We start from the raw sequence: 55784 nt of genomic DNA, 5'->3' as shown, positions 1-55784 counted from the left end.
GACGAGAACACGGGCCTGCGGCATCTGATGCGGGTGATGCGCGCGGTCCGCGACCGCGGCGCGGCGCTGACCTTCCGGGTCCGGGCCCGGCTCGAACCGGAGCTGGCCGACCCCGCGTTCTGCGAGCGGCTGTACGCCCTGGGGTGCGTACAGATGTCGGCGGGGTACGAGACCGACGCGCAGGGCATCCTCGACTCACTGCGCAAGGGCCAGGACGCCCGGCACGCCGAGCGGGCGGTGGCCAATCTGACCGCGGCGGGGATCACCACCAACCTGTCGTTCATGGACGGCTTTCCGCATCCGGAGGCCGAACAGGGGCACCGGGACACCGTGGCGGTCATCCGGCGGCATCCGGAGGACATGGGCCTGGACACGATGCAGCTGCTGGTCGCCGAGCCGGGCAGCCACCTGTGGGAGAGCCGGCGGGCGCACGCGGAGTACGCCGAGGGTGCCGGGGACGAGTACCTGATCACCAACGAGGGGCTGGCCTTCGCCGCCGGGCGGGTCGGCGGTGCCCTGCTGGACCTGGAGGCCACCGAGGAGGCCCGGCAGCGGCTGCTGCGGATGGGGGTGGAGGCCGTGCCCGACGCGGAGCGGTCGAGCCGGCCCGACCTGGTGCAGCGGCCGGAGGCGGTGGCCGGGTCCGCCCCGGCGGACGCCCTGGTGGCTGCGGGTGTGCCGGTCCGGCCGCGGTTCGGGGTCGCGCTGGACGTCGTACGGGCGCAGTGGTTCCTGGCGGATCTGGCGTGGCCGCGGATGGCCGCGCTGCCGCCGGGGGTGGCGCGGGCCGGGGACGGGCGGCTGACCGGAGACGGACCGGGGGCCCGCCGGTGGCTGTCCCGGATGGTGGAGAAACGCCTGCTGGAAGTAGTGGAAGGGGGCATCTGATGGAAGCGGCAGCGGATACGGGACGACCGGAGCGGACGGAGAGGCTCGGTCTCGGCCTGGGTATGGACCTGGTGTGGGGCGAGCGGATCGGCTTCGAGAAGTCCGGCGAGGGCCGGCCCACGGACCAGGTGGCGGCCTTCCTCGGCCGGCACGCGCGGGACTACGACTACATGTTCGTCGCCTTCCAGCCCATCGACTACGGCCCGCTGGAGCCGGAACGCTATTTCCCCGCCTACGACCGGCTGTTCGGCCTGTTCGGGGCGGACCGGCCGCGCGCCTTCCACCACACGATGCTGAACACGGGCAGCCCGGAGGAGTACGGGAAGGCCGCGGTCGCGGAGTTCACCAATGCGCTGATCGAGCGCTACGGGTTCCGCTGGGTCATCGAGGACCTGGGCATCTGGTCGCTGGGCGGGCGCAGTCTGCCGTATCCGATGCCTCCGGTGCTGACGGCCGAGGGGCTGCGGCGGTGCATCGGCCATGTCGGGGAGTGGGTGCGGCGGCTGGACGCCCCGCTGTCGGTGGAGTTCCCCGGGTTCACCGAGGGCGGCAGCTTCCTCGTCGGGACCATGGACGCGTTCGCCTTCTTCGACACGGTGATCCGCGAGACCGGCGCCCTCGCCACCATCGACATCGGGCACATCCTCGCCTACCAGTGGCTGATGGGGCGGACCGGAGAGCGCATGTTCGAGGGGCTGGAGGCGCTGCCGCTGGACCGGTGCCACGAGGTGCACCTGTCGGGCTGCCAGATCGTCGACGGCCGGTTCCGGGACCTGCACCACGGGGTGCTCCTCGACGAGCAGCTGACCCTGCTGGCCCATCTGCTGCCGCGGATGCCCCGCCTGACCGGGGTCACCTACGAGGACCCGAACTTCGATGCGGCGGGCGAGCTGGTGCCGAAGTCGCGGCCGAACGCCGAGCGGCTCTTCGCGCTGGTCCGTGCGTGGCAGGAGGAGGCCCGTGCCGGTGTCCGCTGACCCACATGACCACGATGACCACGACCGGATTCTGCAGGTACTGGACCGGCTGCTGTACGACAGCGCCGTCCGGACCGCATTCATCGAGCACGGGCCGGCCGATCCGCGGCTGGGTCTGGACCCGGAGCTGGTCGCCGCCTTCGCCCGGGTGGACGTCCGGGAACTGGCCCTGGTGGGGCGGAACATCCGGTCCAAGGTGGTCAGCGGCGGCACCGGGACCGGCCCGGGGCTGGCCCGGGGCTTCGCCCGGTCGCTGGAGGTGATCCGCGAGCGGACCGGGCGGACGACGAACGAGGTGGCCGAACTGTTCGTGGCCTCGCCGGAGTTCCGGGAGTTCCGGGACGTGCCGTTCTCGCCGGCCGGGCGGGGACGGCTGCTGCCGGAGTGCTTCCACCGGTTCGTCGCCGGTTCCGCGCCGCCGCTGTCCGGGGTGGAACCGCTGGTGCACCACGAGGCGGCGGTGGGGGTGGCCCAGGCGGTGGCCACCGGGGCGGAGGCGACCTTCGCGGTGGGGCTGGCCGGGTTCGCCTCGTACGGCGGGGTGCAGTGCGCCTTCCGGGAGTACGCGGAGGCGCCCGCCGACTGGTCGCTGGAGCCGACCCTCTACCTGGCGGCACCGGGCCGCTGTGTGGTCGGGCGGGGCACCCGGCCGGTGTTCGACGCGCTGGTCGCCGTCCTGGCGGGCCGGGCGGAGTCACTCGCGCCGAAGGTCCGGGAATCCCTGGAGGCACGGCTGCGGAACTGGGGGCTGCGATGAGCGAGCGGACCGTACTGGACATCGGTGAGTTCTACGAGACCTTCTGGCGCCGGTGGCCGGTGGTGTGGCGGGGCTGCGGGAGCGAGTTCCTCTCCCCCGCCCTGGACTGGGACCGGATCGCGGCGCTGGAGGAGCGGCTGGCGGAGGAGGAGCCGGAAGGGGCGGAGGTGCGGCGGCGGGCGGACGGGCAGGTGCTGTTCGTCAACCAGGCGCAGCACGTGCTGCCCGCGCTCGATGCGGCCTGTGCGGTGCTGGCGGGCCGGTTCGGGTGGCGGGAGTGCACCGCCGACCTGTCGGTGACCCGGGGCGGGGGTGCGGGCATCGGCTGCCATTTCGACCACAGCGACAACTTCGTGGTGCAGCAGCGGGGTGCGAAGGACTGGCTGGTCGGACTGCCGGAGCACACCTCCCCGGACCGGCAGCGCAAGCGGATGCTGGACGTGAAGGGGTTCGTGCCCTCGGGGCGGCTGCCCGAGGAGCCGTTCCGGGTCCGGCTGGAGCCCGGCGACGTGCTGTACCTGCCGGTGTTCGCCCCGCACGAAGGCGTCCAGGGGGATACGGCGGCGGGCTCGGTCAGCGTGTCCTTCTCCTGCAATGCGGAGAGCGCCCTGACCCGGTACCTGCGGCCACTGCTGCGCCGGCTGTCGGAGGAGCAGCCGTGGTGGGAGCCGCTGCCGCCGGCCGGGGCCGCGGGTCCGCAGGACGCGCAGCGGCTGGAGGAGGCGCTGGTACGGGCACTGCGGGACGTGACGGCGGATGGGACGGCGGACGGGAGGGGACGGGTATGAGGGTGAAGGACCTGGCGGCGGACCGGTCTGCGGCGGGGCTGCCGGATCTGGCGCTGATCGTGCTGGCCGAGGACGCGGCGGCGGTGGCGGCCAATGAGCAGCTGAACCGGGTGGTGGCCCGGCAGTACCTGGTGCGGGTGCTGCGGGCGGTGCAGCGGCTGGACGGGGAGCACCGGGCGGATCCGGCGCTGTCCCGGGTGCGGGAGCTGCTGGACGCCATGGATGTGGATGCCGCCCTGTCCTGGGCGCTGCGGCCCGAGGTGACGGGCTGGGTGTGGCGGGCCGAGGCGCGCTCGGTGGACCCGGCGCGGCTGCTGCGGGTGCTGGCGGACTGTCTGGCGTACGACCCGGCAGCGGCTCCGGCCGTGGTGCGGCTGGGCTCGCCGGGCGGGCCGGCGCCGGTGGTGACCGGGGAGGGGCTCGCCGGAGGTTCGGTGTTGCTGGACTGGGTTGCGGAGGGCGACGAGTGGCCGGTCCGGCTGGATGCGGCCCGGGCCCGGGCGTTCGCGGCCCGGCTGCAGGCGGCGGCGGAGCTGCTGGCGGCCCAGTGGCCGGAGGGGCTGGCGCTGGCCGCGCGGGACATCCGGGGGTTCGCCGCGCTGGGCAACCACCGGGGGCTGAAGCCGCTGAACTTCAGTGTGCACGGGCTGCGCGGGCTGGTGCTGACCAGCGAGCGTCCGGCGTACATGCTCGCCCAGACGCTGGTGCACGAGGGGACCCACCAGAGGTTCAGCGGGGTGCTGGACTGTGTGGCGCTGGTGCGGAACCCGAAGGCCACCCACCATTCGCCGTTCGTCGATGCGGAGCGACCGCTGGGGCACATCCTGCACGGCATCCTGTCCTTCATCAACGATGCGTACGCGGCCTGGCGGCACCAGGCGGTGGAGCGGGATCCGGTGGAGCTCGACCGGCTGGAGCGGTACCGGCTGCAGAAGGTGGAGCAGCTGCGGGCCGCGGAGAAGAACCTGCTGGAGGTGGCCGAGCCGACTCCTGCCGGGGAGCGGCTGCTGGCCGGCTGCCGGGCCGCGATCGGCCGGCTGAGCGGCGACTGAGCGTGGCTGACCGAAATACGGTCGACCTGCTGGCAGCGGGGCTGCGGGAGGCGGCCGGGGTGTTCGGCCCGGCGGCCTCGATAGCGCGGCGGGAGCGGGCCGACGGTCTGATACGGGTGCACATTCGGCTGGGTCCGGCCCGGCACGGCCACACCCCGCAGTGGGGGGTGGCGGCCTATGACGGCGGCTTTGTGGCGCGTGAACTCGCGCAGGGGATACAGCAGTTACGGAGGGACCGGGAGCTGCTGGCGCACCGGGTGCCGGTGGACCGGCCGCTGGCCGGGGCGGCCCTGCTCTCGCCGGCCGCGGCCGGGGTCTTCGTCCACGAGTGCTTCGGGCACACCAGCGAGGCGGACAACTACCTGGCCGCGCAGGCGGCCGGGGCGGACCGGCGGCTGGGCGACCGGTGGACCGCGGCCCCCCTGACGGTCCGGGACCGGCCGGGCGCCCGCCCGTATGCGGGCAGCTACCGGCACGACGACGAGGGCACCCTGGCCCGCCCGGTCACCCTGCTGACGGACGGCCGGTGGACGGGGCTGCTGACGCATCGGGCGACGCGGCGGCTGAGCGGCGGCCGGAGCACCGGCCACGGGCGGGGCCGGGCGGGTGCCGCGCTGCCCCGGTGCAGCGTGCTGGAGGTCGCCCCGGGGCCGCATCCGCCGGCCGAGCTGCTGCGGCGGATGGGCGGGGGCTGGCTGCTGGGCACCCCGGTGGGCGGCTGGTCGGTGCGGGGGCTGGTGATACTGGAACTGCTGTGGGTGCGCCGGGTCGAGGGGGGCCGGCTCACGGACGAGGTGCGCGGGCCGGCGGTGGTCTGCGCGCGGAAGTCCGCGCTGGCGGCCCGGGTCTCGGCGATCGGCAGCGACCCGGTGGTGCACAGCTCCCCGTACACCTGCGTCAAGGAGGGGCACGAGGTCGGCTCGACCCTGATCAGCCCTTCACTGCTGCTGGACCGCTGTGTGCTGCGGCCGTTGGACCAGCTGACCCGGGCGGGCTGAGCGGGGCGGGCGGGCTCGCCGGGCCGGGCCGGCTCATGCGGTGGTCATCCCTCCGTCCACCGTGAACTCGGCGCCGGTGATGTACGAGGAGGCGTCCGAGCAGAGGAAGAGCACCAGCTCGCCGACCTCCTCGGGGCGGCCCATCCGGGCCAGCGGCAGATGCGACCAGTCCCGGCCGGCCACCGCCCCGGCCACCATCGGGGTGTCGATCGCCCCCGGGTGCACCGAGTTGACCCGGATCTTGTCCCCGCCCAGGTCCAGTGCCGCCGAGCGGGTCAGGCCGCGCAGCCCGAACTTGGTGGAGCCGTAGGCCGCGTGGCCCGGGATGCCGACCAGGCCGGCGGTGGAGGAGATGTTGACGATCGAGCCGCCGCCGGCGGTCCGCAGCACCGGGGCCACGGCCCGGATGCCGAGGAAGGGGCCGAGCAGGTTGACCCGGAACAGCAGCTCGAAGCCCTCCGGGCTCTGCTCCTCCACGTGCGCGGTGTGCCACAGGGCGGCATTGTTGACCAGGGCGGAGACCGTACCGAAGGCGTCCACGGCCGCCCGGACGGTGCTGTCCCAGCTCGCCGGATCGGCCACGTCGTGGCGGAGGAACAATCCCTGGCCGCCGAGTTCGGCCGCGACGGCCCGGCCCTCCTCCTCGCGTACGTCGGTGACGACGACCCGGGCCCCGGCCGCCGCGCAGAGCCGGGCCTCGGCCGCGCCCTGGCCGCGGCCGGCGCCGGTGATCAGGACCACCTTGCCGTCGAGTGACGCAGTCACGGGTCGACCCTCCTCGGCTCTACTCCGAATAGGAATACTTCTAGCAGGCATATCCGTCAGGGGGAAGGGGGCCGCCGGGGACCGGTCGTAGACTTCGCCGCGTGGCAGAAGAGACGAACAGGCGCACCCTCCCCGCGACCAGCTGGGCGGTGCTCGGGCTGCTCTCCTTCGGGGAGGAGCTCTCCGGCTACGACCTGAAGAAATGGTCGGACCGGTCCCTGCGGTTCTTCTACTGGAGCCCGTCCTTCAGCCAGATCTACAGCGAGCTCAAGCGCCTGGAACAGGCCGGCTACGCCTCGTCCCGGATGGTCGCCCAGGAGACCGGCAGCCGCGACAAGCGGGTGTACCGGATCACCCCCGAAGGCCTGGCCGCCGTACGGGAATGGGCCCGCGAGGCCCCGGTCGATCCGCCGGTGCTCAAGCACGGGCCGATGCTCCGGCTCTGGCTGGGCCATCTGCTGGAGCCGGAGCAGATGCGCGAAGTCCTGTTGCAGCACCAGGAGTTCGCGGAATCGATGCGGCTCCGGGCGGTGGCCGACGCGGAGGCGGCCCAGGGGGAGGCGGCCTGGGCGTACCCGGCGCTCACCCTCAAGTGGGCGGAGCGGTACTACGCCTCCGAGCGCGATCTGGCGGCCGGCATGCTGTCCGACATCGAGGAGCTGGGCCCGCTCCCGTAGGCGCGCCGGGAGCGGCGGCGCGCCGCCCCGGTATCGGGTGAACCTGAGCTTGGATACCCGTATGACGACGAACAACTGGGCAGCGTTCGAGCAGGCGGAACCCGAGTTCGCGGCGACGGTACGGGCCCGCTTCGCGCAGTACCCCCACCATGTCCTCGCCACCCTCCGCAAGGACGGATCGCCCCGGGTGGCCGGCCTGAACACCGAGTTCCGGGGTGGCGAGCTGTGGCTCGGGATGATGCCGGACTCCCGGAAGGCGAAGGACCTGCAGCGCGATCCGCGGTTCGCGCTGCACACCAACCCGGGGGCGGGCGAGACCATGCCGGACGGTGACGTCCGGATCTCCGGCCGGGCCATCGAGGTCGTCGACCCGCCGGAGCAGCACCGGTTCGCGGAGGAGACGGGCACTGAGCATCCGTTCCACCTGTTCCGCACGGAGCTGACGGAGGTGGTCCACATCGGGGTCGACGGCGATGACCTGGTGATCCGGGCCTGGACCCCGGCGCGCGGGCTGCGCACCCTGCGCCGGGGCAACGACGACGAGCCGCCGCGGGAGGACTGACGGTCAGTCGTCGTCGGAACCGGCGTCCACGTCGGAATCCGAGTCCGCGTCGGAATCTGAGTCGGAGTCGGAACCGGTGTCGACGTCGGCATCGTCATCGGCATCGGAGTCGGAATCGGAATCGGAATCCGGGTCCGGCGCGGGGTCTACGGCCGGGTCCTCTTCGAGCGCGCCGGTCAGGGCCACGTCGAGCCAGTTGCGGTCGATGTTGATGGTGATCCCGCCGTAGGTCGCGTTGTGGTCGCCCCGGAACTGGTGGGCGCGCCGGCCGCCGACCCACTGGGCGGTGCCGGCCGGCAGCCCCATGTCGGCGTCGGTCACCGAGGCCGACCGGTTCCAGGCCGCCGCCCACAGCACGTCGGGCATCGAGCCGGGCGCCTGGTCGTGGTGGCGGCTGAGGGCCTTCACCCCGGAGCTCGCCGACACGTAGGCGCCGGAGCGGTAGCCCAGCTGGTGCAGTTGTTCCGTCCAGGCGACCAGGTAGGACACCACGGGGGCGTCCCAGGTGGCGCGGTCGGTGTAGCTCTCGACGTCGTTGTAGAGGATGGTGCCCTCGGCCAGGCCCAGCCGGCGGGCAGCCGCCACGGCCCCGTCGGCGGCGGTCCGGCCCTGCTCCGCAGCGGTGCTGGGCGAGGTGGACAGGCCGGTGCTGCCGTTGTGCCAGGGCTGCGGGCCGACCCAGATCGGCATCAGGTGCCAGCCGGTGTCCGCCTGCTGCCGTACCCAGTCGGCGGTCAGCTTCGGCTGGGCGCAGGCCCGGGCCGGACCGCCGATGTAGACGCCGATGGCTCTGAAGGGGGACTCCTTGAACCAGGCGTCCATGGTGCTCTGGGCGGGCGCGGTGCAGGCGTCGAAGCCCTCGCCGCGGTAGGGGGCCTGGGCTTCCACGTCGACCCGGACCGCGGGCGTGACGGGCGGTACGACGGGCCGTCGGGCGGCGCCGGTCCGTGCGCCCGCCATCACCCGGCGGGCTGCCGCGGGCGTGTCCCCGTACGAGACGGTGGCCATGAGGCCGGCCTGGCGCAGCGCGTACCGGATCTCGTTGCTGCCGCCCGGCGGCGCGGCGGCGGGCAGCGCGGTGCCCAGGGGAACGGTCACGGTGGGGATGTCGGCGCGCTCGGGGGCGCCCCGGAGGGGTTCCAGGTGCAGGGTGTCGGCGCGGGCGGCCACCGCCCGGCCGGAGCAGTCGCGTTGGCTGCCGGCCGGCCCGAGGTAGAGGCTCGGCACGTCCAGGCGCAGGCAGGTGTCGGGGGTGCGGTCGAGGTCGACGATCCGCCAGTGGCCGGGGACGGTGAGCCGCATCCCCTGGTAGGACACGGTCCGCTCCCCCTCGGGCGGGGCGGCGGGGGCCGGGGCCGCGGCGGACGGGGCGAGGGCGGCGGAGGCCAGGGTCATGGCCCCGACCAGGGAACTCAGCAGAATCCGAGACAGCATGGACCTGTAGGTACCAGACCGTGTGCCCGCTCAACTGCGCCTCCCGGAGGCCTTTCTCGTGCGTCACCCGCACGGGTGCGGCGAGTGCCTGCGCGTCGGAAAAATCAGGTGCCCCGGACCGGTCCGGCTTCCTACACTCGCCAAGCCGAATACCGAGAAGGACGAGAGAGGGGAGCCAGGGTGATGTGCCGTCAGCGCACTGCCGCCTTCGTTCCCCCTGCCCGGTACGACGTGATCCGAGTGTCCCGCGGCGCGCGGTGTCCGCTGCGCGCCCGACACCGCATGCCCGTGACCTGAGGTGACGCACGCCTGAGTGCTGCTGTCGCCTGCCGGCCGGGAATCGCGCTGCCGCTTTCTCTTCTCGTCCGAAAGGCCCTGGGCCATGCGCACCAACCCCACCAACCTCACCAACCCCACCACCCTTGTCCGGAACCTCGGCATCCTTGCCCACGTCGACGCCGGCAAGACCACCCTCACCGAGCGGATCCTGTTCGCCACCGGCACCATCCACAAACGGGGCGAGGTCCAGAACGGGACGACCGTCACCGACTTCGACTCCCAGGAACGCGACCGCGGCATCACCATCTTCGCCGCGGCCGTGAGCTGCGCCTGGGGCGGACACCGGGTCAACCTGATCGACACGCCGGGCCATGTCGACTTCGCCGACGAGGTGGAGCGGTCCCTGCGGGTCCTGGACGGGGCGGTCGCCGTGTTCGACGGCGTCGCGGGGGTCGAGCCGCAGAGCGAATCGGTGTGGCGGCAGGCCGACCGGTACGGGGTGCCGCGGATCGCGTTCGTGAACAAGCTGGACCGGGCCGGTGCCGACCTCGACACGGCGGTCGCCTCGATCCGGGACCGGCTGGGCGCCGTCCCGCTGGTGGTGCAGCTGCCCATCGGGCGGGAGGACGGTTTCACCGGCGTGGTGGACCTGCTGGAGATGCGGGCACTGCACTGGCCGGCGGGCGCCGACACGTACGAGACGGGCCCGGTGCCCGAGGAGCTGCGTGCGGAGGCGGAGCGACGGCGCCGGCAGCTGGAGGAGGCGGTGGCCGAACTCCATCCGGCGGCGCTGGAGGAGTTCTGCGCGGCCTCGGAGCTCACCGGGCACACCCTGGCCACGGCCCTGCGCGACCTGACCCTCTCCGGCGACGGCGTGGTGGTGCTGTGCGGCTCGGCGTACCGGAACCGGGGCGTCGAACCGCTGCTGGACGCGGTGCTGGCGTACCTGCCGTCGCCGGCGGACCTGCCGCCGGTGCGTGGCACGCGGCCCGCCGACCCGGCGGAGCCGTTCACGGCGCTGGCGTTCAAGGTGACGGCAACGGCGACGGGACGGCTCACCTATCTCCGGGTGTACGCGGGCACGGTCCGCAAGGGCGAGTCGGTACTGGACCCGGGCACGGGCCGGACGGAACGGATCGGCCGGATCCTGCGGGTGCAGGCGGACCGGCACGAGGAACGGGAGGAGGCGGTGGCCGGTGACATCGTCGCCGTGATCGGGCTGAAGTCGGCCCGGGCCGGGACGACGCTGTGCGCGCCGTCGGCTCCGCTGCTCCTCGAACCGCCGACGGTGGCCGAGCCGGTGGTGTCGGTGGCGGTCGAGGCCCTGCGCAGTACCGACACCGGCCGGCTGGCCTCGGCGCTGGCGCGGCTGGTGGAGGAGGACCCCTCCCTGGTGGTGCGGTCGGATGCGGAGACCGGGCAGACGGTGCTGTCGGGGATGGGCGAACTCCATCTGGAGGTCGCGGTGGAGAAGATCCGCCGCGGGCAGGGTGTGGAGGTCGTCGTCGGCCGGCCGCAGGTCTCCTACCGGGAGACCGTGGTGCGCGGGGTGACCGGCTTCGTCCACCGGCATGTCAAACAGGACGGCGGCTCGGGCCAGTTCGCCCACATCGTGCTGGACGTCGAGCCGGCCGGAGAAGGAGAGGAGGCGGGATTCGTGTTCCGTTCGACGGTCACCGGTGGCCGGGTGCCGCAGGAGTTCGTCCGCGCGGTCGAAGCCGGCTGCCGGGACGCCCTCGGGGCGGGCCCGCTGGGCGGCTACCCGGTGACGGGGCTGCGGGTCACGCTCACCGACGGGGCGACCCACTCCAAGGACTCCTCGGAGATGGCGTTCCGCGCGGCGGGCCGGTTCGGGCTGCGGGACGCGCTGCGCGCGAGCGCGCTGGAGCTGCTGGAGCCGGTCGCGGAGGTCACGGTCACCGTGCCGGACGATGCGGTGGGCGGCGTCCTGGGCGATCTCGCGGCCCGCCGCGGGCGGGTCTCCGCGTCCCGCACGCAGTCCGGCACCGCGGTGGTCACGGCGGCCGTGCCGCTGGCCGAGCTCTTCGGCTACGCGTCCCGGCTCCGCGGCCGTACCCAGGGCCGAGGCACCTTCACCACCCGCCCGGCCCCCCTGGCCCCGGTCCCGCCCTCGATCGCCACGACGGTCCTGACCGGCTAGCCCAGCCATCTGCCACGGCGCCCGCCCTCTTCCGGGTGGGCGCCGTGGCGGAGGCACTGAGTATCCGCACAGGCGGGATGAGTACTCCAGCGCACGCGCGCCGGGCGGTCCGGCCGGTCGAATGGGGTCATGAACGCGACCCCGCCGCCCCAGCCCACCGCAGGCCCGTACGCACCGGCCGGCGCGGGCACCCCGTGGTTCCTGCTCCCGCTGCTGTTCACGCTCCTGGCCCTGCTCGGCGGCGCGTACACCTACCGCTCGAGCATCCTGTCCGGCGGCCCGCTCTGGCTGCTCCTGCCCTACGCGCTGCCGCTCGGCCTGCTCGCCGGATCCTGGATCCCGCCCCGCACCCCGGAGGGCCGCGTCCGCAGCATCGCCCTGGGCGGCGCCGGCAGCTTCATCGCCCTGGTCTACGCGCACGCCGCCAGCGCGCTGCTGTTCACCCTCGCCATCGCGGCCTGGCTCGTCCAGGGGGACTGACACCCGGCCGCCAACGCCACGGCGCCCGCCACCCCTGGTCGGGGACGTGGCGGGCGCGTGTCGAATTCCGTACCTCGTTGTACGGACCGTATGAGGGGTGCCCCGGCCGAAGCCGTCGGGCGGTGCTGCTACGTCACACCATCAGCGAGCGGTCCGTCGGCTTGACCGGGTACGGGAGGGTGCTGGTGCCCGTCAGGAAGCGGTCCACGCCGCGGGCGGCCGAGCGGCCCTCCGCGATGGCCCAGACGATCAGCGACTGGCCGCGGCCCGCGTCGCCGGCCACGAACACGCCGTCGACGTTGGTCGCGTACGACGCATCGCGGGCGACGTTGCCGCGCTCGTCCAGACCCAGGCCGAACTGCTCGACCAAGCCGTTGGACTGGTCCGTGCCGGTAAAGCCCATCGCCAGGGTGACCAGCTGGGCCGGGAGGACCCGCTCGGTGCCGGGCTTCTGGGTCAGCTTGCCCTCGACGAACTCGACCTCGACCAGGTGCAGGGCCTGGACGTTGCCGTCCTCGTCGCCCTCGAAGTGGGTGGTGGAGACGGAGTAGATCCGCTCGCCGCCCTCCTCATGGGCCGAGGTCACCTTGTACAGCATCGGGAAGGTCGGCCACGGCTGCCCCGTGGGCCGGTCCTCCGACGGCCGCGGCATGATCTCCAGCTGGGTGACGGAGGCCGCGCCCTGGCGGTGCGCGGTGCCCACGCAGTCCGCACCGGTGTCGCCGCCGCCGATCACGACCACGTGCTTGCCCTCGGCGGTGATCGGCGGCGCCATGAAGTCGCCCTCCTGCACCTTGTTGGCGAGCGGCAGGTACTCCATCGCGAAGTGGATGCCGTTCAGCTCCCGGCCGGGGACCGGCAGGTCGCGGGAGACGGTCGCGCCGGCCGCGACGACCACCGCGTCGAACCGCTTGCGCAGGTCGGTCGCGGACAGGTCGCGGCCGATCTCGATGCCGGTGCGGAACTTGGTGCCCTCCGCGCGCATCTGCTCGATGCGGCGGTTGATGTGCACCTTCTCCATCTTGAACTCGGGGATGCCGTAGCGGAGCAGACCGCCGATGCGGTCCGCGCGCTCGTACACGACCACGGTGTGGCCGGCCCGGGTCAGCTGCTGCGCGGCGGCCAGACCCGCCGGGCCGGAGCCGATGACCGCGACGGTCTTGCCGGACAGGCGGTCCGGGACCTGCGGCGCGACATCGCCGTTGTCCCACGCCTTGTCGATGATCGAGACCTCGACGTTCTTGATGGTCACGGCCGGCTGGTTGATGCCGAGCACACACGCCGACTCGCACGGCGCCGGGCACAGCCGCCCGGTGAACTCCGGGAAGTTGTTCGTCGCGTGCAGCCGCTCCGAGGCGGCGGACCAGTCCTCGCGGTAGGCGAAGTCGTTCCACTCGGGGATCAGGTTCCCCAGCGGGCAGCCGTTGTGACAGAACGGGATGCCGCAGTCCATGCAGCGGCCGGCCTGCTTGCTGATGATCGGCAGCAGGGAGCCGGGGACGTAGACCTCGTTCCAGTCCTTGAGCCGGTCCTCAACGGGACGGGAGCAGGCGGTCTGCCGCGGGGTGGTGAGGAAGCCCTTCGGGTCAGCCATGGGTCGCCGCCTCCATCATCTTCTCGGTGGTCTCGGACTCGGAGAGTCCGGCCCGCTCAGCGGCGTCCTTGGCGGCGAGCACTGCCTTGTACGTGGTCGGGATGATCTTGCTGAAGCGGTCCACCGAGACGGACCAGTCAGCGAGGAGCCTGGCGGCCACGGTGGACCCGGTCTCCTCCTCGTGGCGGCGCACCACGTCGTGCAGCCACTGCTTGTCCTCGTCGGACAGGGCCTCGACGGCGTCCAGGTTGCCGACGTTGACATTGTCCTGGTTCAGGTCGATGACGTACGCGACACCGCCCGACATGCCGGCCGCGAAGTTGCGCCCGGTCTCGCCGAGGACCACGGCCGTGCCACCGGTCATGTACTCGCAGCCGTGGTCGCCCACGCCCTCCGAGACGACCAGCGCACCGGAGTTGCGGACGCAGAAGCGCTCGCCGGTGCGGCCCCGCAGGAACATCTCGCCGCCGGTCGCGCCGTAGCCGATGGTGTTGCCCGCGATGACCGAGTACTCGGCCAGGTGGTCGGCGCCGCGGTCCGGGCGGACCACGATCCGGCCGCCGGACAGGCCCTTGCCGACGTAGTCGTTGGCGTCGCCCTCGAGGCGGAGGGTGATGCCCTTCGGGACGAAGGCGCCGAAGGACTGGCCGGCGCTGCCAGTGAAGGTCAGGTCGACGGTGTTGTCGGGCAGGCCCGCACCGCCGAACCGCTTGGTGACCTCGTGGCCGAGCATGGTGCCGACGGTCCGGTTGATGTTCCGGATCGCGACCTGGGCCCGGACCGGCTGCGCCTGCTCCGCCGTGGCGGCTTCCAGCGCATCGGCCGCGAGCTCGATCAGCTCGTTGTCCAGGGCCTTCTCCAGGCCGTGGTCCTGGGCGACCACCGCGTGGCGGACGGCGCCCTCGGGCAGGTCCGGCACGTGGAACAGCGGCTCCAGGTCCAGGCCCTGCGCCTTCCAGTGGGTGACGGCCGCGCTGGTGTCCAGCAGCTCGGCGTGGCCGACGGCCTCCTCCAGCGTACGGAAGCCCAGCTCGGCGAGGAGCTCGCGCACCTCCTCCGCGATGAACTCGAAGAAGTTGACGACGAACTCGGGCTTGCCGGAGAACCGGTCGCGCAGCACCGGGTTCTGGGTGGCGATGCCGACCGGGCAGGTGTCCAGGTGGCAGACGCGCATCATGATGCAGCCGGAGACGACGAGCGGCGCGGTCGCGAAACCGAACTCCTCGGCGCCGAGCAGCGCGGCGATGACCACGTCGCGGCCGGTCTTGAGCTGGCCGTCGGTCTGGACGACGATCCGGTCGCGCAGACCGTTGAGCAGCAGGGTCTGCTGGGTCTCGGCGAGGCCGAGCTCCCAGGGGCCGCCCGCGTGCTTGAGCGAGGTGAGCGGGGAGGCGCCGGTTCCGCCGTCGTGGCCGGAGATCAGGACCACGTCCGCGTGCGCCTTGGAGACACCCGCGGCGACCGTGCCCACGCCGACCTCGGAGACGAGCTTCACGTGGATGCGCGCGACCGGGTTGGCGTTCTTGAGGTCGTGGATCAGCTGAGCCAGGTCCTCGATGGAGTAGATGTCGTGGTGCGGCGGCGGGGAGATCAGGCCGACGCCCGGGGTGGAGTGCCGGGTCTTGGCGACCCACGGGTAGACCTTGTGGCCGGGCAGCTGGCCGCCCTCGCCGGGCTTGGCGCCCTGCGCCATCTTGATCTGGATGTCGTCCGCGTTGACCAGGTACTCGCTGGTGACGCCGAAGCGGCCGGAGGCGACCTGCTTGATCGACGACCGGCGGGCCGGGTCGTACAGGCGGTCCGGGTCCTCGCCGCCCTCACCGGTGTTGGACTTGGCGCCCAGCTGGTTCATGGCGATGGCGAGGGTCTCGTGCGCCTCCTTGGAGATGGAGCCGTACGACATGGCGCCGGTGGAGAAGCGCTTGACGATCTCGGAGACCGGCTCGACCTCGTCCACGGAGATGGCCGGACGGCCCGACTCACCCGTCTTGAAGCCGAAAAGGCCGCGGAGCGTCATCAGCCGCTCGGACTGCTCGTTCACCCGGTCCGTGTACTTCTTGAAGATGTCGTACCGGCGGTTGCGGGTGGCGTGCTGGAGGCGGAAGACCGTCTCCGGGTCGAACAGGTGCGGCTCGCCCTCGCGGCGCCACTGGTACTCGCCGCCGATCTCCAGGGCGCGGTGCGCCGGGGCGATGCCGGAGGCCGGGTAGGCCTTGGCGTGGCGGGCGGCCACCTCCTTGGCGATGACCTCCAGGCCGGCGCCGCCGATCTTGGTGGCGGTGCCGTTGAAGTAGGTGGCGACGAATTCCTCGTTGAGGCCGACGGCCTCGAAGACCTGGGCGCCGCGGTAGGAGGCGACGGTGGAGATGCCCATCTTGGACATGACCTTCAGTACGCCCTTGCCGAGGGCGTAGATCAGGTTCTTGATGGCCTGCTCGGGCTCCAGGCCGGAGAGGAAGGTGCCCGCGCGCAGCAGGTCCTCGACCGACTCCATGGCCAGGTACGGGTTGACGGCGGCGGCGCCGTAGCCGATGAGCAGCGCGACGTGGTGGACCTCGCGGACGTCGCCGGCCTCGATGAGCAGGCCCACCTGGGTGCGCTGCTTGGTGCGGATCAGGTGGTGGTGCACCGCGGAGGTGAGCAGCAGCGACGGGATCGGCGCGTGCTCGGCGTCCGAGTGGCGGTCCGAGAGGACGATCAGGCGGGCGCCGTTCGCGATGGCGGCGTCGGCCTCGGCGAAGATCTCGGTGATCCGGGCGGCGAGGGCCTCGCCGCCGCCGGAGACCCGGTACAGGCCGGACAGGGTCGCGGCCGTCATGCCGGGCATGTCGCCGTCGGCGTTGATGTGGATGAGCTTGGCCAGCTCGTCGTTGTCGATCACCGGGAACGGCAGCATGATGTTGCGGCAGGACGCGGCGGTCGGCTCCAGCAGGTTGGCCTGCGGGCCGATGTGGGAGCGCAGCGAGGTGACGAGCTCCTCGCGGATGGCGTCCAGCGGCGGGTTGGTGACCTGCGCGAACAGCTGGGTGAAGTAGTCGAAGAGCAGCCGGGGGCGCTCGGACAGGGCCGCGATCGGGGAGTCCGTACCCATGGAGCCGAGCGGCTCGCCGCCGGTGCGGGCCATCGGCGCGAGGATGATGCGGAGCTCTTCCTCGGTGTAGCCGAAGGTCTGCTGGCGGCGGGTGACCGAGGCGTGGGTGTGCACGATGTGCTCGCGCTCGGGCAGGTCCTCGAGCTCGATCTCGCCGGTCTCCAGCCATTCGGCGTACGGAGCGGCAGCCGCGAGCCCGGCCTTGATCTCGTCGTCCTCGATGATCCGCTTCTGGGCGGTGTCGACGAGGAACATCTTGCCGGGCTGCAGGCGGCCCTTGCGGACGACCTTGGCGGGGTCGATGTCGAGGACACCGACCTCGGAGCCGAGCACGACGAGGCCGTCATCGGTGACCCAGTAGCGGCCGGGGCGCAGACCGTTGCGGTCGAGGACCGCGCCGACCTGGGTGCCGTCGGTGAAGGTGACGCAGGCGGGGCCGTCCCACGGCTCCATCATCGTGGCGTGGTACTGGTAGAACGCGCGGCGGGCCGGGTCCATGGAGGTGTGGTTCTCCCACGCCTCCGGGATCATCATCAGCACGCTGTGCGGCAGCGACCGGCCGCCGAGGTGCAGGAGCTCCAGGACCTCGTCGAAGGAGGCCGAGTCGGAGGCGTCCGGGGTGCAGATCGGGAAGATCCGCTCCAGCTTGTCGGCACCGAAGAGCTCCGAGGCCAGCTGGGACTCGCGGGCGCGCATCCAGTTCCGGTTGCCCTTGACCGTGTTGATCTCGCCGTTGTGCGCGACGAAGCGGTACGGGTGGGCGAGCGGCCAGGACGGGAAGGTGTTCGTCGAGAACCGCGAGTGGACCAGGGCGACGGCCGAGGCGAACCGGCGGTCGGAGAGGTCCGGGAAGAAGGGCTCCAGCTGGCCGGTGGTCAGCATGCCCTTGTAGACGATGGTGCGGGCGGAGAGCGACGGGAAGTAGGTGCCCGCCTCGCGCTCGGCGCGCTTGCGCAGCACGAAGGCCTTGCGGTCCAGCTCCAGGCCGGTGGTGCCATTGCTGACGAACAGCTGCCGGAAGGCCGGCATGGTGGCGCGGGCACCGTTGCCGAGCAGGTCGGGGGTGACCGGGACCTCGCGCCAGCCGAGGACCGTCAGGCCCTCCTCGGCGGCGATGGCCTCGATCTGCTCCACGGCGACGGCCTGTGCGGTGCCGTCGGCGGGGAGGAAGGCGATGCCGACGGCGTAGCCGCCGGCCTTGGGGAGCTCGAATCCGGCGACCTCACGGAGGAAGGCGTCCGGGACCTGGGACAGGATGCCGGCGCCGTCGCCCGAGTCGGGCTCGGAGCCGGTCGCGCCGCGGTGCTCGAGGTTCCGCAGTACGGTCAGCGCCTGCTCAACGAGCGTGTGGGTGGCCTCGCCGGTGAGGTTCGCCACGAAGCCGACGCCACAGGCGTCCTTCTCGTTGCGCGGGTCGTACATGCCCTGGGGGGCGGGGCGACCGTCCATGGGCGACCAGGCAGTGGTGCTGGGGCCGGTCGCGGAGTGCGTGGATGCGGAACGCATCGGCTCTCCCGTCGTCGTCGTGGCATATGTGCATAGCCGAGGGACGACGTTGGCCCTCTGCGAAATTTCGTGCAGGTTACATGATGACCGCAATCCCGCGAAGCGGATATCGCGTTTCAGCATGCGGACACTGCCCGAGGCAGAAAGAAGGGACCTTCGCAGCTGAGCAGACGCGGACGGGTCGGAGGTCCCGGAGCGGGGTGAGCATCATTGCCCACGGCGCTGAGGTCTCATGCCCGGCGGACATGGAATCGAAACCGCCGGGAAACCCACTACTTATGTCAGATCCTGCATAGTGTCTCACTACCGCGCGGGTCAGCCTAGGGCCGAACCGATCCAGGTTCCCAGGATGTACGTCACACCGGCCGCCGCGCCACCCAGCAGGAGCTGCCGGAGCCCGCTGCGCCACCAGGTGGCCGCGGTGACCCGGGCGACCACCGCGCCGCACAGGAACAGCCCTGCCAGCGCGAGCAGCACGGCCGGCCAGATGGCCGTGGCGCCGAGCAGGTAGGGCAGGACCGGCACCAGCGCGCCCAGCGCGAACGAGCCGAACGAGGACACGGCCGCGACCAGCGGGGACGGCAGGTCCTCCAGGTCTATGCCGAGCTCCTCGCGGGCGTGGATCTCCAGCGCCTGCTCGGGGTCCCGGGACAGCTGCATGGCCACCTCGCGGGCCAGCGCCGGCTCCACCCCGCGGGAGACGTAGAGCTCGGCGAGCTCCTCCATCTCGTCCACCGGATGCTTGCGCAACTGCTGCCGCTCGACGTCGAGTTCCGCCAGGACCAGATCACGCTGCGAGGCGACCGAGGTGTACTCTCCGGCAGCCATCGAGAAGGCGCCGGCCGCCAGCCCGGCCAGACCGGTGATCACCACAGCCTGCGGGGCGACCGCGCCGCCCGCCACACCGGTCATCAGCGCGAGGTTGGAGACCAGGCCGTCCATCGCCCCGAACACCGCCGGCCGCAGCCATCCGCCGTTGACGTCACGGTGGGTGTGGTTGTCGCGGTGGGCCTCATGGAGTGGCGCTTCGAGGTCGATGATGGACATGTGGCTTTGCTCCCCTTTGCGTATGACGAGATCCAGGCAGGCATCCCGTCCCCCTGAACACCTCGAAACTACGCACGATTTCTGGCCGCCGCCAGCAAGGAAGGCCGTACTTACCTGGGCTTTTGCGGTTCGGCGACCGGGTGACGGGCGGCTTGGAGGGGTGTTTCGCGCCATGCGACAAACCGAATGCCGTGGCACAAATCCCCCAAGGGCTCATGATGAGTCCCACCAAGTGGGAGAGGCGCGCCATGGAGCTGATTGCATGCAATCCGCAGGTCCTCCTCGAACGGGCCAGGGGCGCTCTTCTGGGCCTCGCGGTGGGCGATGCGCTGGGTGCCCCCGCGGAGAACATGAAGCCCTCGGAGATCCGTTCACGATGGGGGCGGATCGAGGGCTTCGTCTCGGACGACCCGGCCGGCACGGACGACACGGAGTACGCCATCTTCTCGGGCCTCCTGCTGGCGCGGCACGGCTCCGCCCTGACCGTCCCTCATGTCGAACGGGCCTGGCACCACTGGATCGCCGACCTGGACGAGGGCCCGTTCCGGGGGGCCGGCTTCTCGGAGCGCGGCACCCTGGAGAACCTGCGGCGGGGGCTGGCGGCCCCCATCTCGGCCCAGCACCGGCACGCCTGGTCGGACGGCCTGGCCATGCGGGCGGCGCCCTTCGGGGTCTTCGCGGCGGGCCGCCCGGCCGAGGCCGCGCGCCTGGTCGCCATCGACGGCACGGTCAGCCACGACGGCGAGGGCATCTACGGCGGCCAGGCGGTCGCGGCCGGGGTCGCGGCGGCGATGGCCGGCGGCTCCCCCGCCTCGGTCGTCTCCGCCGCCCTGTCCGTGATCCCCTCGGACTCCTGGACGGCCCGTTCGCTGCGGCGGGCGGTGACGGCGGCGCCGCGGGGGGAACGGGCGGTGCGCTCGGCGGTGGTCATCGGCGGCTACCCCTGGACGGACCTGGCCCCGGAGGCGGTCGGCCTCGCCTTCGGCGCGTTTGCCGCGTCGGGCGGCGAGTTCCGCTCCTCCGTGCTGACCGCGGTCAACATGGGCCGCGACGCCGACACCACGGCGGCGGTGGCCGGGGCCCTGTCCGGCGCGCTGTGCGGCATCGCCGCCATCCCCGCCGACTGGTCCTCGGCCATCGGCCCGGTCCGCGGCAGCTGCCTGCCATCGATGCGCGGCTACCACGTACTGGACATCGCGGACCTCCTCACCCCGGAAAGCGAGCCCCGCGCATGACCGCCCCCGCCCCTGAAGCGGCACCCCCGGACCCCGGCCCCGGGCCGACCCCAGTCAGCCCCGGGGTCCCGGCAACCCCGCCCCCCACCGGGCCCGGCCGCCCCCCGGCCCGGGGTTCCGGCCTCCCGGAGGAGTCGGCCTGCGGCCGTTCCGGTTCGGCCGGGGAGGCGCCCAGTTGCCCTGAGGCCAGCCGGCCGCAGGCCGGGGTGGCCGGGGCGGTGCTGGTCCCGGGGCGGGTGCGTAGCGCTTCGGCTGGGGCGGCCGTGGGGGCGGCCCCGGACCCGGGGCCCAGCGGGCCGCCGGAGGCTAAGGGGTGGCGGATTGAGGGGTTGTTGCTTGGGCTTGCCGCCGGGGATGCTGCCGGCTGGCCCGCCGCCCGGCACCGCGCCAGCCGAATGCCCGAGTGGACCCGTCGCCTCACCCGCGAACTCGACACCTTCGCCGAGCAGAACGCGACCACCACCCTCCCCGTCCCCATCGCCCTCAACCAGCCCCCCGAGCCCCTCCGCCTCGGCCCCTCCGACGACGCCGAATGGGCCGCCTTCGCCGCCGAGTCCGTGCTCACCGCCGCCGGCGTGCTGCTCAGCGACCTGTCCCGGTCCCGGCGGATGCGGGCCGCCATCGACCTGGCCTGGAACGCCCTGGCCAGCGAGGTGGCCGCGGCGGCCGAACGCGCGCCCGAGGTCGAGTCCGCCGTACTCCCCCTGCGCGCCCGGATCTCCGTACGCGCCGGCCTCGGAAACCTCGCCGCCGGCCTGCGCCCGCCCGCCACCGGCCACGACAACCCGCACTACTTCGACGACGCCGCCTGCGTCCGGGCCGCGGTCCTGGCCGTCGTGCACCCCGGCGCCCCCCAAGCCGCCGCGGACCTCGCCGAGTTCGACGCCCGCTACACCCAGGACGGCGACGGCGTACACGGCGCCCGCGCCATGGCTGCGGCCGTCGCCGCCGCGCTCGGCGGGGCGGACGTCGACACGGCCGTCGAGGAGGCCCTCGCCCGCCTCCCCGCCACCACCGAGATCGGCCGCAACGCCCGGCACGCCGTCACCCTCGCCCGCGCCGCCACCGAAGGCGCCTTCGGGCTCGTCCCCACCCTGGAGCACGAGATCGTCGACCACGTCTACAGCTATGGCATCGCCGCCGCCGAGACCGTGCCCGTCGCCCTCGCCCTGGCCACCGCCGCCCGCGGCCGGGTCGCCGAGGCGGTACCGGCTGCCGCCTGCCTGTCCCGGGTCGCGGACTCCGCCCCGGCCCTGGCCGGTGCGCTGACCGGCGCCCTCGGCGGCGCCGCGGCCATCCCCACCGCCTGGCGCCAGGCCTGCCGCACCCTGTCCGGCTGCGCGCTGCCCCGGCTGGCCGGCACCGACCTCGTCGAACTCGCCGCGCTGCTCGCCCGTACCGAGCTGACGTCCCCCAAGGCACCCGAAGGACAAGGAATCATGCGGACATGACGACCGAGACGACCGAGACGGCCAAGAAGGCCGAGGACGCGGGGGGCGCCGCGGCGCTGCCCAGCCTGGAGGAGCGCGCGGCGGGCTGCCTCGTCGGCGCGGCCGTCGGTGATGCGCTCGGCGGGCCGGTGGAAGGCTGGTCCCCGGAGCAGATCGTGGCACGGCACGGCGGCCGGATCCACGGCATCGTCGGCCCCTGGCACGAGAACTGGCGCACCGCCCGTCCCCTCGCGCCGTACCACAAGGGCGACGGGCACGTCACCGACGACACCCTCATGACCCATGCCCTGGTACGGGTCTACGAGCAGGTCCGCGACCACCTCGACGCCTACGCGGTCGCCGACCACCTGGTCCCGGACCTGATCACGAACCCGCGCTGGATCCCGGAGCTGGAGGCCGAGGCCCTCCCCCTCCACCGGATCTTCCTGGCCGAGAAGTGGATGGTCACCCGCCTCCACTACGGCCATGCGGACCCGCGCGAGGCCGGCACCGGCAACATCGTCAACTGCGGCGCGGCCATGTACATGGCGCCGGTCGGGATCGTCAACGCGGGGAACCCGGCGGGGGCGTACGCGGAGGCGGTGGACATCGCCGGGGCCCATCAGTCCAGTTACGGGCGCGAGGCCGCCGGGGTCTTCGCGGCGGCGGTCGCGGCGGCGTGTGCGCCGGGGGCGTCGGCGGCCTCGGTCGTGGACACCGCGCTGTCCCTGGCGAAGGACGGCACCCGGGCGGCGATCGCGGCGGTGGCCGAAGTGGCCGCCGGCCACCGGGAGTTCGAGTCGGCGCTCGGGCCGCTGCGGGCGGCGGTCGCGCCGTACGACTCGGTCGGCCCGGACTACCGCGCGCCCTCGCTGGGCGCGCGCCGGCCGTCCCGGCTGCACTCGATCGAGGAACTGCCCGTCGCGCTGGGCATGCTGCTGATCGCCGACGGGGACTACGCGGCGGCGGTGCTCGGCGCGGTCAACTACGGCCGGGACTGCGACTCGACGGCGACGATGGCGGGCGCGATCGCGGGCGCGCTGGGCGGCGGGGCCGCCGTCCCGTCGGCCTGGTCGGAGCGGGTCGCCGAGGCCAGCCGCCTCGACCTGCACGGTCCGCCGGCGGCCCTGGCGGAGGTGGCCCGGGAGGTCTTCGCCCGCGACCTGGCGCGCCGCCGTGTGCACGAAGCCGCGTTCTCGGCGATCGCGGGGCCGCGGTGACCGGCCCCGTACGGCTGACCTGGGTGCAGCCCGAGGACCTGGTCGGGCACGAGCTCCGCCAAGCCGTCGAGGACGGCCGGGACCCGGGCCCGCAGCTCCGCGCCTGGCTCGCGGCGGGCGGCCGGCCGGCCCCCACCCGCGCCGGCGCCTCCCCCACCCCGGCCCCACCGGCCCTCCGCGCCCTGGCAGAACACCTCCTGGACGAACTCTCCACCCTCCCACCCCCCGCCCAGGCCCCGGGCCCGGCCGCAGGCCCAGCCCCGGCCTCCGGCCCGGTGGCCGAGTCCGGCCCGCCCCTGCCCCACGACCGGGGCCCAGCCCCGGCCACCGGCCCGGCCCCGGCCCGGGGCCCCGGGGCCGAGCCCCGGAACGGGAGCACAGGCCCGGAAGCCTGCCCGGGCGCAGCCCCGGTCATCAGGCCCGGCACCGACCGGGGCGCAGCCCCCGCAGGCGGGTTCGGGGCGGTCCCGGAGGGGACGTTCGTTGGGCGGCTGGAAGCGGGGTGGGTGGGGCGGGCTGTGGGGTGTGTGTTGGGGAAGCCCGTCGAGAAGCTGCCGCTGCATGGCATTCGGGCGCTCGGCCGCGCCGCCGGCAACTGGCCGCTCCGCACCTGGTTCACCGCCCGCGGAGTGCCGCCCGAGCTGCTCGCCGCCCACCCCTGGAACCGCCGCTCCGCGGCCACCTCCCTCGCCGAGAACATCGACGGCACCCCCGAGGACGACGACCTCAACTACCCCCTCCTCAACCTCCTCCTGCTCCAGCGCCACGGCAGGGGCTTCTGCACCGCCGACGTCGCCCGCCTCTGGCTGGACGAGCTGCCGGCCGGCCGGACCTTCACCGCCGAGCGGGTCGCCCTGCGCAACCTGCTGCTCGGCCTGGAGCCCCCGCTCACCGCCCGCCACCGCAACCCCTTCCGCGAGTGGATCGGCGCGCTCATCCGCGCCGACATGCACGGCTGGACCAACCCCGGCGAGCCCGCCCGGGCGGCCGAGCAGGCGTCCCGGGACGCCGTCCTCACGCACACCGCCAACGGCGTGTACGCGGCCCGGTTCGCAGCCGCCGCCATCGCCCTCGCAGCCGGCGGCGGCGGAGCCGATGTACATGCCGCCCTGCGGGCCGGCCTGGCCGTCGTACCGCCCCGGTCCCGGCTCGCCGAAGCCGTCCGCGACGCCATCGACGCGGCCGGCCGCCACCCCGACTTCGACCGGGTCGTGGACCACCTGCACCTCCGCCACGGGCACTACCACTGGGTGCACGCCGTACCCAATACCGCCCTGATCGCCGCCGCCCTCACCCACGCCGACGGGGACTTCTCCGGCTCCGTCTGCCGTGCCGTGTCCGGCGGCTGGGACACCGATTCCAACGGCGCCACCGCCGGCAGCATCGCCGGCCTGCTGGCCGGCGCCGCGGACCGGATCCCGCACCACTGGACCGCGCCCTTGAAGAACCGGCTGGCCACCACCGTGCCCGGCTTCGACGGCATCGGCTTCGACACCCTCGCCCACCTCACCGCACAGGAAGCAGCACGCCCATGACGGCCATCGCCGTGCTCGGCAGTACCAACATGGACCTCGTCGCCTACGTCCCCAAGGCCCCCCGGCTCGGCGAGACCGTGACCGGCCGCGCATTCCGTACCGTTCCCGGCGGCAAGGGGGCCAACCAGGCCGTCGCCGCCGCCCGCAGCGGCGGGGAGGTGACCATGATCGGGGCGGTCGGCACGGACGAGTTCGGGGTCCGGCTGCGGGCCGCGCTCCGCGAGGCCGGGGTCGGCACCGAAGGCCTGCGCACCGTCGAGGGCGCCAGCGGCACCGCCCACATCACCGTCGACGACGAGGGCGGCAATTCCATCATCGTGATCCCGGGCGCCAACGGCCGGGTGACCGGACTCGAAGCGGGCGACGAAGCCCGGATCGCCGCCGCCGGCGCCCTCCTGCTCCAGCTCGAACTGCCCATGCCGGCCGTGCTCGCCGGTGCCCAGGTCGCCCGCTCGAACGGCGTACGGACCATCCTGACGCCGGCGCCCGCGCAGCCGCTCCCCGACCGGCTGCTCGCCGCCACCGACCTGCTCGTCCCCAACGAGCACGAGGCCGCCGCCCTCACCGGGCTCACCGACCCGCAGCAGGCCGCCGAGGCCCTGCTCGAGCAGGTGCCCCGGGTGGTGATCACCCTCGGGGACGCCGGCTCCCTCTACGCGGCGCGCGGACAGGACCCGATCATGGTGCCGGCGCCCCGGGTGCGGGCGGTGGACAGCACCGCCGCCGGGGACACCTTCGTGGGCGCGCTCGCGGTGGCCGTCGGCGAGGGCCGGCCGATGCGTACGGCCCTGGCCTGGGCCTCGGCGGCAGCCGCACTGTCGGTGCAGCGGCCGGGCGCGCAGGACTCGATGCCGGTCCGCGGCGAGATCGAGGCGGCCTTCGCGGAGCTGGACGGCCCGGCATGACCACCGCCGCGCGCGCGGGGACCGGCACGGGAACGGCCGGCGGGCCGCTGGACGGGCTCCGGGTCCTCGACCTGGCCACGCTCTTCGCCGGGCCGCTCGCCGCCACCCTGCTCGGTGACTTCGGCGCCGAGGTGATCAAGATCGAGCATCCGGAGCGTCCGGATCCGTCCCGGGGCCACGGCCCCGCCAAGGACGGCGTGGGTCTGTGGTGGAAGCTGCTCGGCCGGAACAAGCGGACGATGACCCTCGACCTGTCCACCCCGGGCGGGCAGGCCACCCTGCTCCGCCTCGCCGCCACCGCCGACGTGGTGATCGAGAACTTCCGGCCGGGGACGCTGGAGCGGTGGAACCTGGGCTGGCCGGAGCTGAGCGCGGCCAATCCGCGGCTCGTGCTGGCCCGGGTCACCGGGTTCGGGCAGACCGGCCCGTACGCCCACCGGCCCGGCTTCGGCACCCTGGCGGAGGCGATGAGCGGCTTCGCCGCCATCACCGGGGAGCCGGACGGGCCGCCGACCCTGCCGCCGTTCGGCCTCGCCGACTCGGTCGCCGCGCTGACCGCCGCGTACGCGGTGATGACCGCGCTGGCCGGACGCGACCGGACCGGCCGGGGCCAGGTCGTGGACCTCGCCATCATCGAGCCGATCCTCACCGTGCTGGGGCCGCAGCCGCTCTGGTACGACCAGCTCGGCTATGTGCAGCCGCGGACCGGCAACCGCTCGGCGAACAACGCCCCCCGCAACACCTACCGCAGCGCGGACGGCCGCTGGCTGGCCGTGTCCGCATCCGCCCAGTCGGTCGCCGAGCGGGTGATACGGCTGGTGGGCCGGCCGGAGCTGATCGCCGAGCCCTGGTTCGCCTCGGGCGCCGGGCGGGCCGGGCAGGCAGCCGTGCTCGACGAGGCGGTCGGGTCGTGGATCGGCCGCCACAAGGCGGAGGAGGTGGTGGCGGCCTTCGAGGAGGCGCAGGCGGCGGTGGCTCCGGTCTACGACATCCGGGACGTCATGGCCGACCCGCAGTTCGCCGCGCTGGACACGGTGACGGAGGTCGAGGACCCGGAGCTGGGGCCGCTGCGCATGCAGAACGTGCTGTTCCGGCTGTCCGGGACGCCCGGCGGGATCCGCTGGGCGGGCCGCCCGCACGGCGCGGACACCGAAGCGGTCCTCGCCGAGCTCGGCCTGTCCCCGGCGGAGGTCGCCGGGCTCCGGGCGGAGGGCTCGCTGTGATCCTGACCTGGCTGTACGTACCGGGCGACCGCCCCCAGGTGGTGACGAAGGCGCTGGCCGCCGGGGCCGACGCGGTGATCGTGGACCTGGAGGACGCGGTGCCGGCCTCCCGCAAGGAGTACGCCCGCGCGGCCACGGCGGAACTGCTGACGGCCCGCCCGCCGGTGCCGGTGCACGTCCGGGTCAACGCGCTGGGCTCGCCATGGGCGGGCGCCGACCTGACGGCGCTGACCGGCCTGCGCGGCCTCGCGGGCCTCCGGCTGCCCAAGGTGACCGCCCCCGAGCAGATCGTCCGGGTGGCGGACCGGACCGGCGGGGTGGCGCTGTACGCGCTGCTGGAGTCCGCGCTGGGGGTGGAGCGCGCGTACGAGATCGCCCGCGCGCACCCCTCCCTGCACGGCCTGTCGCTGGGCGAGGCGGACCTGCGGGCGGACCTGGGCATCACCGCCGAGCGGGGCCTGGACTGGCCGCGGTCCCGGGTGGTGGTGGCGGCCAGGGCGGCCGGCCTGGCACCGCCGGCCCAGTCGGTCTTCCCGGACATCCGGGACCTGGAGGCACTGGCCGCCTCCTGCGCCCACGGCCGCGCCCTGGGCTTCCTGGGCCGGGCGGCGATCCATCCGCGTCAGCTGCCGGTGATCGAGCGGGCGTATCTGCCGACGCCGGAGGAGGTGACGGCAGCCCGCGAAATCGCCGGCGCGGCCCGCCGCACCCCGGGCGCGGTGGCCCTCCCGGACGGCAGATTCGTCGACCCGGCCGTCCTGGCCGTAGCCGAACGCATCCTCACCCTCTCCACCCGCCCCACCCCTCCGTAGCCGCAGGGGCCTGCCCCCGCCCCGGAGCGGTCCGGGGCGAAGCCCCCCGGGGGCCGGGGCACAGCCCCAGAGAGGCCGGGCCCCCGGGGCCCAAGGGGCTGGGGGCCAGAGGCCCGGGGGCCCGGGGCGGAGCCCCGGAGATCCGGGCACAGCCCGGCACCACCAGGGCGATGCCCGAAGCCGGGCGCAGCCCACCGGCCAGGCCCAGCCCGGGGGCCTTGGGCGAGGCCCCCGGGCCGGCCGTGTCACAGCCCGGACCCGACTCGGGCCGAGCCCGGGGGCCGGGGCGCCGGGGCGAAGCCCCAGGAACCGGGCCCCGCCCGGGAGAGGCCCGGGCAAGGCCCCCGGACGCCGGGCGAAGCCCGGAAAAGCCGTGTCGCCGGGGACGGCGAAGGGGGCGCCGCGGTGTGCGGCGCCCCCTTCGCGGAGTCCGGGTCAGCTCTTCTTGGCCTCGGCGGCTTCTTCGCCCGCCGCCTCCGGGGCGGGCTCCGCGGCCTCGGCAGGCTTGGCGAACGCCGACTTCACGTCGGCGGGCCTGGCGAACGCCGACTTGGCATCGGCCGGCTCGGCGTCGGCGGGCTTGGCGTCGGCCGGCTTCGGGTCGGCAGGCTTGGCGAGCGACGGCTTCGTGTCGGCCGGCTCCGCCACCGCCGGCTTGGCCGGGGTGCGGTCCGGTTCGACCACTGCCTCGCGGCCCGGCCGCAGCTTCGCCGAGAGGACGAAGTACGTCACCGCCAGCACGAAGACCACGATCGAGGTCCAGACGTTCAGGCGCAGGCCGAGGATGTGGTGGGCGTCGTCCACCCGCATGTACTCGATCCAGCCGCGGCCCACGCAATACGCCGCCACGTAGAGCGCGAAGGCCCGGCCGTGGCCCAGCCGGAAACGGCGGTCCGCCCAGATCACCAGCAGGGCCACGCCGATGCACCACAGGGACTCGTACAGGAAGGTCGGGTGGTAGGTGCCCGCCACCCGGTTCGGGCCCTCGCTGATCTCCAGCGCCCACGGCAAGTCGGTGGCCTTGCCGTACAGCTCCTGGTTGAACCAGTTGCCCCAGCGCCCGCAGGCCTGGGCCAGCGCGATGCCCGGGGCCAGCGCATCGGCCCAGGCGGGCAGCGGGATGCCGCGGCGCCGGCAGCCGATCCAGGCGCCGACCGCGCCCAGCGCGATCGCGCCCCAGATGCCGAGGCCGCCCTCCCAGATCTTGAAGGCGTCGACCCAGTTCCGGCCCTCGCCGAAATAGAGCTGGTAGTCGGTGATCACGTGGTAGAGGCGACCGCCGACCAGGCCGAACGGCACGGCCCACACGGCGATGTCGGCCACCGTGCCCGGCTTGCCGCCGCGCGCGATCCAGCGCTTGTTGCCGATCCAGACGGCGAGGAAGACGCCGATGATGATGCAGAACGCGTAGCCGCGGAGCGGGATCGGTCCGAGATCGATCACGCCGGTCGACGGGCTGGGGATGTAAGCAAGGTCCATGGCAGGACCGACGCTACCTTGCCGGGCGGGCCATACCGCAACCCGCCCGGCAAGCGAAACCAAACCGTCGTACAGCGGCCCGGGCGAAGGTCAGTCCTTCGCGCCCTGCCCGGCGCCGCCCTTCGCGCCTTCCTTCGCCGCGGCTCCGGGCTTCGCCGTGGCCCCGGCCTTGGCCTTCGCCTCGACCTGTTCCTTCAGCTTCTGCGGGGTCAGCGGGTTGGCCTGGTCGGCGAAGATGTCCTTGCCGTCCAGCAGCACGGTCGGCGTGCCCCGGAACGTGCCGGTGCGGAACGCCTCGTACGACTTGCCCACCCAGCTGTTGTGGGTGCCGTCCTTCACACAGCTGCGGAACGCGGGGGTGTCCAGCCCCTCCACGGTGCCCGCCAGCTCCAGCAGCTTCTCGTTCTTGCCGAAGGCGTCGTCCACCTCCTCCGGCTGGTTCGCGAAGAGGACGTCGTGGTACGCGGCGAACTTGCCGGCGTCCTGGGCGCAGGCCGCCGCATTGGCCGCCTTGAGGGAGCCGCTGCCGCCCATCCTGTTGTCGATCAGGGTGACCAGGTGGTACTCCACCTTGAGCTGCCCCTTGGCTTCCAGGTCGTGGATGACGCTGCGGTAGGCGTCCTCGAAGGACTTGCAGGCCGGGCACCGGAAGTCCTCCCAGACCGTGAGGGTGGACTTCGCCCCGCTCTGGCCGGTCTGGATCGCGAGCGCGTCCTTGCCGGTGGCCCCGGAGGGGGCGCTGACCGGGCCGGCCGTGGATTTGGCGTCCTTGCCGGTGTTGGCCGCGATCACCCCGACGACGGCCGCCAGGCCGAGTACGCCGGCCACCGCGGCGGCCACCAGGATGGTCCGCCGGCGCTTGTCCCGGGACTTCTGCCGGTCTCGCTCGGCTTGGAGCCGCTCGCGGGCCGATCGTTTTGCTTCGCGGTTCGCACCGTCGTTCTTCTCGCTCACGTCCCGCCAAACGAAGCGGGGAGGCACCCCAGTGCCTCCCCGCTCCCACTTCCACCCGATCGGGCTACAGAACCCCCACCGGGAACACCCGTGCGTCAGCTCCTGCGTACGCCTTCCGCAAGTTCGCCCGCCAGGGCGCGCACGGCCTCGAGGCCGGCCGCCAGGTCCGGCGCGTCCAGCAGCTTCTTCACGAAGGCCGAGCCGACGATCACACCGTCGGCGAAGGCGGCCACCTCGCGGGCCTGCTCGGGGTTGGAGACGCCCAGCCCGACGCAGACCGGCAGGTCGGTGGTGCGGCGGGTGCGCTCGACCAGCTCCTGGGCCTGGTTGCCGACCGACTCGCGGGTGCCGGTGACACCCATCAGCGAGGCCGCGTAGACGAAGCCGCTGCCGGCCGCCGTGATGGTGGCGAGCCGCTCGTCCTTGCTGGAGGGGGCGACCACGAAGACGGTGGCCAGACCGTGCTTCTCGGCGTGCTCACGCCACAGCGCGGACTCCTGGACCGGCAGGTCGGGCAGGATGCAGCCGGCTCCGCCGGCCGCCGCGAGCTCCTCGGTGAACCGCTCGACGCCGTAGCGGTCGATGGGGTTCCAGTACGTCATGACCAGCACCGGGGCGCCGGTCGCCGCGTGGGCCTCGCGGACCGTGCGCATCACGTCGGCGATCTTCACGCCGCCGCGCAGCGCGATGTCGTCCGCGGTCTGGATGATCGGGCCGTCCAGGACCGGGTCCGAGTGCGGCAGGCCGACCTCGACGATGTCCGCGCCGCCGGCCAGGGCGGCCTTGACCGCCTCGATGCCGCCGTCGACGGTGGGGAAGCCGGCCGGGAGGTAGGCGACCAGGGCCGCCCGGTTCTCGGCCTTGGCCTTGGCGAGGGTGTCGCCCAGCAGCTGGATGTTGCCTGTGCTCACTTCGACTCCCCCTCGGCAGCGTCGGTGTCGTACAGCCCGAAGTAGCGGGCGGCCGTGTCCATGTCCTTGTCACCGCGGCCGGACAGGTTGACGACCAGCAGGCCGTCCTTGCCCAGCTCCTTGCCCAGGTCGAGGGCGCCGGCCAGGGCGTGCGCCGACTCGATCGCCGGGATGATGCCCTCTGTACGGGAGAGCAGGCGCAGGGCCTGCATCGCCGCGTCGTCGGTGACGGCGCGGTACTCGCCGCGGCCACTGTCCTTGAGGAAGGCGTGCTCGGGGCCGATGCCCGGGTAGTCCAGACCGGCCGAGATCGAGTACGGCTCGGTGATCTGGCCCTCCTCGTCCTGCAGGACGTAGGAGCGGGAGCCGTGCAGGATGCCGGGCTCGCCCGCGGTCAGGGTGGCCGCGTGCTCGCCGGTCTCGACGCCGTGGCCGGCCGGCTCGAAGCCGACCAGGCGGACCGACGCGTCCGGGATGAAGGCGTGGAACAGGCCGATGGCGTTGGAGCCGCCGCCGACACAGGCCGCGACCGCGTCCGGGAGGCGGCCGGCGCGCTCCAGGATCTGGCGGCGGGCCTCGACGCCGATGACCCGGTGGAAGTCGCGGACCATGGCCGGGAAGGGGTGCGGGCCGGCGACCGTACCGAAGAGGTAGTGGGTCTCGTCCACATTGGCGACCCAGTCGCGGAACGCCTCGTTGATGGCGTCCTTCAGGGTCCGGGAGCCGGACTTCACCGCGACGACCTCGGCGCCCAGCATCCGCATGCGGGCCACGTTCAGGGCCTGCCGCTGGGTGTCGATCTCGCCCATGTAGATGGTGCATTCGAGGCCGAACAGGGCACAGGCGGTGGCCGTGGCCACGCCGTGCTGGCCGGCGCCGGTCTCGGCGATGACCCGGGTCTTGCCCATGCGCTTGGTGAGCAGGGCCTGGCCCAGCACGTTGTTGATCTTGTGGGAACCGGTGTGGTTCAGGTCCTCGCGCTTGAGGAAGATCCGGGCGCCGCCCGCGTGCTCGGCGAACCGCGGCACCTCGGTGAGGGCGCTGGGCCGGCCGGTGTAGTTGACGAGCAGGTCGTTCAGCTCGGCCGCGAAGGCCGGGTCGCCCTTGGCCTTCTCGTACTCGACCGCGACCTCGTCCACGGCGGCGACCAGCGCCTCCGGGATGAACTTGCCGCCGAAGTCGCCGAAGTAACCCTCGGCGTTGGGGACGCGACCCTCCGGGTCGGGAATGAAGAACTGCTCGCTGGACATGGCCAGAACTCCTACGGAAGCGACGGTTGATGACAACGTATTGCGCCGTCGGCCCGTGCGACGTAAGGCCCCGGAAGGGGCGTACGGCACGGGCGGAGCAGCCTGCGGCGCGGTCCTATCGGCTCCGGCGGCAGGCAGAGTGCCTCACCAGGACGGTACGCCTCGCATACCGTTCCGTGGCTCTGCTACGACGCGCCTCCGGCGTGCCATCGCATGCCGTTGACCTGACCCGGCTCGGAGCCGATCACATAGCGAACCCGGCGGCCGAGGACACGGCGGGCCGGCGCCCGGCAGCCGCGCGGCTTGCGGCCTCGGGCGAGGGACGCGTGCGGATCACGGGCCGGCAGTCCCGCCGTCACCGCCGCGCGCACGCCGGCGGCCGTCCCGGGGCGGTCGATGCCCTCGGGACGGGGCCGGGTGGCGCGGGGGCGGGCGGCGGGCTGTGACTTCATCGTGCTGGTTCAGCTCCGGCCGTGGCGCAGAGCGGGGTGGGCGCCGGCGGCGACCAGGTCGGCGACGGCGGCCTTGGGGTCGCGGCCGGTGACCAGGGACTCGCCGACGAGCACGGCGTCGGCACCTTCGTTGGCGTACGCGATCAGGTCGTGCGGTCCGCGGATGCCGGACTCGGCGACCTTCACGATGTGCGCCGGGATCTCGGGCACGACCCGCTCGAAGGTGGAGCGGTCCACCTTCAGGTCCTTGAGGTTGCGCGCGTTGACGCCGATGATCCTGGCGCCCGCGGCGACGGCCCGCTCGACCTCTTCCTCGTCGTGGACCTCGACCAGCGGGGTCAGGCCGATGGTTTCGGCCCGCTCGATGAGGGAGACCAGGGCCTCCTGGTCCAGGGCCGCGACGATCAGCAGGGCGAGGTCGGCGCCGTAGGCACGGGCCTCCCAGAGCTGGTACGCCGTGACGATGAAGTCCTTGCGGAGGATCGGGATGTCCACCCGGGCACGGACGGCCTCCAGATCGGCCAGCGAGCCGCCGAAGCGGCGCTGCTCGGTCAGGACCGAGATGACGGAGGCGCCGCCCGCCTCGTAGTCCGCAGCAAGCCCCGCCGGGTCGGCGATCGCGGCCAGCGCACCCTTGGACGGGCTGGAGCGCTTGACCTCACAGATCACCTTGACGCCGTCGCCGCGCAGGGCCGCGACGCCGTCCTTTGCCCGGGGCGCCTTGGCGGCGCGCTCCTTGAGCTCGTCGAGGCTGACGCGGGCCTGCCGTTCGGCAAGGTCTTCGCGGACCCCTTCGATGATCTCGTCGAGCACACTCACGCGAGCGGCCCCCTTCCGGGTCGGTCGGCTGATTCAGGTCATTTTCAAGTGGTTCAAGTGGTTCAAGGTCAGCACTCAAATGGTATCCGCAGGTGGCGTTGTGACCGACATGCGGTTGACGCCATCCCATCACCCGGACATGCGGAATCAAAGGTTCATGTCAGGGATCAGGGCGCCAGCCAGGCTCCGAAGGGCAGGTTTCGGACAGTGGCGAAAGTCAGCGCGAGGGCGCCGAGGGCCCACCAGTACAGGGGTTTCAGGGCCACGCGCGGGGCCGGCCGGCCCCGATAGGCGCGATTCAGCCACAGCGCGATGTAGCCCGCGAAGAGGAAATAGCCGAGCACCGCGAGCGCATTCGCACCCATGGCAAGCGTCAGGTCGCCGTGTACGAAGGCATGCGCGCTGCGCAGCCCGCCGCAGCCCGGGCACAGCACCCCGGTCAGCCGGAACAGCGGGCAGACCGGATAGTGACCTGGCTCGTTGGGATCCACCGTCCCGACGTACCCGAAGGCCGCCACGACGGCGGCGAGGGTGACCCCGGGCGCCACCAGCCGCCGGGCGAGCGGGGCGGGCCGGACTGGCCGGGCGGGGCCGGAGGGCCCGGGCGGGCCGGGCGGGCCGGGCGGGCCGGGCGGGCCGGCGGGATTCACCCGCTCGGGCGGGTGCAGGGCGTCCATGCGGCGATTGTCTCTGCCCATGACAAGAGGCGCAGCCCGACCGGGCTGCGCCTCTTGTGGTGTCGCGTGCGGTGTCGCGCAGGAGCGCCTGCCGTCAGGCGGCGTTGGCGGTCTTGGCGGCGATGACCTTGGCCAGGTCGTCGTGCTCCGGCTTCTTCCCACCCATGCCCGCGGCCCGCATCGCCATGCCGACGACACCGCCGATGGCGACGATCACCAGGCCCAGCCAGAACCCGAGCGGGTTGGCCAGGACCATGAAGGCGCCGGAGACGCAGAAACCGATGAAGGCGATGGTGACACCGGTCCAGGCGGCCGGGGTGTGTCCGTGGCTGCTGCCCGCCATGAGTAGCTCCTCGTTGCTCTGTCGAACGTGCTGTGTCGAACGCTCGGACATCATTCTCCCGCACCCCGCGGAACCGGGCGCCAGCGGGTCCGGATTCAGCCGGTCGGGTCCTCGCCGCGGTCCAGGGCCTTCCACAGGTCCTCCGGGCGGTCCGGCGCCGCGCCGTCCTTACCGCCACGGCCTGCGGCCTTCCGGGGCCGGGGGGCGCCCTCGCGTTCGTACCGGCCGCCCATGGCGGGCCAGCTCCGGCCGTAGCGCAGGGCCAGCAGCCCTGCGAGGAGTATCAGGATCCCGCCCACGGCGGTGACGTACGGCCAGGCCGTGTACGTCAGGCCGGCCACCCGGGCCGCCGTGTCGGCGGTGGTACGGGCGGCCTCGGCGTCCAGGGCGGCCCGGTCCGAGGCACCCGCCAGCGCGGCCAGCGCGGCCCCCAGGCCGCTCAGCGCCAGCAGTCCGGCCACCAGCAGGCGGCCCTTGCCGCGCACCGCGAACACGGCCACCAGGGCAGCCAGCCCGACGATGGCGAGGGCGGCCGGCACACCGGTCACCGCCCGGCCGTCGGCGGTCAGGGACATGGAGCCGTCGGCGACGGCGGTGGTGCCGCGCGCCCAGATCCGGCCGGAGGCCAGCAGGACGACGGTGGCACCGAGCGCGCCGGCCAGCAGCGCGATCGCGACACTGCGACGGCCGGCGCGCGCCGCGGCCTCGGCGGCTGCGTCGGCGGCGGACTCGGCATCGGTACGGGGCTGGGGTACGGCGCTCACATACCCCACTATCCCCTACCGCCCCCTCAGCCGTGGAGGCGGTTGGCCGCTCCCACCGCGCGGAGCACCGCGGCGGCCTTGTTGCGGCACTCGTTGTCCTCCAGCTCGGGCACCGAGTCGGCGACCACCCCCGCGCCGGCCTGCACGTACGCCGTGCCGTCCCGCAGCAGCGCGGTACGGATGGCGATGGCGGTGTCGGAGTCCCCGGCGAAGTCGAGGTAGCCGACGGCGCCGCCGTACAGGCCGCGGCGGGCCGGCTCCAGCTCCTCGATGATCTGCATGGCGCGCGGCTTGGGCGCGCCGGACAGGGTGCCGGCCGGGAAACAGGCGGTCAGCACGTCGAAGGCGGTCTTGTCCTCGGCGACCCGGCCGGTGACGGTCGACACGATGTGCATGACGTGCGAGTACCGCTCGATGGACATGAAGTCGACCACCTCGACGGAACCGGGCTCGCAGACCCGGCCGAGGTCGTTGCGGCCCAGGTCGACGAGCATCAGGTGCTCGGCCCGCTCCTTGGGGTCGGCGAGCAGCTCCTCGGCGAGGTCGTGGTCCTCCTGCGGGGTGGCGCCGCGGTGCCGGGTGCCGGCGATCGGGTGGACCATGGCCCGCCCGTCCTCCACCTTGACCAGGGCCTCGGGGCTGGACCCGACCACGTCGAAGCCGTTCTCGAACCGGAAGAGGTACATGTACGGCGACGGGTTGGTGGCCCGGAGCACCCGGTAGACGTCGAGGGCGCTGGCCTTGCAGGGGGTCTCGAACCGCTGCGAGGGCACCACCTGGAAGGCCTCGCCCGCCCGGATCCGCTCCTTGATGTCCTCGACGGCGGCCTGGTACTTCTCGCCGCCCCAGAGGGCGGAGAACTCCGGCAGCTCGGAGGCGGGCAGCGGGGTGGGGGCGTACGGCGCCGGGCGGCCGAGGTCGGCCTCCATGGCGTCGAGCCGGGCCACCGCGTCCGCGTACGCCTCGTCCACACCCGTGTCGAGGTCGTTGTGGTTGATGGCGTTGGCGATGAGCAGGACCGTGCCGTCCCAGTGGTCGAGGACCGCCAGGTCGGAGGTGAGCAGCATGGTCAGCTCGGGCAGCTTCAGGTCGTCGGTGCCGTGCTCGCCGATGCGCTCCAGGCGGCGGACGATGTCGTAGCCGAGGTAGCCGACCATGCCGCCGGTGAAGGGGGGCATCCCGGCCGCAAGATCGCGGGGGGTGTGCAGGGTGTCGACGGTGCGGCGCAGCGCGTCCAGCGGGTCGCCGTCGACCGGGACGCCGACCGGCGGGGTGCCGATCCAGTGCGCCTGACCGTCCCGGACGGTGAGGGTGGCATCGGACCGCACCCCGACGAAGGAGTAGCGGGACCATGAGCGGCCGTTCTCGGCGGACTCCAGCAGGAAGGTGCCGGGGCGCTCGGCGGCCAGCTTCCGGTAGAGGCCGACCGGGGTGTCCCCGTCGGCGAGCAGCCTGCGACTGACGGGAATGACACGACGGTCGTGGGCGAGCTTGCGGAACGTCTCAAGATCCATGGCCTGGGACCTTACCTGTGGGAGAGCGGCAGAACGTCGGCGTCGAAGCAGGTACGGGCGCCCGTGTGGCAGGCGGCGCCGACCTGGTCGACCTTGACGAGGACGGTGTCGGCGTCGCAGTCGAGCGCCACGGATTTCACGTGCTGGAAGTGCCCGGAGGTGTCCCCCTTGACCCAGTACTCCTGGCGGCTGCGGGACCAGTAGGTGCAGCGGCCGGTGGTCAGGGTGCGGTGCAGGGCCTCGTCGTCCATCCAGCCGAGCATGAGCACCTCACCGGTGTCGTACTGCTGGGCGATGGCGGGCACCAGGCCGTCGGCGGACCGCTTGAGGCGGGCGGCGATGGCGGGGTCGAGGTTGCTCGGGCGGGGGGTGGTACTCATGCGGGCCATTGTGCCGCGCTGCGGTCCGAGGTACGGCAGGCTGTCCGGCTGATGAGCGGGCATCTGTCAGGTTGCCGCCGTAGGCTGGCCCCATGTCGACCCATGCGAAGCGTGAACGCCTGCTGCTGGCGGACTTGTTGGAGGCGGCCGGTCCGGAGGCGCCCACGCTGTGCGAGGGCTGGACCTGCCGGGAGCTGGCCGCGCACGTGGTGGTGCGGGAGCGGCGGCCGGATGCGGCGGGCGGGCTGCTGCTGGGCGTGCTGAAGGAGCGGCTGGACAAGGTGATGGCCGAATACACGGCCAAGCCGTACGAGGAACTGATCCAGCTGATTCGGACCGGGCCGCCGAAGCTGTCGGTGTACGCGCTGAAGCAGATCGACGAGGCGGCGAACGCGGTGGAGTTCTACGTCCACGCGGAGGACGTCCGCCGGGCCCAGCCGGACTGGTCGCCGCGCGAGCTGGACGCGGTGTTCTCGGACGCGCTCTGGTCCCGGCTGGAGAAGCTGGCCCGGATCACCGGGCGGCGCTCGCCGGTGGGTCTGGTGCTGCGGCGGCCGGACGGGCGGACGGCGGTGGCCCGCAAGGGCGTGCCGGTGGTGACGGTCACCGGGGAGCCGGGGGAGCTCACGCTGTTCTGCTTCGGCCGGCAGGCGGCGGCGCGGATCGAACTGGACGGCGAGAAGCAGGCCATCGCCGAGCTGACCTCGGCAAAGCTGGGCATCTGACCGCCCCCTGTCCGGTCCGCCGGGACACCCCCGGCCCGCTGCGCGGGGCCCTGCCCCGCGCAGCGGACTGCGGGTTAGCGGACCGGGTGGCCGGCTTCGCGGAGGGTGTTCTTGACCTCGGCGATTCGGAGGTCGCCGAAGTGGAAGACGGAGGCGGCGAGGACCGCGTCCGCGCCCGCCGCGATGGCCGGCGGGAAGTCGGACAGCTTGCCCGCCCCGCCCGAGGCGATCACCGGGACGGTCACGTGCTTGCGGACCGCCGCGATCATCTCCACGTCGTAGCCGTCCTTGGTGCCGTCCGCGTCCATGGAGTTGAGCAGGATCTCGCCCGCGCCCAGCTCCGCCGCCCGGTGCGCCCACTCGACCGCGTCGATGCCGGTGCCCTTGCGCCCGCCGTGCGTGGTGACCTCGAAGGTGCCGGCGGCGGTGCGGCGCGCGTCGACCGACAGCACCAGGACCTGGCGGCCGAAGCGCTCCGCGATCTCCCGGATGAGCTCCGGGCGGGCGATGGCCGCCGTGTTGACGCCGACCTTGTCCGCGCCGGCCCGCAGCAGCTTGTCCACGTCCTCCGGCGTGCGGACGCCGCCGCCCACCGTCAGCGGGATGAAGACCTGCTCGGCGGTCCGCCGCACGACGTCGTAGGTGGTCTCGCGGTTCCCGGAGGACGCCGTGATGTCGAGGAAGGTCAGCTCGTCGGCGCCCTCGGCGTCGTACAGCTTGGCCATCTCCACCGGGTCGCCCGCATCGCGCAGGTTCTGGAAGTTGACGCCCTTGACCACCCGGCCGTTGTCCACGTCCAGGCAGGGGATCACTCGTACGGCGAGGGTCATGCCGCACCTCCGTACGCTTCGACCTCGACCTCGACGACCATGCTGGGGTCGACGAAGCCGGAGACGATGATCATGGATGCGGCGGGGCGGACCGCGTCGAACAGCTCCTTGTGGGCGCGGCCCACCTCGTCCACGTCCCGGGCGTGGGTGAGGTACATCCGGGTCCGGACCACGTGCTCCGGGCCGAGACCGGCCTGGGCCAGGGCCTTGAAGGCGACGCCGAAGGCGCCGACGGCCTGGTCGTACGGACCGTTGGCGTCGGCCGCGGTGCAGCCGGAGACCAGGACGAGGCCGTTCGGGAGCTGGACCGCGCGGGAGTAGCCGATGACGTCCTCGTAGGCGCCTCCCGAGGAGATCCGGCGCACGTCGGAACCGTTGGAACCGGTGGAACCGTTGCTCATGCGGAGACCGCCTTCAGGGCTTCTTCCAGCGTGAACGCCTTGGCGTACAGCGCCTTGCCGACGATCGCGCCCTCGACGCCCGCCGGGACCAGCCCGGCCAGCGCCCTCAGGTCCGCCAGCGAGGAGACCCCGCCCGAGGCGACGACCGGCTTGTCGGTGGCGGCGCAGACGTTGCGGAGCAGCTCCAGGTTGGGGCCGGTCAGCGTGCCGTCCTTGCCGATGTCGGTGACCACGTACCGGGCGCAGCCCTCGGAGTCCAGGCGGGCCAGGGTCTCGTACAGGTCCCCGCCCTCGCTGGTCCAGCCGCGGCCCTTGAGGGTGGTGCCGACGACGTCGAGGCCGACGGCGATCTTGTCGCCGTGCTCGGCGATGACCTTGGCGACCCACTCGGGGGTCTCCAGGGCGGCGGTGCCCAGGTTGACCCGGGTGCAGCCGGTGGCCAGGGCCTTGGCGAGGGAGGCGTCGTCGCGGATGCCGCCGGAGAGCTCGACCTTGATGTCCATGGCGCGGGTGATCCCGGCGACCAGGTCGCGGTTGTCGCCGGTGCCGAAGGCGGCGTCCAGGTCGACCAGGTGGAGCCATTCGGCACCGGAGGCCTGCCAGGCGAGGGCGGCTTCCAGCGGGGAGCCGTACGAGGTCTCCGTACCGGACTCGCCGTGGACGAGCCGGACCGCCTGGCCGTCGCGGACGTCCACCGCGGGCAGGAGTTCGAGCGTGTTCGGCATCAGAGGGTCTCGATCCAGTTGGTGAGGAGCTGGGCGCCGGCGTCACCGGACTTCTCGGGGTGGAACTGGGTGGCCCACAGGGCCGCGTTCTCGACGGCCGCGACGAACGGCTCCCCGTGGGTGGCCCAGGTGACCTTGGGGGCGCGGATCGCCGGGTTGGTGACCTCCAGGCTCCACTCGCGCACGGCGTAGGAGTGCACGAAGTAGAACCGGGCGTCGGCGTCCAGGCCGGCGAAGGCCTGGCTGTCGGCCGGGGCCTCGACGGTGTTCCAGCCCATGTGCGGAACGATCGGGGCCTTCAGCGGCTCGACGGTACCGGGCCACTCGTCCAGGCCCTCGGTCTCCACGCCGTGCTCGATGCCGCGCTCGAAGAGGATCTGCATGCCGACGCAGATGCCCATGACCGGGCGTCCGCCGGAGAGCCGGCGGCCGATGATCCAGTCACCGCGGGCCTCCTTGAGGCCCTGCATACAGGCGGAGAAGGCGCCGACGCCGGGGACGAGGAGGCCGTCGGCGTCCATCGCCTTGTCGTAGTCGCGGGTGATCTCGACGTCCGCGCCGACCCGCGCCAGGGCGCGTTCGGCGGAGCGGACATTGCCGAAGCCGTAGTCGAAGACCACGACCTTCTTGGTGGGGCCGGCTGCGCTCATGCCCAGATTCCTTGGATTCGCAGGACTCCGGCGGTCAGACACATCGCGGAGCCGAGGGCCAGCAGCACGACCACCGACTTCGGCATCTGCTGCTTCTGGAAGGAGTAGACGCCGCCGGCCAGGAAGAGGCCGACGACGATCAGGATGGTGGAGAGGCCGGTCACGGCTAGAGGGCACCCTTCGTGGAGGGGAGGATTCCGGCTGCGCGCGGGTCGCGCTCCGAGGCGTAGCGCAGGGCCCGGGCCAGGGCCTTGAACTGGCATTCCACGATGTGGTGGGCGTTGCGGCCGTACGGGACGTGCACGTGCAGCGCGATCTGGGCCTGGGCCACGAAGGACTCGAAGATGTGCCGGGTCATCGTGGTGTCGTACTCGCCGATCATCGGCGCCATCTTCTCGGGCTCGGTGTGCACGAGGTAGGGGCGGCCGGAGAGGTCGACGGTGACCTGGGCAAGGGACTCGTCCAGCGGGACGGTGCAGTTGCCGAACCGGTAGATGCCGACCTTGTCGCCGAGCGCCTGCTTGAAGGCGGCGCCGAGCGCGAGGGCGGTGTCCTCGATGGTGTGGTGGGAGTCGATGTGCAGGTCGCCGTCGGTCTTGACGGTGAGGTCGAAGAGACCGTGGCGGCCGAGCTGGTCGAGCATGTGGTCGTAGAAGCCCACACCGGTGGAGACATCGACCTTGCCGGTGCCGTCCAGGTCTATCTCGACCAGGACCGAGGTCTCCTTGGTGGTGCGTTCGACCCGTCCGATGCGGCTCATGCCTGCTGCTCCTTCTTCAGTGCGCGAACCGCTTCCAGGAACGCGTCGTTCTCGGCCGGGGTGCCGGCGGTGACCCGCAGCCAGCCCGGTACGCCGTTGTCCCGGACCAGGACGCCCCGGTCGAGGATCTTCTGCCAGGCGGTGTGGGAGTCCTCGAACGTCCCGAACTGCACGAAGTTCGCGTCGGACTCGGTGACCTCCCAGCCGATCGCGCGCAGTTCGTCGACCAGCCGGTCCCGCTCGGCCTTGAGCTGCTCGACATAGCCGAGCAGGGTGTCGGTGTGTTCCAGGGCGGCCAGGGCCGTCGCCTGGGTGACGGCGGACAGGTGGTACGGCAGGCGCACCAGCTGTACGGCGTCCACGACGGCGGGGTGCGCGGCCAGGTAGCCCAGGCGCAGGCCGGCCGCGCCGAAGGCCTTGGACATGGTCCGGGAGACCACCAGGTTGGGCCGGCCCTCGATCAGCGGGAGGAGCGAGTCCCGGTGGGAGAACTCCACGTAGGCCTCGTCCACCACGACCAGCGAGGGCTTGGCGGCCTGGGCGGCCTCGTACAGGGCGAGGACCGTCTCGGCCTCGACCGCGGTGCCGGTGGGGTTGTTGGGCGAGGTGATGAAGACGACGTCGGGGGCGTGCTCGGCGATGGCCTGCTCGGCCGCCGCCATGTCGATGGTGAAGTCCGCCCGGCGCGGGCCGGAGATCCAGCCGGTGCCGGTGCCGCGGGCGATCAGGCCGTGCATCGAGTACGAGGGCTCGAAGCCGATCGCGGTCCTGCCGGGTCCGCCGAAGGTCTGCAGCAGTTGCTGGATGACCTCGTTGGAGCCGTTGGCGGCCCAGACGTTCTCCTTGGCCACCGGGTGCTTGCCGGTGCGGGTGAGGTACTTCGCCAGCTCCGTGCGGAGCTCGACGGCGTCCCGGTCCGGGTAGCGGTTGAGGTTGCGGGCGGCCTCGGCCACCCGCTCCGCGATCCGCTGGACGAGCTCCTCGGGCAGCGGGTACGGGTTCTCGTTGGTGTTCAGCTGGACGGGCACGTCGAGCTGCGGGGCGCCGTACGGGGACTTGCCGCGCAGCTCGTCCCGGATGGGCAGGTCGTCGATCCCGATTGCGATTCCGGTCATGCTGTCGTTCATGACTGCGGGACCTTCCATCCGAAGCGCGCCTTCAGGGCGGCGCCGTGCGCCGGCAGGTCCTCGGCCTCGGCCAGTGTCACCACGTGGTGGGTGACCTCGGCGAGGGCGTCGCGCGTGTAGTCGACGATGTGGATGCCGCGCAGGAAGGACTGCACGGACAGGCCGGAGGAGTGGCAGGCGCAGCCGCCGGTGGGCAGCACGTGGTTGGAGCCGGCGCAGTAGTCGCCGAGCGAGACCGGGGCCCAGGGGCCGACGAAGATCGCACCGGCGTTGCGGACCCGGGCGGCCCATGCGGCGGCGTCGGCGGTCTGGATCTCCAGGTGCTCGGCGCCATACGCGTCGACCACCTTCAGGCCGTCCTCCAGGCTATCCACCAGCACGATCGCGGACTGCTTGCCGGCCAGGGCGGGCTTGATCCGGTCCTCGATGTGCTTGCTGGCGGCGACCTGTGTCACCAGCTCGGCCTCGACGGCCTCCGCCAGCTCCGCGGAGTCGGTGACCAGGACGGCGGCGGCCAGCGGGTCGTGTTCGGCCTGGCTGATCAGGTCGGCGGCGACGTGCACCGGGTCGGCGGTGGAGTCCGCGAGGATCGCGATCTCGGTCGGGCCGGCCTCGGTGTCGATGCCGATCTTCCCGGTGAAGTAGCGCTTGGCGGCGGCCACCCAGATGTTGCCGGGGCCGGTCACCATGTTCGCCGGGGCGCACTCCTCCGTGCCGTACGCGAACATCGCGACGGCCTGGGCGCCGCCCGCCGCGTACACCTCGTCCACACCGAGCAGCGCGCAGGCGGCCAGGATGGTCGGGTGCGGCAGGCCGCCAAACTCTTTCTGCGGCGGGGAGGCGAGCGCGACGGACTCCACGCCGGCCTCCTGCGCCGGGACCACGTTCATCACGACGGAGGACGGGTAGACGGAGCGGCCACCGGGCGCGTAGAGGCCGACGCGCTCGACCGGAACCCACTTCTCGGTCACGGTGCCGCCGGGGACCACCTGGGTGGTGTGCTCGGAGCGGCGCTGGTTCGCGTGCACGATCCGGGCGCGCCGGATCGACTCCTCCAGGGCGGCGCGGACGGCCGGGTCCAGCTCGACGAGGGCCTTCTCCAGGGCCTCGGCGGGCACCCTGACCTGCTCCAGCGTGACGCCGTCGAACTTCTGCGCGTACTCGATCAGCGCCGCCGTGCCACGATGATGGACGTCCTCGCAGATCGGCCGCACCTTGTCCAGGGCAGCCGCTACGTCGAACTCGGCACGGGGAAGCAGATCGCGCAGGGCGCCGCCCTCGGGGAGGGCGTTGCCGCGCAGGTCGATACGAGAGATCACGTCCCAATTCTCTCAGACCGTCTCCCACCACCGGTCGCCCGTATCACTGGCTGATACACGTCCCGGATGTCACACCCGGCGGCTAGCGTTCGAGTACAGGCAGTGACGAGCGGAGGGGGGCCGCGTTGTGACCGAGGGGCGTACCGGCGAGGAGCCGGCGGATCTCACTGCACCCGAACAGCGCATGTGGCAGGCGTTCCGCACCGGCAGCGTCTGCGATCTGAGTGCGCGCGCCGCCGGGGTGGACGACCCGTTCGGGGACCGCGGATGGGGGCCGGAGCGCAGTGTCCGGGCCCAGGTGGTGGCGCTGCTGCTGCTCCACGGTCCGCCTCCGGTGCCGGGCCGGGTGTCCTCGCTGAAGCTGCGCGGCGTCCGGATCACCGGCCGCCTCGATCTCTCGGGGGGCACGGTGGAGCCGTACGTGGAGCTCCAGGCCTGCCGCTTCGACAGCGAGGTCCAGCTGTCCGAGGCCCGGTTCGTCACGCTCCGGCTGGTCCGCTGCGCGATACCCCGGCTGGACGCGGCCCGGCTGCACACCGAGGGGGACCTGCACCTGCCGCGCTGCCGGGTGGCCCGCGGGATCCGGCTGACCGACGCCCAGATAGGCACCGACCTGCTGATCAGCCAGGCCGTGGTCCAGCGGGACTCCAAGGGGCGGGCGATCGCCGCCGACGGGATGTCCGTCGCGCAGGACTTCCAGGCCGAGCTGCTCGAAACGTACGGGGAGGTCAGCCTGCGCGGCGCCAAGGTGGGGGTGTCGATGAGCCTGCGCGGGGCGAAGCTGGTCAACCAGTGGGGGCGGCGGGCGCTGAACGCCCCGCAGCTGACCGTGGAGCGGACCTTGTACCTGACCTCGATCGCGCTGGACGCCGGGACCGGCGACCCCACCTCCACTCCCCCGTACGGCACGGGGCAGACCCCCACCCGGGGCGGGCGGGCGCAGCTGTTCGAGTGCCGGGGCGGGCTGCGGCTCGACGACGGCCGGTTCGGGGACGCCGCCGACTTCTACGGGGCCCGGTTCATCCTGACCGAGGAGCAGGAGGTGTCGCTGCGGCGGATCCAGACCCCGGAGCTCCGGTTCGTCGGCGAGAAGCCGGAGCGGGGGCGGGTGGTGCTGTCCGGGGCCAAGGTGGTCAAGCTGGTCGACCGGCCCACCAGCTGGCCGGGGCCGGGCCGGCTGGCGATCGAGGGATTCGTCTACGACAACCTGGCGCCCCGCGGGCACTTCCCGCTCACCCGGCGGCTGGAGTGGCTGACGGCGGCCACCCCGGAGTACTCCCCGGAGCCGTACGAGCGGCTGGCGACGGTGCTGCGGGCCAGCGGGGAGGACGCGGACGCCCGGGAGGTGCTGCTCGCCAAGCAGCGCAGGAGGCGGGCGACGCTGCCGCCGGCCGCCAAGGCCTGGGGGTACCTCCAGGACTGGACGGTGGCCTACGGCTACCGGCCGGGCCGGGCGGCGCTGTGGATGCTGGTGCTGTGGGCGGCGGGCTCGGTGCTGTTCGCCGGGCACGATCCGGCCCCGGTCAAACCGGGCGAACACCCCCAGTGGAATGCGGTGCTGTACGCCCTCGACCTCCTCCTCCCGGTGATCGACCTCGGCCAGCAGGGACATTGGAAGGTGCAGGGCGGCTGGCAGTGGGGGGCGGCGGCGCTGGTCATGCTGGGGTGGATTCTGGCCACGACGGTGGCCGCGGGCGCCTCGCGCCTGCTGAGGCGGGGGTGACGGCTCCGGGCCCGGGGCCATTACCCTGTGGCTCGTGACCACCGTTCGCCTGCCGCTGTTCCCGCTGAACACGGTGCTGTTCCCGGGACTCCTGCTCCCCCTCAACGTCTTCGAGGAGCGCTATCGCGCCATGATGCGCGAGCTCCTGAAGGCGGGCGAGGAGGAGCCGCGCCGCTTTGCCGTCGTCGCGATCCGCGACGGCCGCGAGGTGGCCGCGACCGCGCCCGGCATGCCGGACGAGACGGCCGTGCCGGACCGCGGCCCGGCGGCGGGCTTCGGCCCGGACCCGATCCAGGCGTTCCACCGGGTGGGCTGCATCGCCGATGCGGCGAGCATCCGGGAGCGGGAGGACGGCAGCTTCGAGGTCCTCTCCACCGGCACCACCCGGGTCCGGCTGCTCTCGGTGGACTCGAGCGGGCCGTTCCTGGTGGCCGAGCTGGAGGAGCTGCCGGAGGACCAGGGCGAGGGCGCCGGCGCGCTGGCCGAAGGGGTGCTGCGGGCATTCCGGAACTACCAGAAACGGCTGGCGGGCGCGCGGGAACGGTCGCTGTCGACCACCGGGGCGGAGCTGCCCGACGAGCCGTCCGTGGTCTCCTACCTGGTCGCCGCGGCGGCGGTGCTGGACGTGCCGGCGAAGCAGCGGCTGCTGCAGGCGCCGGACACGGCGACCCGGCTGGCGGAGGAACTCAAACTGCTGCGGACCGAAACGGCGGTGATCCGGCACCTGCCGTCGCTGCCGGCGGTGGACCTGACCTTCGCCCCGACCAGCCCGAACTGAGGTCCCGGACGCATGGTGAAGAAGGCGAAGCAGCCGAAGCAGGCGGCGGGGACCCCGGCGCTGACGGCGGTGGCCGCGGCCGGGGTGCCGCACACGGTGCACACGTACGAGCACGACCCGGCGCACCCCTCGTACGGCGAGGAAGCCGCCGAGGCCATGGGGGTGTCCCCGGACCGGGTCTTCAAGACGCTGGTGGCGGACGTGGACGGGGTCCTGACCGTCGCCGTGGTGCCGGTGTCCGGCTCGCTGGACCTGAAGGCGCTGGCCACCGCGGTGGGCGGCAAGCGGGCGGCGATGGCGGACCCGGCACTGGCGGAGCGGACCACCGGCTATGTCCGGGGCGGCATCTCCCCGCTGGGGCAGCGCAAGCGGCTGCGTACGGTCCTGGACTCCTCGGCGTCCGGACACGCCACGGTGTGCGTGTCGGCGGGCCGCCGCGGCCTGGAAGTCGAACTGGCCCCGGCCGATCTTGTGGCCCTGACCTCTGCGGTACTCTCCCCGGTCGCCCGCCACTGACCGCTCCCCCGGCCGCTCCCGGCTGCCCCTGACCTGGCCCCGGGCCGGCGCCCGATCCGGCTGCGGCCCCCGGGCGGCCGGACCGGCGGTCACCTGGCACGATGTGGGGGTGACCGAAGCCGTGACCCCACCACCTTCCGCCGGCCCCCTCGAGCCGCCGCCGGCCTCGCCTGCCTCGCCGGAACCGCTGCCCGCCGACACCTCCGCGGGCATCACCGCCGCGGACGTCCGCGATGCGGCGGCGGTCACGCTCGCCGTCGGCGCGGCCGGGCTGCTGTTGGGGCTGCTGTGGGCCTGGCTGGCACCCCGGGTGCAGTACGTCTCCAACGGGGAGGCCGTGTTCCTGCGGGACACCGAGAGCGAGGCCAGGATCGGGGCGGACGGCACCTTCTTCCTGCTGTCCCTGGGGTTCGGCGTGCTCAGCGCGGTCGCCGTGTTCCTGTGGCGCAGGCGGGGCGGCGTCCCGCTGGTGCTCGGTCTCACCGTGGGTTCGGCCTTTGCCGCGCTGGTCGGCTGGCGGTTCGGGCTGTGGCTGGGCCCGTCCCGGGACCTGATCTCGGCGGCGAAGGCGGCCGGGAAGGGCGTGCCCTTCGACGCGCCGCTCCAGCTGCTGGCCCACGGCGCGCTGCTGGCCTGGCCGATGGCCGCGGTCGCCGTCCACCTGGCCCTGACGGCCATCTGGTCCCCCCGGCCGCAGGACGGCTTCTAGGGCCTGAATTCGCCTTGTGGCGGCGGTGCGGCGACCGCTTAATGGGGCTCCGTCCAATGGAGTTCCATCTCAGGGGGAAGCATGGAATCGACCGGGCCGCAGACACCACCACCGCCGTCATCACCGCCCGCCCCGCAGAGCCCGCCGACAACCGCTCCGGCAGGCGCTCCGGCCGCCAACCGGTTCACGACGCTCGATCTGACCATCACCAAACGGATCCTCTGGGTGGGCACGGCGGCCTATCCGCTCCAGAACGTCGCCCGGATCTACACCTTCACGCTCCATCCCCGGCGCAAGGAAGCCACGCTCCGCTTCTTCCGGAGAGCTGCCGTGACCGTCCTGGTGCTGATGGGTTTGTCCCTGCTCGGCGCCATCGCCCCCGACGACTCGGGCGTCGGCGGCTTCCTCGGGTTCGCCTGGCTGGTCGGGATGGGCGCGCTGATCTGGTTCTTCGTGGACTGGCTGATGGTCGTGTTCGCCTCCAGCCACTTCGCCATGGCCGTCGAGTCGAACGGCCCGTCGACCGCCCTGGTAACCGGCTCCGCCGAGCACCTCACCGGGGTCGTCCACAAGCTCGCGTACGCGATCGAGCACCCGGACACCGAGCTGCGGGTCCAGGTGGAGCGGCTGACGATCAGCAACCCGCGGAACTACTACTACGGCGATGCCGTGAACATGTACGGCGGCAACGGCAACGTGGGGGTGGCGAACGCATGAGCGGGGACACGAACAACAACTACGGCACGGTCGTCAACATGCACGGGGGCACGAACAACACCGGCATCGTCAACCACCACGGCACGGGCGGGCCGGGTGCCTCCCCCGCGCCCGATCCCGCCCTGGAGCAGGCCGTCCGTACGCTGCTCGAGCGGCTGGACGAGCTGCAGGCGCAGGTCGGCCCGGCGGACGCCCAGTACATCGACGAGGCGCGGCCGGCCATCACCGCGGACCCGGCGGTGCAGCCCGAGGCACGGAACCGTGCGCTGCTGACCGTCCTGGGCATCGCCACCACGGTCGGCGCGCTGGGCCAGCCGGTCCAGGCGGCCGTAGAGGCCCTGCGGGGGCTCCTCGCCGGCTGAAGGGCGGCTGAAGCAGTCAGCGCACGGCTGCGCGGCGGTAGGCCCAGGTGGCGAGGGCGAGCGAGAGCACGCCCACGGCACCGCAGACCCCCAGGTCGACGGCGACCGCCGCCCAGTCGGGGTGCGGGGCGAAGGTCCGTGCGAAGGCCTCCACCCCGTAGGTGGACGGCAGCAGGTCCCGCGCCCAGACGATCACGGCCGGCATCCGCTCCGGCGGCAGCACGCCCAGCAGCAGTGCCGCCGACATCCCCAGCTGCCCGGCCAGCGTGGCCAGTTCCTGGCGCGGGGCGAGGAGGCCGAGCGCGGCCCCGAGCCCGGCCAGGGCCGCGCCGGCCAGCGGAACCACCGCCGCCAGGATCCACAGCCCGCCCATCGGCAGCCCGAACAGCACGCAGCCGAAGACGGCCGTGACCAGGGTCCCCGGCAGGGTGAAGGAGGCGTACGCGGCAGCCGCGCCCAGCACCACCGAGGCGGGCGGCACCGGCAGGGTGGCGTAGTGGTCGAGGCCGCCGGAGGCCCTGAGCTGGCCGAAGTACTGGGCCAGCAGGTTCAGAGCGACGAAGGCGACCACCAGCACGGAGGAGCCGGCCACCACGGCCCGCGCCTCCGAGCCGCCGTCGACGACCCCCCGCATCAGGATCATGATCCCGACGGACTGGAAGGTCGCCACGAACAGTAGCGGTATCCGGGAGACCCGGGCCCGGGAGAGCTGGGCCTTGTAGACCGCGGCCAGAGCCGGGAAGAGCCCGGCCCGGGGCGCGAGCGACGCCGGCGGCACGGCGGCGGACCCCGGGGTCTCCGTCCGGCCGCGGGCGCCCGCCCGCTCGCCGGGCTCCGCCGTCGCCACCGCGCCCGGCGGCGTATCCGCAGCCGCCCGCGTGGACCGCTCGGTCATCCCTTCACCAGCCCCTTCGTCCGCCCGCCGAGAGCCAGGTACACGTCCTCCAGGCTCGGCGTCGCCAGCGTGAAGTCGTCCAGCGCCGCAAAGGCCGGCCCGCCGGTCACCGCGGCCACGGCCGCCCGCGCCTCGTCCGGGCCCAGCCGCAGCACCCACTTGCGCCCGGCCTCCGCGGCCAGCGGCGCCAGGGCTGCGACCTCCGGCACGTCCAGCGGCGCGCCCGCGCGCCACACCAGTTCCAGCCGGACCTCGTCGGAGACCTTCGCCTTGAGCCCGGCGGGGGTGTCGCAGGCGATGACCCGGCCCTGGTCGACCACCGCGACCCGGTCCAGCACGGTCTCCGCCTCTATGACGTTGTGGGTGACCAGGACCACCGTGGCGCCGCTCTCCGCCCGCCGCCGGTCCACCGCGGCCCACACGGCCCGCCGGGCCACCGGGTCCATGCCGGTGGTCGGCTCGTCCAGGACGAGGACCGGCCGCTCGCCGACCAGGGCGGCGGCGAAGCAGGCCAGCCGGCGCTGTCCGCCGGAGAGCTTCTTCAGCGGGCGGCCGGCGAGGCCGGTCAGGCCCAGCTCGTCCAGCACCGCGTCGCGCGCAGCGCGGGCGGCCGGGGCCGTCAGTCCGCGCAGCCGCCCGGTGGTCTCGGCAGCCAGCGCCACCGTGAGCTCGTCCAGGGCGGTGGACTCCTGCCCCAGGTAGGCGAGCAGCCGGGCCGCCCGTTCGGGGTGGCGTACGAGGTCGTGGCCGAGGAGTGCCACGCTGCCCGAGTCGGGGCGCAGCAGGCCGGTCAGCTGGCGTACCAGGGTGGACTTGCCGGCTCCGTTGGGGCCGAGCAGCCCGAAGATCTCGCCGCGCCGGATCTCCAGGGAGATGCCGTCGGTGGCGCGGGTCTCGGGCAGGGCGGGGGCGCCGCGCCGGCCGCGGACGGCGGGATATGTCTTGACGAGGTCGCGGACCACGCAGACAGCGTCGGACGCGACGGCTCCTGCCGTGCCGTGTTCCGCCTCTGCCGTGCCCGTACTCACGAGGGAGCAGCCTACGGGGTCCGTCCGCTCCAGGGGCGCCCGGGGCGGACGGAGACCGGCCGGGCGGGTCTAGGGAATGCTCCTCGGGGTGCAGTCGGCGGTCCTGATCTCGCCCGTGCAGGCCCAGGAGGTGAGGTCGGCCCTGATCGTGAAGCTCAGCCGGGGGTTGCTCGGCGGGGCCTCGGTGACCAGGGGTTTCTCGCCGTTCGTGATCCGGACCGGCGGGTGGGAGCCGGCCGAGTCCTCGTAGTGCGCCTCGATGTGCCATTCACAGGTCTCGGCGCGGACCACGGACAGGACCCGGAGTCCGCCGGGCGACTGCCCGTTCCCGAGGTTGATCTGTTTGCGGGTGAAGTACGGCTGCCCCTGGTCGCCCCCCTCGTCCGTGATCACCGGGACCTCGTCCCGGCCCGCGAGGTTCCAGATGATCCCGTCCAGGGCTTCGCTGCCCTCCGGCACCTTCCGGACCAGCGTCTGTGCCGTCGGCGCATAGCAGCGGTCGACCTTGGCCCGCATGTCCTTGACGGCGAGTGCGGCGGTCCGGTCGCTGAACAGCCGGAGCTGGAAGGTCTGCGCATGGCCGACGGGGATGCCCCTCCCCAGGGGCGGGATCTCGATCAGGCGCGCCCCGAGGGGTTGGAGCAGCTCCCACACCTGCCGGTCGAACTCGGGCACCCCGGGCCGGATCCGGGCGAGTCGCCCCTGTTCGTCGGCGGTGAGGACACGGTCGAGGACGATCATCCAGGCGTCGGGGAAGTCCGCACCGTACGTCGCGTGCCTCTCAGCGGTTACCTGGGCGGTGAAGGGCGGCGCCTCGCGGTCCACGGCCTCCTCGGCCTGCTGCTGGGCGCGGGCGGTCGTCTCGGCGGTGGCCAGGTCGAGCAGGAAGGGCAGGAAGTACGCGCCGAGCCCGGCGACGAGTGCCGCGACCACGATGATGGCGAGGTACCGCCACCGCTGGGTGCGGGAGAGTCCGCGCGCGCCCGGCGCGGAGTTGTCCACGAACGTGGTCCAGGCGGAGGGCTGCGCGGGCCCGGCGGGGGGCGGCGGAGGCGGACCGGCGGCAGGCGGCTGGGCCGGCCCGGCGGCGGGCGGTTGCGACGGGCCGGGTGGTGTCGGCGGTGAGCCGGGCTCGTCTGGCACAGGTCCCCCCACAGGTGTCCTACGACGGCACTGAGCATCGTGGCAGCGGCGGAGTGCCGGGGACAAGGGCCGCGCTCAGTCGGCCGCCGCGGGGGGCGGCGCGGGGGCCACCGGTGTCATGTGGTCGGCGGCGGCCCGTACGTCGATCTCGCGCCAGAAGCCGGCCCGGATGGCGTAGCGGTCGTGTTCGTCGATCTGGTCGTCCTTGTGGGCGAGCAGCCCGAACCGGGCGGCGTAGCGCAGCAGCTCCCCGTCGATGCGGTGCGGGATCCGCGGGTACATGGTCGACAGCTTCTGCAGGTGGACGGTCTCCGGGAGGCGTTCCATCCAGCGGCGGGCGAAGACCTGGCCCACCTCGAACGGGTCGCCGCCGACGGTGGTGATGTCCTCCTCGCGGTCGGCCCAGCGCTGCTCTGCGCTGGTGAGCTGCGCGAGCGTGGGCAGGGAGGCGGTTTCGGCGGGTTCGCCGAGCGGGCCGGCCCGGTCGATCCAGCCCTTGTCGGAGGACCAGCGCAGGGCGCTGCCCGCGGGCGGCTGCCCGGTCGCGAAGGCGGGCGCGGGTCCGGCCCCGGCCGGGCCGGCGGGCGCGCGGAGGACGGCCAGGTCCTTGGGGGTGGGTACGGTCCGGCCGGCGTGGGCGGAGGCCGGCGCCGGGACGGCCGCGCCGTTGCGGTCCGCGGTGCCGGGACCGCCCGGGGCGTCGGGGCCTTCGGGGCTGCCGGGCGGGCCGCCGAGCTGCCGGTCCACCGGGACCGAGCCGTTGCGCGCGGCTTCGGCGAGGGCGGCCTCGGGCAGGGGCGCGGAGAGGATGGCGGCGATCTCGGGGCGCGGGGCGGGCGGCGGCGGGCAGAGTCCGGTGAGGTCCTTGGCGCGGACCGCCCGGGTGATCCAGGACCGGTCCAGGACCCGGCGTTCGTCGGCTTCGGCGACGAGGTCCTCGGACTGGTTGTAGTCGCCGTCGGCGGCCTGGACGGCCCACAGGTGGACGGCGACTCCGTGTTCCTTCGCGGACATCAGACCGGGCAGCAGGTCCCCGTCGCCGGTCACCAGGACCACATCGGAGCAGGCACGGTTTCTGGCCAGTTCGGTGAGCTCGGCGTGCATGGCCGCGTCCACGCCCTTCTGGGCCCAGCGGCCGTCGGAGCGGGTGAGGGCGCCCAGCCGGACGGTGACCCGGGGCATGACGCGCAGCCGCCGGTGCTCGGGCTGGGGCACCCGGTCGGGTGCACCGTCGAACCAGTAGATGCGGAGCAGGGGCTGCGCGGTGTCGGCCTCGGCCCGTTCCCGCAGGCCCTGGATGAGTGCGGCGTGGTCGACGGTGATGCGGGAGCGGGAGGGCTCCCCTGCGAGAAGACTCGCGGCGGCGCCCAGCAGATAGCCGGCATCCACCAGGACGACGCAGCGGTCCACGCGTTCCACCCACTTTCGGGGAGGCTCCAGAGTTTCCCCCGAGTCTGCCCGAACCCAAGGGGCTTGACGGCCGGAACTCGATCATCGGCGTGGCGGGTCGGACGGTTTACTGCGCTACACGCAGTAATGATCCAAAATGCGTTGCTTCTGGTGGTGTGTGAGTGTGAAGGCGGCCCTGGCCCCTAGACCCCTTATGGAGGCTTCACCATGGCCAAGAACAAGAACCAGAAGCAGCCCGCGAAGCAACAGCCCCGCTCCTCGCAGCAGGATCGCAGCTCGCAGGAAGGCGTCTCAGAGCCCTCGTCCTCGGCACCGAGTCCGATGGACATGGCCCACAAGAGCAAGACGAAGAAGTTCGGCCACAACTGACGTCTCCGGTCGCGGTGAGACGAAGGGCGCCCCCGGCAACAACTGCCGGGGGCGCCCTTCGTCCGGAGCGGTGCGGACCTCGTACGGCCGCCCCTCAGCCGGCCAGGCAGGACGGGCCGAGCAGGACCTTCAGGTCGCCGAACAGGGCCGGGTCGGGCTGGACCCGGTGCCGGTCGAGCCGGAGCACGGTGGTGGTGCGCGGGCCCTGGAGCTTGATCCGGACCTCGGTGTTGCCCTTGTGGTGCCGCAGGATCTCGCCGAGCCGGGTGACCATCGGCGGGGTGACCTTGACGGTGGGGATGGTGAGGACCACCGGGGCGTTGGTGCCGGCCGAGGAGAGGTCGGGGACCATCATCTCCATGGCGACCAGCCGGGGGACGTCCTCGCGCTTGTCCAGGCGGCCCTTGACGAAGACGACCGTGTCCTCGACCAGCTGGGTGGAGACCAGCTGGTAGGTGGCCGGGAAGAACATGCACTCGATGGAGCCGGCCAGGTCCTCGACGGTGGCGATGGCCCAGGCGTTGCCCTGCTTGGTCATCTTGCGCTGGAGGCCGGAGATGATGCCGCCGATGGTGACCACCGCGCCGTCGCTGTGCTCGCCGCCGGTGAGCTGGGAGATGCCCGCGTCGGTCTTGTCGGAGAGCACGTGCTCCAGGCCGAACAGCGGGTGGTCGGAGACGTAGAGGCCGAGCATCTCGCGCTCTTGGGCGAGCAGGTAGGACTTCTCCCACTCCACGTCGGAGAACTCCACGTCGAGGCCGAAGCCCGGCTCGCTGGTCTCCTCCTCACCCATTCCGCCGAACAGGTCGAACTGTCCCTCGGCCTCCTTGCGCTTGACCGCCACCACGTTGTCGATCATCGATTCGTGGTGGGCTACCAGGCCCTTGCGGGTGTGGCCCATCTCGTCGTAGGCGCCGGCCTTGATCAGCGATTCGACGGTCCGCTTGTTGCAGACCACGGCCTCGACCTTGTCGAGGAAATCGGGGAAGGAGGAGTACTTCCCCTTCGACTTCCTCGTCTTGATGATCGAGTCCACGACGTTCTGGCCGACGTTGCGCACCGCGGTGAGCCCGAAGAGGATCACGTCGTCGCCCTGGGCCGCGAAGTTCGACTCGGACTCGTTGACATTCGGCGGGAGCACCTTGATGCCCATCCGGCGGCACTCGTTCAGGTAGATCGCGGACTTGTCCTTGTCGTCCTTGACCGAGGTGAGCAGGCCCGCCATGTACTCGGCGGGGTAGTTCGCCTTGAGGTAGGCGGTCCAGTAGGAGACCAGGCCGTACGCGGCGGAGTGCGCCTTGTTGAAGGCGTAGCCGGCGAAGGGGACCAGGACGTCCCAGAGCGCCTGGATGGCCTGGTCGGTGAAGCCGTTCTTGCGGGCGCCTTCCTGGAAGATGGTGAAGTTCTTCGCCAGCTCGTCGGGCTTCTTCTTGCCCATCACGCGGCGGAGGATGTCGGCCTCGCCCAGGGAGTACCCGGCGATGATCTGGGCGGCCTTCTGCACCTGCTCCTGGTAGACGATCAGGCCGTAGGTGACCGCGAGCACCTCTTCGAGCGGCTTCTCCAGCTCGGGGTGGATCGGGGTGATCTCCTGCTGCTGGTTCTTGCGCAGGGCGTAGTTCGTGTGCGAGTTCATGCCCATCGGGCCCGGCCGGTACAGGGCGGACACGGCGGAGATGTCTTCGAAGTTGTCGGGCTTCATCAGCCGCAGCAGCGAGCGCATGGGTCCGCCGTCGAACTGGAAGACACCGAGGGTGTCACCGCGGCCGAGCAGCTCGAAGGTCTTCGGGTCGTCCAGCGGCAGGGCCAGCAGGTCGAGGTCGATGCCCCTGTTGGCCTTCACCATCTTGACGGCGTCGTCCATGATCGTGAGGTTCCTGAGGCCCAGGAAGTCCATCTTGATCAGGCCGAGGGACTCGCACTGGGGGTAGTCCCACTGCGTGATGGTCACGCCGTCCGTGTGCCGCACCCAGATCGGAGCGTGGTCGACGATGGGTTCGCTGGACATGATCACGCCGGCCGCGTGCACACCCATCTGCCGGACCAGGCCCTCGACGCCCTTCGCGGTGTCGATGACCTTCTTCACGTCCGGCTCGTTCTCGTACATCGCCCGGATCTCGCCCGCCTCGCTGTAGCGCGGGTGCGAGGGGTCGGTGATGCCGTTGAGGTCGATGCCCTTGCCGAGGACGTCGGCGGGCATCGCCTTGGTGAGGCGGTCACCCATCGCGTACGGATATCCGAGCACGCGCGCGGAGTCCTTGATGGCGTTCTTCGCCTTGATCTTGCCGTACGTACCGATCATGGCGACCTTGTCGGCGCCGTACTTGTCGGTCACATACCGGATCACCTCGACGCGCCTGCGCTCGTCGAAGTCGATGTCGACATCGGGCATGGAGACGCGCTCGGGGTTGAGGAAGCGCTCGAAGATCAGTCCGTGCGGGATGGGGTCGAGGTCGGTGATGCCCATGGCGTACGCGACGATCGAACCGGCCGCGGAGCCTCGGCCGGGACCGACGGCGATGCCCTGCTTCTTGGCCCACATGATGAAGTCGGCGACGACGAGGAAGTAGCCCGGGAACCCCATCTGGATGATGACGTCCATCTCGTACTCGGCCTGCTTCTGCCGGTCCTCGGGGAC

At 72.9% G+C, this 55784-nt stretch carries 54 protein-coding genes (2 of these 54 running past the window's edge); 25 read left to right on the top strand and 29 right to left on the bottom strand.

Annotated elements, in window-relative coordinates:
• The 6 genes in view from ABT123_RS10025 to ABT123_RS10000 are tightly spaced (at most 2 nt apart) and all read left to right on the top strand, a layout consistent with a single transcriptional unit that may run on beyond the window.
• A protein-coding gene (locus tag ABT123_RS10025; RefSeq protein WP_351311639.1) for a B12-binding domain-containing radical SAM protein crosses the window boundary here: on the top strand, positions 1 to 888 show its final stretch. It extends 1023 nt beyond the left edge of the window; only the last 888 of its 1911 coding nucleotides appear in the window; the start codon falls outside the window, past its left edge; the stop codon is at positions 886 to 888.
• A complete protein-coding gene (locus ABT123_RS10020; protein WP_351311637.1) occupies positions 888 to 1865 on the top strand; it encodes a multinuclear nonheme iron-dependent oxidase in 978 nt (325 codons plus the stop codon). The genes ABT123_RS10025 and ABT123_RS10020 overlap by 1 nt, the downstream gene beginning before the upstream one ends.
• Positions 1855 to 2622, top strand: coding sequence for a hypothetical protein (locus tag ABT123_RS10015; RefSeq protein ID WP_351311635.1), 768 nt, complete (start codon positions 1855 to 1857; stop codon positions 2620 to 2622). The genes ABT123_RS10020 and ABT123_RS10015 overlap by 11 nt, the downstream gene beginning before the upstream one ends.
• Positions 2619 to 3410, top strand: a complete 792-nt coding sequence (locus ABT123_RS10010; protein WP_351311633.1) for a JmjC domain-containing protein — start codon at positions 2619 to 2621, stop codon at positions 3408 to 3410. The genes ABT123_RS10015 and ABT123_RS10010 overlap by 4 nt, the downstream gene beginning before the upstream one ends.
• Complete coding sequence (locus tag ABT123_RS10005; protein ID WP_351311631.1) at positions 3407 to 4462, top strand: aKG-HExxH-type peptide beta-hydroxylase; 1056 nt, start codon at positions 3407 to 3409, stop codon at positions 4460 to 4462. Before ABT123_RS10010 ends, ABT123_RS10005 begins: the two co-directional genes overlap by 4 nt.
• 2 nt (positions 4463 to 4464) lie before the next feature.
• Positions 4465 to 5460 carry a metallopeptidase TldD-related protein gene (locus ABT123_RS10000; protein WP_351311629.1) on the top strand — a complete coding sequence of 332 codons (996 nt, stop codon included), beginning with the start codon at positions 4465 to 4467 and terminating at the stop codon, positions 5458 to 5460.
• Positions 5461 to 5493: 33 nt separating this feature from the next.
• On the opposite strand, the gene ABT123_RS09995 is transcribed toward ABT123_RS10000, so the two are convergent.
• Positions 5494 to 6276, bottom strand: a complete 783-nt coding sequence (locus ABT123_RS09995; RefSeq protein WP_502970917.1) for an SDR family NAD(P)-dependent oxidoreductase — start codon at positions 6274 to 6276, stop codon at positions 5494 to 5496.
• 50 nt (positions 6277 to 6326) lie between these two features.
• Here ABT123_RS09995 and ABT123_RS09990 point away from each other — a divergent pair, with 50 nt between their 5' ends.
• Both ABT123_RS09990 and ABT123_RS09985 read left to right on the top strand, forming a co-directional pair.
• Positions 6327 to 6902, top strand: a complete 576-nt coding sequence (locus tag ABT123_RS09990) for a PadR family transcriptional regulator (protein ID WP_351311627.1) — start codon at positions 6327 to 6329, stop codon at positions 6900 to 6902.
• A gap of 61 nt (positions 6903 to 6963) precedes the next feature.
• On the top strand, positions 6964 to 7464 hold the full coding sequence (locus tag ABT123_RS09985; RefSeq protein WP_351311625.1) for a pyridoxamine 5'-phosphate oxidase family protein: 501 nt from the start codon (positions 6964 to 6966) through the stop codon (positions 7462 to 7464).
• A gap of 3 nt (positions 7465 to 7467) precedes the next feature.
• Here ABT123_RS09985 and ABT123_RS09980 read toward each other — a convergent pair whose 3' ends face one another.
• Positions 7468 to 8898: a DUF1906 domain-containing protein gene (locus tag ABT123_RS09980; RefSeq protein ID WP_351311623.1), complete on the bottom strand. Its 1431-nt coding sequence runs from the start codon at positions 8896 to 8898 to the stop codon at positions 7468 to 7470.
• Positions 8899 to 9280: 382 nt separating this feature from the next.
• Here ABT123_RS09980 and fusA point away from each other — a divergent pair, with 382 nt between their 5' ends.
• Both fusA and ABT123_RS09970 read left to right on the top strand, forming a co-directional pair.
• Complete coding sequence (fusA, locus tag ABT123_RS09975; RefSeq protein WP_351311621.1) at positions 9281 to 11338, top strand: elongation factor G; 2058 nt, start codon at positions 9281 to 9283, stop codon at positions 11336 to 11338.
• A gap of 129 nt (positions 11339 to 11467) precedes the next feature.
• Positions 11468 to 11818: a hypothetical protein gene (locus tag ABT123_RS09970; RefSeq protein WP_351311619.1), complete on the top strand. Its 351-nt coding sequence runs from the start codon at positions 11468 to 11470 to the stop codon at positions 11816 to 11818.
• Positions 11819 to 11951: 133 nt separating this feature from the next.
• On the opposite strand, the gene ABT123_RS09965 is transcribed toward ABT123_RS09970, so the two are convergent.
• The 3 genes from ABT123_RS09965 to ABT123_RS09955 form a co-directional block, all read right to left on the bottom strand.
• Positions 11952 to 13412 carry a glutamate synthase subunit beta gene (locus ABT123_RS09965; RefSeq protein WP_351311617.1) on the bottom strand — a complete coding sequence of 487 codons (1461 nt, stop codon included), beginning with the start codon at positions 13410 to 13412 and terminating at the stop codon, positions 11952 to 11954.
• Positions 13405 to 17952, bottom strand: a complete 4548-nt coding sequence (gene gltB, locus ABT123_RS09960; RefSeq protein ID WP_351311753.1) for a glutamate synthase large subunit — start codon at positions 17950 to 17952, stop codon at positions 13405 to 13407. Before gltB ends, ABT123_RS09965 begins: the two co-directional genes overlap by 8 nt.
• 372 nt (positions 17953 to 18324) lie before the next feature.
• A complete protein-coding gene (locus ABT123_RS09955; RefSeq protein WP_351311615.1) occupies positions 18325 to 19056 on the bottom strand; it encodes a VIT1/CCC1 transporter family protein in 732 nt (243 codons plus the stop codon).
• Positions 19057 to 19304: 248 nt separating this feature from the next.
• On the opposite strand from ABT123_RS09955, the gene ABT123_RS09950 reads away from it, so the two are divergent.
• Genes ABT123_RS09950 through ABT123_RS09920 form a run of 7 tightly spaced genes read left to right on the top strand, consistent with a single transcriptional unit; the run spans position 19305 to position 27416 of the window.
• Positions 19305 to 20291, top strand: a complete 987-nt coding sequence (locus tag ABT123_RS09950) for an ADP-ribosylglycohydrolase family protein (RefSeq protein ID WP_351311613.1) — start codon at positions 19305 to 19307, stop codon at positions 20289 to 20291.
• Complete coding sequence (locus ABT123_RS09945; protein WP_351311611.1) at positions 20288 to 21742, top strand: ADP-ribosylglycohydrolase family protein; 1455 nt, start codon at positions 20288 to 20290, stop codon at positions 21740 to 21742. The genes ABT123_RS09950 and ABT123_RS09945 overlap by 4 nt, the downstream gene beginning before the upstream one ends.
• Positions 21739 to 22941 (top strand): ADP-ribosylglycohydrolase family protein, encoded by a 1203-nt coding sequence (locus ABT123_RS09940; RefSeq protein WP_351311609.1) that lies wholly within the window; start codon positions 21739 to 21741, stop codon positions 22939 to 22941. Before ABT123_RS09945 ends, ABT123_RS09940 begins: the two co-directional genes overlap by 4 nt.
• Positions 22938 to 24476, top strand: coding sequence for an ADP-ribosylglycohydrolase family protein (locus ABT123_RS09935; protein WP_351311607.1), 1539 nt, complete (start codon positions 22938 to 22940; stop codon positions 24474 to 24476). The genes ABT123_RS09940 and ABT123_RS09935 overlap by 4 nt, the downstream gene beginning before the upstream one ends.
• Positions 24473 to 25381, top strand: a complete 909-nt coding sequence (rbsK, locus tag ABT123_RS09930) for a ribokinase (RefSeq protein WP_351311605.1) — start codon at positions 24473 to 24475, stop codon at positions 25379 to 25381. Before ABT123_RS09935 ends, rbsK begins: the two co-directional genes overlap by 4 nt.
• Entirely contained in the window at positions 25378 to 26604 is a 1227-nt protein-coding gene (locus ABT123_RS09925) for a CaiB/BaiF CoA transferase family protein (RefSeq protein ID WP_351311603.1), read from the top strand. Before rbsK ends, ABT123_RS09925 begins: the two co-directional genes overlap by 4 nt.
• The gene (locus ABT123_RS09920) at positions 26601 to 27416 is read left to right on the top strand and encodes an HpcH/HpaI aldolase/citrate lyase family protein (RefSeq protein ID WP_351311602.1); all 816 of its coding nucleotides are present in this window, start codon (positions 26601 to 26603) and stop codon (positions 27414 to 27416) included. The genes ABT123_RS09925 and ABT123_RS09920 overlap by 4 nt, the downstream gene beginning before the upstream one ends.
• 435 nt (positions 27417 to 27851) lie before the next feature.
• Here ABT123_RS09920 and lgt read toward each other — a convergent pair whose 3' ends face one another.
• The 11 genes from lgt to hisI form a co-directional block, all read right to left on the bottom strand.
• On the bottom strand, positions 27852 to 28895 hold the full coding sequence (gene lgt, locus ABT123_RS09915; protein ID WP_351311600.1) for a prolipoprotein diacylglyceryl transferase: 1044 nt from the start codon (positions 28893 to 28895) through the stop codon (positions 27852 to 27854).
• A gap of 90 nt (positions 28896 to 28985) precedes the next feature.
• Entirely contained in the window at positions 28986 to 29849 is an 864-nt protein-coding gene (locus tag ABT123_RS09910) for a thioredoxin domain-containing protein (protein WP_351311598.1), read from the bottom strand.
• A gap of 95 nt (positions 29850 to 29944) precedes the next feature.
• The gene (gene trpA / locus ABT123_RS09905) at positions 29945 to 30760 is read right to left on the bottom strand and encodes a tryptophan synthase subunit alpha (RefSeq protein WP_351311596.1); all 816 of its coding nucleotides are present in this window, start codon (positions 30758 to 30760) and stop codon (positions 29945 to 29947) included.
• On the bottom strand, positions 30757 to 32010 hold the full coding sequence (gene trpB, locus ABT123_RS09900) for a tryptophan synthase subunit beta (protein WP_351311594.1): 1254 nt from the start codon (positions 32008 to 32010) through the stop codon (positions 30757 to 30759). The genes trpA and trpB overlap by 4 nt, the downstream gene beginning before the upstream one ends.
• 185 nt (positions 32011 to 32195) lie before the next feature.
• On the bottom strand, positions 32196 to 32462 hold the full coding sequence (trpM, locus tag ABT123_RS09895) for a tryptophan biosynthesis modulator TrpM (protein WP_351311592.1): 267 nt from the start codon (positions 32460 to 32462) through the stop codon (positions 32196 to 32198).
• 9 nt (positions 32463 to 32471) lie between these two features.
• The gene (gene trpC, locus ABT123_RS09890; RefSeq protein WP_351311590.1) at positions 32472 to 33281 is read right to left on the bottom strand and encodes an indole-3-glycerol phosphate synthase TrpC; all 810 of its coding nucleotides are present in this window, start codon (positions 33279 to 33281) and stop codon (positions 32472 to 32474) included.
• Between the two features lie 167 nt (positions 33282 to 33448).
• A complete protein-coding gene (locus ABT123_RS09885; RefSeq protein ID WP_351311588.1) occupies positions 33449 to 33958 on the bottom strand; it encodes a DUF2752 domain-containing protein in 510 nt (169 codons plus the stop codon).
• 94 nt (positions 33959 to 34052) lie between these two features.
• On the bottom strand, positions 34053 to 34301 hold the full coding sequence (locus ABT123_RS09880) for an HGxxPAAW family protein (RefSeq protein ID WP_351311586.1): 249 nt from the start codon (positions 34299 to 34301) through the stop codon (positions 34053 to 34055).
• 95 nt (positions 34302 to 34396) lie between these two features.
• On the bottom strand, positions 34397 to 35074 hold the full coding sequence (locus tag ABT123_RS09875) for a TIGR02234 family membrane protein (protein ID WP_351311584.1): 678 nt from the start codon (positions 35072 to 35074) through the stop codon (positions 34397 to 34399).
• 17 nt (positions 35075 to 35091) lie between these two features.
• Positions 35092 to 36579, bottom strand: a complete 1488-nt coding sequence (locus ABT123_RS09870) for an anthranilate synthase component I (RefSeq protein ID WP_351311582.1) — start codon at positions 36577 to 36579, stop codon at positions 35092 to 35094.
• Positions 36580 to 36590: 11 nt separating this feature from the next.
• Positions 36591 to 36968, bottom strand: a complete 378-nt coding sequence (hisI, locus tag ABT123_RS09865; RefSeq protein ID WP_351311580.1) for a phosphoribosyl-AMP cyclohydrolase — start codon at positions 36966 to 36968, stop codon at positions 36591 to 36593.
• Positions 36969 to 37051: 83 nt separating this feature from the next.
• Here hisI and ABT123_RS09860 point away from each other — a divergent pair, with 83 nt between their 5' ends.
• Entirely contained in the window at positions 37052 to 37684 is a 633-nt protein-coding gene (locus tag ABT123_RS09860; RefSeq protein WP_351311578.1) for a TIGR03085 family metal-binding protein, read from the top strand.
• Between the two features lie 74 nt (positions 37685 to 37758).
• Here the strand turns inward: ABT123_RS09860 and hisF are convergent, their stop codons facing one another.
• Genes hisF through hisD form a run of 8 tightly spaced genes read right to left on the bottom strand, consistent with a single transcriptional unit; the run spans position 37759 to position 43496 of the window.
• The gene (hisF, locus tag ABT123_RS09855; protein ID WP_351311576.1) at positions 37759 to 38514 is read right to left on the bottom strand and encodes an imidazole glycerol phosphate synthase subunit HisF; all 756 of its coding nucleotides are present in this window, start codon (positions 38512 to 38514) and stop codon (positions 37759 to 37761) included.
• Complete coding sequence (locus ABT123_RS09850) at positions 38511 to 38915, bottom strand: RidA family protein (protein ID WP_351311574.1); 405 nt, start codon at positions 38913 to 38915, stop codon at positions 38511 to 38513. Before ABT123_RS09850 ends, hisF begins: the two co-directional genes overlap by 4 nt.
• A complete protein-coding gene (priA, locus tag ABT123_RS09845) occupies positions 38912 to 39640 on the bottom strand; it encodes a bifunctional 1-(5-phosphoribosyl)-5-((5-phosphoribosylamino)methylideneamino)imidazole-4-carboxamide isomerase/phosphoribosylanthranilate isomerase PriA (protein ID WP_351311572.1) in 729 nt (242 codons plus the stop codon). The genes ABT123_RS09850 and priA overlap by 4 nt, the downstream gene beginning before the upstream one ends.
• Complete coding sequence (gene hisH / locus ABT123_RS09840; protein WP_351311570.1) at positions 39640 to 40290, bottom strand: imidazole glycerol phosphate synthase subunit HisH; 651 nt, start codon at positions 40288 to 40290, stop codon at positions 39640 to 39642. The genes priA and hisH overlap by 1 nt, the downstream gene beginning before the upstream one ends.
• Complete coding sequence (locus ABT123_RS09835; protein ID WP_190344674.1) at positions 40287 to 40454, bottom strand: CG2302 family histidine operon protein; 168 nt, start codon at positions 40452 to 40454, stop codon at positions 40287 to 40289. The genes hisH and ABT123_RS09835 overlap by 4 nt, the downstream gene beginning before the upstream one ends.
• A gap of 2 nt (positions 40455 to 40456) precedes the next feature.
• Positions 40457 to 41050, bottom strand: a complete 594-nt coding sequence (gene hisB, locus ABT123_RS09830; RefSeq protein ID WP_150210330.1) for an imidazoleglycerol-phosphate dehydratase HisB — start codon at positions 41048 to 41050, stop codon at positions 40457 to 40459.
• Positions 41047 to 42165, bottom strand: a complete 1119-nt coding sequence (locus ABT123_RS09825; RefSeq protein ID WP_351311568.1) for a histidinol-phosphate transaminase — start codon at positions 42163 to 42165, stop codon at positions 41047 to 41049. The genes hisB and ABT123_RS09825 overlap by 4 nt, the downstream gene beginning before the upstream one ends.
• A gap of 8 nt (positions 42166 to 42173) precedes the next feature.
• Positions 42174 to 43496 carry a histidinol dehydrogenase gene (gene hisD / locus ABT123_RS09820; protein ID WP_351311566.1) on the bottom strand — a complete coding sequence of 441 codons (1323 nt, stop codon included), beginning with the start codon at positions 43494 to 43496 and terminating at the stop codon, positions 42174 to 42176.
• Positions 43497 to 43623: 127 nt separating this feature from the next.
• Between hisD and ABT123_RS09815 the strand changes: the two genes are divergently transcribed.
• From ABT123_RS09815 to ABT123_RS09790, 6 genes are all read left to right on the top strand, one after another.
• Positions 43624 to 45219 (top strand): oxidoreductase, encoded by a 1596-nt coding sequence (locus tag ABT123_RS09815; RefSeq protein ID WP_351311564.1) that lies wholly within the window; start codon positions 43624 to 43626, stop codon positions 45217 to 45219.
• A 34-nt stretch (positions 45220 to 45253) separates the two neighbouring features.
• A complete protein-coding gene (locus tag ABT123_RS09810; protein WP_351311562.1) occupies positions 45254 to 45997 on the top strand; it encodes an LON peptidase substrate-binding domain-containing protein in 744 nt (247 codons plus the stop codon).
• A gap of 12 nt (positions 45998 to 46009) precedes the next feature.
• Positions 46010 to 46513: a Cys-tRNA(Pro) deacylase gene (gene ybaK / locus ABT123_RS09805; RefSeq protein WP_351311560.1), complete on the top strand. Its 504-nt coding sequence runs from the start codon at positions 46010 to 46012 to the stop codon at positions 46511 to 46513.
• 109 nt (positions 46514 to 46622) lie between these two features.
• Positions 46623 to 47222: a hypothetical protein gene (locus ABT123_RS09800; protein WP_351311558.1), complete on the top strand. Its 600-nt coding sequence runs from the start codon at positions 46623 to 46625 to the stop codon at positions 47220 to 47222.
• Positions 47223 to 47303: 81 nt separating this feature from the next.
• A complete protein-coding gene (locus tag ABT123_RS09795; RefSeq protein ID WP_351311556.1) occupies positions 47304 to 47939 on the top strand; it encodes a DUF6232 family protein in 636 nt (211 codons plus the stop codon).
• Positions 47936 to 48301 carry a hypothetical protein gene (locus ABT123_RS09790; protein WP_351311554.1) on the top strand — a complete coding sequence of 122 codons (366 nt, stop codon included), beginning with the start codon at positions 47936 to 47938 and terminating at the stop codon, positions 48299 to 48301. The genes ABT123_RS09795 and ABT123_RS09790 overlap by 4 nt, the downstream gene beginning before the upstream one ends.
• Before the next feature lie 16 nt (positions 48302 to 48317).
• Here the strand turns inward: ABT123_RS09790 and ABT123_RS09785 are convergent, their stop codons facing one another.
• The 4 genes from ABT123_RS09785 to ABT123_RS09770 form a co-directional block, all read right to left on the bottom strand.
• On the bottom strand, positions 48318 to 49196 hold the full coding sequence (locus ABT123_RS09785) for an ABC transporter permease (RefSeq protein WP_351311552.1): 879 nt from the start codon (positions 49194 to 49196) through the stop codon (positions 48318 to 48320).
• Complete coding sequence (locus ABT123_RS09780; protein ID WP_351311550.1) at positions 49193 to 50224, bottom strand: ABC transporter ATP-binding protein; 1032 nt, start codon at positions 50222 to 50224, stop codon at positions 49193 to 49195. The genes ABT123_RS09785 and ABT123_RS09780 overlap by 4 nt, the downstream gene beginning before the upstream one ends.
• Before the next feature lie 69 nt (positions 50225 to 50293).
• Positions 50294 to 51226 carry a hypothetical protein gene (locus tag ABT123_RS09775; protein ID WP_351311548.1) on the bottom strand — a complete coding sequence of 311 codons (933 nt, stop codon included), beginning with the start codon at positions 51224 to 51226 and terminating at the stop codon, positions 50294 to 50296.
• Positions 51227 to 51442: 216 nt separating this feature from the next.
• Complete coding sequence (locus ABT123_RS09770) at positions 51443 to 52786, bottom strand: NYN domain-containing protein (RefSeq protein WP_351311546.1); 1344 nt, start codon at positions 52784 to 52786, stop codon at positions 51443 to 51445.
• Between the two features lie 198 nt (positions 52787 to 52984).
• Between ABT123_RS09770 and ABT123_RS09765 the strand changes: the two genes are divergently transcribed.
• On the top strand, positions 52985 to 53146 hold the full coding sequence (locus ABT123_RS09765; protein ID WP_351311544.1) for a hypothetical protein: 162 nt from the start codon (positions 52985 to 52987) through the stop codon (positions 53144 to 53146).
• Between the two features lie 94 nt (positions 53147 to 53240).
• On the opposite strand, the gene dnaE is transcribed toward ABT123_RS09765, so the two are convergent.
• A protein-coding gene (gene dnaE / locus ABT123_RS09760; RefSeq protein ID WP_351311542.1) for a DNA polymerase III subunit alpha crosses the window boundary here: on the bottom strand, positions 53241 to 55784 show its 3' portion. It continues 999 nt past the right edge of the window; only the last 2544 of its 3543 coding nucleotides appear in the window; its start codon lies off the right edge, out of view — the gene reads right to left on this strand; the stop codon is at positions 53241 to 53243.

The sequence above is a fragment of the Streptomyces sp. NPDC002054 genome (assembly GCF_040296685.1).
In the GTDB taxonomy this organism is placed as follows: Bacteria; Actinomycetota; Actinomycetes; order Streptomycetales; family Streptomycetaceae; genus Streptomyces.
Note: the sequence above shows the minus strand (reverse complement) of the source record. Positions and strands in the feature narration are given on the sequence as shown.

What these genes read in the sequence shown, in the direction of transcription:
- ABT123_RS10020 (WP_351311637.1), top strand. Translation starts at nt 888, where the DNA reads ATGGAAGCGGCAGCGGATACGGGACGACCGGAGCGGACGGAGAGGCTC.
- ABT123_RS10010 (WP_351311633.1), top strand. Translation starts at nt 2,619, where the DNA reads ATGAGCGAGCGGACCGTACTGGACATCGGTGAGTTCTACGAGACCTTC.
- ABT123_RS10005 (WP_351311631.1), top strand. Translation starts at nt 3,407, where the DNA reads ATGAGGGTGAAGGACCTGGCGGCGGACCGGTCTGCGGCGGGGCTGCCG.
- ABT123_RS09995 (WP_502970917.1), bottom strand. Translation starts at nt 6,276, where the DNA reads ATGCCTGCTAGAAGTATTCCTATTCGGAGTAGAGCCGAGGAGGGTCGA.
- ABT123_RS09985 (WP_351311625.1), top strand. Translation starts at nt 6,964, where the DNA reads ATGACGACGAACAACTGGGCAGCGTTCGAGCAGGCGGAACCCGAGTTC.
- ABT123_RS09980 (WP_351311623.1), bottom strand. Translation starts at nt 8,898, where the DNA reads ATGCTGTCTCGGATTCTGCTGAGTTCCCTGGTCGGGGCCATGACCCTG.
- fusA (WP_351311621.1), top strand. Translation starts at nt 9,281, where the DNA reads ATGCGCACCAACCCCACCAACCTCACCAACCCCACCACCCTTGTCCGG.
- ABT123_RS09970 (WP_351311619.1), top strand. Translation starts at nt 11,468, where the DNA reads ATGAACGCGACCCCGCCGCCCCAGCCCACCGCAGGCCCGTACGCACCG.
- ABT123_RS09965 (WP_351311617.1), bottom strand. Translation starts at nt 13,412, where the DNA reads ATGGCTGACCCGAAGGGCTTCCTCACCACCCCGCGGCAGACCGCCTGC.
- gltB (WP_351311753.1), bottom strand. Translation starts at nt 17,952, where the DNA reads ATGGACGGTCGCCCCGCCCCCCAGGGCATGTACGACCCGCGCAACGAG.
- ABT123_RS09955 (WP_351311615.1), bottom strand. Translation starts at nt 19,056, where the DNA reads ATGTCCATCATCGACCTCGAAGCGCCACTCCATGAGGCCCACCGCGAC.
- ABT123_RS09950 (WP_351311613.1), top strand. Translation starts at nt 19,305, where the DNA reads ATGGAGCTGATTGCATGCAATCCGCAGGTCCTCCTCGAACGGGCCAGG.
- ABT123_RS09945 (WP_351311611.1), top strand. Translation starts at nt 20,288, where the DNA reads ATGACCGCCCCCGCCCCTGAAGCGGCACCCCCGGACCCCGGCCCCGGG.
- ABT123_RS09940 (WP_351311609.1), top strand. Translation starts at nt 21,739, where the DNA reads ATGACGACCGAGACGACCGAGACGGCCAAGAAGGCCGAGGACGCGGGG.
- rbsK (WP_351311605.1), top strand. Translation starts at nt 24,473, where the DNA reads ATGACGGCCATCGCCGTGCTCGGCAGTACCAACATGGACCTCGTCGCC.
- ABT123_RS09925 (WP_351311603.1), top strand. Translation starts at nt 25,378, where the DNA reads ATGACCACCGCCGCGCGCGCGGGGACCGGCACGGGAACGGCCGGCGGG.
- lgt (WP_351311600.1), bottom strand. Translation starts at nt 28,895, where the DNA reads ATGGACCTTGCTTACATCCCCAGCCCGTCGACCGGCGTGATCGATCTC.
- trpB (WP_351311594.1), bottom strand. Translation starts at nt 32,010, where the DNA reads ATGTCCAGCGAGCAGTTCTTCATTCCCGACCCGGAGGGTCGCGTCCCC.
- trpM (WP_351311592.1), bottom strand. Translation starts at nt 32,462, where the DNA reads ATGAAGTCACAGCCCGCCGCCCGCCCCCGCGCCACCCGGCCCCGTCCC.
- ABT123_RS09885 (WP_351311588.1), bottom strand. Translation starts at nt 33,958, where the DNA reads ATGGACGCCCTGCACCCGCCCGAGCGGGTGAATCCCGCCGGCCCGCCC.
- ABT123_RS09880 (WP_351311586.1), bottom strand. Translation starts at nt 34,301, where the DNA reads ATGGCGGGCAGCAGCCACGGACACACCCCGGCCGCCTGGACCGGTGTC.
- ABT123_RS09870 (WP_351311582.1), bottom strand. Translation starts at nt 36,579, where the DNA reads ATGGATCTTGAGACGTTCCGCAAGCTCGCCCACGACCGTCGTGTCATT.
- hisI (WP_351311580.1), bottom strand. Translation starts at nt 36,968, where the DNA reads ATGGCCCGCATGAGTACCACCCCCCGCCCGAGCAACCTCGACCCCGCC.
- ABT123_RS09860 (WP_351311578.1), top strand. Translation starts at nt 37,052, where the DNA reads ATGTCGACCCATGCGAAGCGTGAACGCCTGCTGCTGGCGGACTTGTTG.
- hisF (WP_351311576.1), bottom strand. Translation starts at nt 38,514, where the DNA reads ATGACCCTCGCCGTACGAGTGATCCCCTGCCTGGACGTGGACAACGGC.
- ABT123_RS09850 (WP_351311574.1), bottom strand. Translation starts at nt 38,915, where the DNA reads ATGAGCAACGGTTCCACCGGTTCCAACGGTTCCGACGTGCGCCGGATC.
- priA (WP_351311572.1), bottom strand. Translation starts at nt 39,640, where the DNA reads ATGCCGAACACGCTCGAACTCCTGCCCGCGGTGGACGTCCGCGACGGC.
- hisH (WP_351311570.1), bottom strand. Translation starts at nt 40,290, where the DNA reads ATGAGCGCAGCCGGCCCCACCAAGAAGGTCGTGGTCTTCGACTACGGC.
- hisB (WP_150210330.1), bottom strand. Translation starts at nt 41,050, where the DNA reads ATGAGCCGCATCGGACGGGTCGAACGCACCACCAAGGAGACCTCGGTC.
- ABT123_RS09825 (WP_351311568.1), bottom strand. Translation starts at nt 42,165, where the DNA reads ATGACCGGAATCGCAATCGGGATCGACGACCTGCCCATCCGGGACGAG.
- ybaK (WP_351311560.1), top strand. Translation starts at nt 46,010, where the DNA reads ATGGTGAAGAAGGCGAAGCAGCCGAAGCAGGCGGCGGGGACCCCGGCG.
- ABT123_RS09795 (WP_351311556.1), top strand. Translation starts at nt 47,304, where the DNA reads ATGGAATCGACCGGGCCGCAGACACCACCACCGCCGTCATCACCGCCC.
- ABT123_RS09790 (WP_351311554.1), top strand. Translation starts at nt 47,936, where the DNA reads ATGAGCGGGGACACGAACAACAACTACGGCACGGTCGTCAACATGCAC.
- ABT123_RS09785 (WP_351311552.1), bottom strand. Translation starts at nt 49,196, where the DNA reads ATGACCGAGCGGTCCACGCGGGCGGCTGCGGATACGCCGCCGGGCGCG.
- ABT123_RS09765 (WP_351311544.1), top strand. Translation starts at nt 52,985, where the DNA reads ATGGCCAAGAACAAGAACCAGAAGCAGCCCGCGAAGCAACAGCCCCGC.